Here is a 43,663-nt window from a genome sequence, read left to right on the forward strand (position 1 = left end):
CTGGTTACGCCATGGTGTGCGGCGAAGGTGGTTAGAGATTGGGTGCCGGTGGCCCATTGGATGAACAAAGCCATGGTGGCGGTATTTTTGTTGTGGGTTTGGGTGTTGCGGGTAAAGGAGTGTCCGCAGTGGGTGCAGCGCCAACGGGTGGTTGATTTGCTGGTGGTGCCGTTTTTCTTTGTGTTGTTGCCGCATAGTGGGCAGCTGGGGCGGTTGGTGGTCATCCTTTAATCCAACCGGTGTGCGGTTAGCACAAATGTGGCCGGAGGTGCGGGATGGTGTGGGTAATAGCTTTCGGGGAGCTATTCTTTGGTGATTTGTGGTGTGTGGTCTGGGGTTATGGTGGCATGCGGACACACTTTTCTTTACTTAACCCGTAGCGCACAGCGTGCTAATCTGTTCTCAATGGAAATCGCCCAGCTCAGGGAGTTTACCGAGGTGAAAGGGCTCCGCTGTGGCTGTCTCAACTACCGCTTCATAGCAACGATGCGGTTCGAGACAGGTGTGGGCGTCACAAACAATCAGAGAGAAAACTCATGAACGGTCTAGGAGCGACGAAGCGCTTCGGTATTACCTTCCTGGTGCTATCCACGATCGGGTTGATCTTCTCCGCCTTGATCATGCACGACAAGCTGCAGATGGCGCTGAACCCCGACTTCAAGCCAGCCTGCACCTTCAACGAAGTGATCTCGTGTACGGACGTGATGGCCTCGGATCAGGCATCCGCGTTCGGGTTCGCCAACCCCTTTATCGGTCTGATTGGTTTTCCGGTGATGATGACCTTGGCCGTGGTACTCATCGTCGGCGTGAAGCTCCCGCGCTGGACATGGTACTGCACGCTGGCGGGGTTGGCGCTGGGCGTGGTGTTTGTGCACTGGTTGGCCTATGCGGCGATCTACTCCATCGGCGCGCTTTGCCCTTATTGCATGGCGGTGTGGGCGGCGACGTTGCCAATGTTTGTAATGACCTTGGTGCACATCCTGCGTGAACAGCGTCGTGAAGCGGGGGAGGGCGTTCCTCACTCCGCACTGGGAATGCCACTGCTGGTGATTGTGGCTTGGTTCCTAGCCTTTACCGCGCTGATTCTGGATCAGTTCGTGTTCTAACTAGTCTGCCTGCCACCAGTTGTCGTGAGGAACAACCGGCAGATGCCGCTTGTGACGCGACCGGAACCACAGGCCTTCGATGTGCTTAGTGACCTGCGGATCTAGGTCTGCGGCACCATTGGTGCTTTCCAAGTAATCGTCAAGCTGCGTGTACGTCACACCTAGCGCCTCTTCGTCGGGCAGGGCAGGACGATCTTCTTCCAGGTCGGCGGTGGGGACTTTCTGCCAGGTGCTATCGGGGGCGCCGAGGTGCTGCAGTAGGGCTGCGCCCTGTCGCTTCGTGAGTCCCGCCAGTGGCATGAGGTCTGCCGCACCGTCGCCGTGCTTGGTGTAGAACCCCGTGATTGCCTCTGCTGCATGATCCGTGCCTACAACCAATCCGCCGAGTTCCCCGGCGAGCGCATATTGTGCGATCATGCGCTCGCGCGCCTTAATATTGCCCTTGTTGAAGTCGCTGACGTGCGAAATGCCGAGGGCCTCGCTCGTTGCTCGCGCTGCTTCGTCAGTGGCACCCTTAATGTTGACGGTGACGCCCATACTCGGTGCGATAAACTCCAGCGCAATCTGTGCGTCGTCCTCGTCTGCCTGGACTCCATAGGGCAGGCGCACGGCGCAGAAACGGTATGGCTGATCGGCAGCTTGGTCCTTGGCGGCCTGTTCATTGAGGCGATCACATGCTAACTGGCATAGCTTGCCTGCGAGCGTGGAGTCCTGGCCGCCGGAGATGCCCAGCACTAGGGTTCGGGTGCGTGTGGCCTGCAGATAGTTGGCGATGAACTGCACACGACGTTCCACTTCAGCGGCCGGGTCGATAGTGGAGCGAACCCCCAGTTCTTCGATAATGCGCGCGTGCAGAGGGCGCGCATTCGCGGTGTGGGAGGGGCTGGGGATGCCGGTGGACTTTTCAGGTGAAGGGCTCATGCCTTCCGATGCTAGACCGTCCGTCAGCTTATGCACTTATTTGGTTTTGAGTGAGTCGGTGGGTAGACTCATCGTTTGTGTTTGTGTCGGGCGGCATAAGCGGGTTTTTAGCCTGCGTTGCCTGGCGATGTAAAGAAAGTCGATGAGGAAAGGAGCGCCCGATGAAGGTCCGCAAGTCCCTTCGGTCGCTGAAGAACAAGCCGGGCGCTCAGGTCGTTCGTCGCCGCGGTAAGGTCTACGTGATCAACAAGAAGGAACCTCGCTTCAAGGCTCGCCAGGGCTAAAGCCAGAGGGTTCCACCTTCCCCCGTCTTTTCGTTTCAGTGCTCGCGCACTGTTGCGTGAGGCGGGGGATTTTTATTGCTTGGGGGCGGCAAAGACATGGCTTGAGGGGGCTTTTGCCAGCTCATAGATGGCTTCTCTGTTTGGCGTAATCCATGCTTTGAAATTACATGCATGTTTTTCATGTGGCTAGATGTAGTGGTGGGAAAATCTACCACCTGCGAATACTCAACTTGTAACTACTAGATGTAGTGTTCAGTGATTAATTGCGGCCCAAAATGTTGTGTTTTTGCGGTTGTCTTACACGCTTGTGATGTGTAGTCTTAAGCAAGTCAACGAGGGGCGAGGTACATAAGCCCCGCCAGACGTACACTGACGAAAACCTACACCGATAGCGCCCACAGAAATCATTGTCGCCGGGCCGAACAATCCGAAGTATTTTTGAAGTATTCAGGAGAATGACAGCCACCATGATCACCGTCTACACCAAGCCCGCCTGTGTTCAGTGCAACGCCACCAAGAAGGCTCTCGACAAGGCCGGTCTTGATTACGAACTCGTGGACATCAGCCTCGACGATGAAGCTCGCGACTACGTCATGGCGCTGGGCCACCTGCAGGCACCTGTGGTTGTTGCTGGCGAAGATCACTGGTCCGGCTTCCGCCCCGATCGCATTCGCACCCTGACCGCAGAGGCCGCCTAATCTGCGCGCCAATTGCCTTCACCATCTCCGGTGGAGGCTCTTTTTAGCGCACCACTGACTATGCGCATTGCTGTTTAGGATGAGGCTCAATGTTGATCACGTATTTTTCCTCCACGACAGAGAACACTCACCGCTTTGTACGGAAGCTCGGTCTACCTTCTAGTCGCATTCCGCTTAAGCGTAGCGACGCCCCCCTGCTGGTCGACCAACCACATGTCCTGATAGTGCCAACGTATGGCGGGGGAGCAGGGATGACAGGAGAGTTTTCGCGCCCAGTGCCGAAACAGGTGATCAAGTTCCTCAATGTGGAGCAAAACCGTAAGTGGCTGCGCGGCGTGATCGCCTCCGGCAACATCAACTTCGGAGCTGACTTCGGAAAGGCCGGGGAGGTGATCTCCGCCAAGTGCCAAGTTCCCTATCTATATCGCTTTGAACTGATGGGAACCGAGGAGGACGTCCAAAGGGTGCGTGCAGGCTTAGCGGAGTTCGAGACTTCTTTGCGAAACGAAGGACGCTGGGAGTTAGCAAGCTGACACAGCGGGTTGAAAACCCAGCGGAGTAAGAGCTCCGCATCCGCCCCGCGCATGTCCGGGGCACTGATTAGAATCGAAACGAATATATAGGCGCGAATAGACTTTCTTAGCGCGAGTTTTTGAGGAGAACACAAAACACATGACTGGCACCGAGATTGGAAAGACCGTCCAGGAGCCCGTTGACCAGCGGGAGCAGCTGGATTATCACGCTCTGAACGCAATGTTGAACCTGTACAACGACGCGGGAGAGATCCAGTTCGACAAGGATCGTGAGGCTGCTAACCAGTACTTTCTGCAGCACGTGAATCAGAACACTGTGTACTTCCACGACTTGGAAGAGAAGATCAAGTACCTCGTGGACAACGAGTACTACGATCCTGCGGTGTTGAATCAGTACGAGTTCAGTTTCGTAAAGTCCCTGTTTAAGCAGGCTTATGCCAAGAAGTTCCGCTTCCAGTCCTTCCTGGGCGCGTACAAGTACTACACCTCCTATACGCTGAAGACCTTCGACGGACGCCGCTACTTGGAACGTTTCGAAGACCGCGTATGCATGGTCGCACTGGGGCTAGCAGCAGGGGATACCGAGTTGGCGTCGAACCTCGTCGACGAGATCATGGACGGTCGCTTCCAGCCTGCAACGCCCACCTTCCTCAACATTGGCAAGAAGCAGCGCGGGGAGCCGGTGTCCTGCTTCCTCCTGCGCATTGAGGACAACATGGAGTCGATTGGCCGATCTATTAACTCCGCGCTGCAACTATCCAAGCGCGGCGGTGGCGTAGCACTGTTGCTGTCGAATGTGCGCGAGGCCGGTGCGCCGATTAAGCACATCGAGAACCAATCCTCCGGTGTGATCCCCGTGATGAAGCTGCTGGAAGATGCCTTTAGCTACGCCAACCAGCTGGGTGCCCGTCAGGGTGCCGGCGCGGTATATCTCCACGCACACCACCCAGATATCTTGCGCTTCCTGGACACCAAGCGCGAGAATGCGGATGAAAAGATCCGTATTAAGACGCTCTCTCTGGGAGTGGTCATCCCGGATATCACCTTTGAGCTGGCCAAGCGCAATGACGACATGTATCTGTTCAGCCCGTACGACGTTGAACGCGTCTACGGCAAGCCATTTGCCGATGTCTCCATCACCGAGCACTACGAGGAGATGGTGGAGGATCCGCGCATCCGTAAGTCCAAGATCAATGCGCGCGCGTTCTTCCAAACGCTGGCGGAGATCCAGTTCGAGTCGGGCTACCCGTACATCATGTTTGAGGACACGGTGAACAAGGCCAACCCGATCGAAGGTCGTATCACGCACTCCAACCTGTGCTCCGAAATTCTGCAGGTTTCGACCCCATCGGAGTTCAACGCTGATCTGACGTACAAGACCATCGGCGATGACATCTCCTGCAACCTGGGCTCCATGAACATCGCGAAGGCCATGGACTCTGCGGACTTCTCTAAGACCATCGAGACCGCGATTCGCGGCCTGACCGCAGTGGCAGATCAAACCTCCATCGACTCGGTTCCTTCGGTTCGCCAGGGTAACGACAACTCCCACGCCATTGGCCTGGGACAGATGAACCTGCATGGCTTCCTGGGGCGCGAGCACATCCACTACGGTTCAGAAGAAGCTCTGGACTTCACCAATGCATACTTCGCAGCAGTGATGTACGAAGCTCTGAAGGCATCCAACAAGATCGCCCAGGAGCGTGGCGAGAAGTTCCACAACTTCGAAAACTCCGATTATGCCAGCGGCGAGTTCTTCGACCGCTACGATCCGGCGGAGTTTGCACCGAAGACGGAGCGTATCCGCCAAATCATCGGCAACTCCAGCATCCAGGTGCCAACCGCGCAGGACTGGCAACAGCTGAAGGACGATGTGCAGGCTCACGGTCTATACAACCGCAACCTGCAGGCTATTCCGCCGACGGGTTCCATCTCCTACATCAACAACTCCACATCCTCGATTCACCCGATCGCCTCCAAGATCGAAATTCGTAAGGAGGGCAAGATCGGTCGTGTGTACTACCCGGCTCCGTACATGACGAACGACAACCTGGAGTACTACGAGGACGCGTACGAGATCGGCTACGAAAAGATCATCGACACTTACGCAGTCGCGACGAAGTACGTGGATCAGGGCCTATCGCTGACCCTGTTCTTCAAGGACACCGCCACCACGCGCGACATCAACCGTGCGCAGATCTATGCGTGGCGCAAGGGGATCAAGACGATCTACTACATCCGCCTCCGCCAGACGGCCTTGACCGGCACCGAGGTTGAGGGCTGCGTGAGCTGCATGCTCTAAGTGGGGAGGGGAGCGGCCTGCTCTAGGTGGAGGGCGGCCTCCACCGAGCATGAAAAAGCCGACTGGGAGGAATCCCAGTCGGCTTTTGTTATTGGCCGTTGAGTGGCCTTGTTAATGGTTGCTAGCGGTTGCCCAGCTCTGCGTCGATGCGCAGCAGGCCGGAACCATCGTTGCCCACCAGCTTGATGCGGTCGATGATGTTGCTTACTGTAGCTTCCTCCTCGATCTGCTCCTCCAGGAAGAAGTTCAGCAGGTTGCGGGAGTCAATGTCGCCAACCTCGTCGGCGGTCTTCACCAGATCGCGGATCAGTGCGGAGACCTTACGCTCGTGCTCGAGGGAAGCCTCGAAGGCATCCAGCGGGGTGGAGATCTTCAGGGAAGGCATCTCAACAGTCTCGATGTCCACGCGCGCGTCGCGGTCCAGCAGGTGCTGTGCGAACTTCTGAGCGTGCTCGCGCTCCTCATCGGCCTGTGCCTGCATCCAGCTGCTCATGCCGTCGAAGGAGAGGCGGTCCAGCTCATAAGCCAGCTGGGTGTAAACCAGCGCAGCCTGGTGCTCGGCGGTGACCTGTTCGTTCAATTGCTTCTGAAACTTCTCGTTGATTTCCATGCAGCTCACCGTACTCAGGGTTTATCCAATCGGCTAGCAAACGCAGGCTACCCTTATATTATCAATGCAGGTCAGAGCCTATTGTATAGTCGGTGAGGCTGTCTTTACTTAGGTTGCCCTGTAAACCAATCCTGACGTGCTCTTTAGGTAGTGACGCCCCCAGCTCTGGGCTGAAATCGGCTCCAGCGCGCGCTGAGGGCGTCATTAAGAAAGACCCCCCAAAATGGGGGTGGTGGCCGAGGGGTAGGCGCGTCGCGGAAACGGGGTACGATGGGGCGAAGTGCACAAGCTGAGGGACAGCAAGAAAATCAGCACGTTCTGTGAGAAGGAGACACGTAAGCGATGAGTGCGCACGCACCCCACACTCCCGTACACCGCGTCGACGGCGATCCGGTATCCGCCATCAACTGGAACAGCATCCCAGATGACAAGGACCTGGAGGTGTGGGATCGCCTCACTGCCAACTTCTGGCTGCCCGAAAAGGTGCCACTGTCCAACGACGTCCCCAGCTGGTCCACACTAAATGACATGGAGAAGCAGGCCACCATGCGTGTGTTCACCGGCCTGACCATGCTGGATACGATTCAGGGCACAGTTGGTGCAGTAAAGCTGATCGAGGATGCTGCCACTCCACACGAGGAAGCCGTCTTTACGAATATTTCCTTTATGGAGAGCGTTCACGCGAAGTCTTATTCCTCTATCTTCATGACGCTGGCCTCTACGCCTGAGATTAACGACGCCTTCCGTTGGTCCGAAGAGAATGAGAAGCTGCAAAACAAGGCAAAGATCATTCTCGACTTCTATGAGGGCGACGATCCGATGAAGAAGAAGATTGCCTCTGTGCTGCTGGAGAGCTTCCTCTTCTACTCCGGTTTCTACCTGCCGATGTACTGGTCCTCGCATGCGAAGCTGACCAACACCGCAGACATTATCCGCCTGATCATCCGCGATGAGTCCGTGCACGGCTACTACATCGGCTACAAGTACCAGCGCGCACTGGAAAACGAGACTCCGGAGCGCCAGGAGGAGCTGAAGGAGCACACCTTCGACCTGCTGCTGGAACTGTACGACAACGAGGCACAGTACACCGAGGACCTGTACGACGAGCTCGGCTGGACCGAGGACGTGAAGCGCTTCCTGCGCTACAACGCCAACAAGGCGCTGAACAACCTGGGATATGAGGGGCTGTTCCCGGCTGACGAGACTCGCGTCTCCCCGGCGATCCTCTCCGCCTTGAACCCGGGTGGCGACGAGAACCACGACTTCTTCTCTGGCTCCGGGTCCTCCTATGTTATCGGTAAGGCCGAAAACACCGTCGACGACGACTGGGACTTCTAATTAGCACCCCCGAAAACGTGGGATCTGTTAACAGGGCACCGTCCACGGCTATTGAAATGCGCGTTAACGGGATACTATGTAAGCATTCTGCGTCTGTTCGGGTCGGTTGTTGACGAGGCCGACCCAGCGGGAACAGGGTAGAGGAAACATTCTTTTGGGTGACCGGCTCAAAGAATCCTGTGAGTAACTTAATGCTCGCAAGAGGAAAAGGGCAGGTCACGCGTAGTCAGGAGGAACTAATGACCGCAGTAGCGCCTAGGGAAAGCCATGAGGTTTCCCCGGCTCGGCCTGCGCCTTTTGGTGAGGCGCCGCGTGGCAGCCTCGCATGGAAGATGCTGACCACGACCGACCACAAGCTTCTGGGCATCATGTACCTAATCATGTCCTTCACCTTCTTCATGGTTGGTGGCTTGATGGCCCTGCTGATCCGTCTCGAGCTTTTCGCGCCGGGCCAGCAATTCCTGTCCAATGAGCAGTTCAACCAGCTGTTCACGATGCACGGCACGATCATGCTGCTGCTGTACGGCTCCCCGATGGTGTTCGGTTTCGCGAACTACATCCTGCCGCTGCAGATCGGCGCGCCTGACGTGGCATTCCCCCGTCTGAACGCCTTCGGCTTCTGGATGACCACCGCCGGTGGTGTCGTTATGCTGCTCGGCTTCCTGACCCCGGGTGGTGCTGCTGACTTCGGTTGGACCATGTACATGCCGCTGGCAGACGCTACGCATTCTCCGGGCGTGGGCTCTGAGCTGTGGATCCTGGGCGTCGGCGTTGGTGGTATCGGTACCATCGCTTCCGCTGTGAACATGATCACCACCATCCTGTGCCTGCGTGCGCCGGGTATGACCATGTTCCGCATGCCGATCTTCACCTGGAACATCCTGGTCACCTCTCTGCTGGTTCTGCTGATCTTCCCGCTGCTGACCGCTGCAGCCCTGGGTGTCTTCTACGACCGCAAGCTGGGTGGCCACATCTACGACGCTGGTAACGGCGGCGCTATCCTGTGGCAGCACCTGTTCTGGTTCTTCGGCCACCCTGAGGTTTACGTCCTGGCACTGCCGTTCTTCGGCATCGTGTCCGAGGTCTTCCCGGTGTTCTCCCGCAAGCCGATGTTCGGCTACGTCGGCCTGGTGTTCGCAACCCTGTCGATTGCTGCACTGTCCATGGCCGTGTGGGCACACCACATGTTCGTGACCGGCGCCGTGATGCTGCCGTTCTTCTCCTTCATGACGTTCCTGATCGCCGTGCCGACCGGTATGAAGTTCTTCAACTGGCTGGGCACGATGTGGAAGGGCCGCCTGACCTTCGAGACCCCGATGATCTTCGCGGTCGGCTTCTTCGCCACCTTCCTCTTCGGTGGTCTGACCGGTGTCATGCTGGCTTCCCCGGCTCTGGACTTCCACGTTTCTGATACCTACTTCGTGGTTGCTCACTTCCACTACACCCTGTTCGGTACCGTGACCTACGCCTCCTTCGCTGGTATCTACTTCTGGTTCCCGAAGATGACCGGTCGCATGCTGGACGAGAAGCTGGGCAAGATTCACTTCTGGCTGGTTACCATCGGCTTCCACACCACCTTCCTGGTGCAGCACTGGCTGGGCAACATGGGTATGCCGCGTCGTTACGCTGATTACCTGCCGACGGATGGTTTCACCACCCTGAACCAGATCTCCACGGTTGGTGCTTGCATCCTGGCGATCTCCATGATTCCGTTCCTGTGGAACGTCTTTAAGTCCTACCGCTACGGCGAGGTCGTCACCGTTGATGACCCGTGGGGCTACGGCAACTCCCTGGAGTGGGCAACCTCTTGCCCGCCGCCGCGCCATAACTTCGACTCCATGCCTCGCATCCGCTCCGAGCGCCCGGCGTTCGAGCTGCACCACCCGCACATGGTCAAGCGCATGCGCGACGAGGCTCACGTTGGTCGCCACTTCTAAGCGCACTTTCGAGTGACGCCCCCTCACCCGGCCACTGCCCAGCGCAGTCGCTAGGTGCCTGGCGGCTGGCCCGGTCTTAAATCCACACCTCAACTACGCGGGGTGTGGATTTTCGCATTCTCGGGGTGCACAGGGAGTTGGTTGGGGAAGCGGGGACTGTGGGTGGAGCGGGGGAACTGAAATGAGGGCTATGCAGTCTCGGTTATCAATTCTTGCGGGGAAGTGGGACAATATAGCCCGTGACTACCTCCGATAACGCCAACAACCCCAACCCTTCCGTTAGCCAGCCCGCAGCCGACTCGGCCAACGACCCGCACTTCGAGTCCGCCCTCGAGGACACGCTGCAGGAAGGCCTCGCGCCCAGCGTGATCACCGTTACCGGTCCTGACCGCCCCGGCGTATCCGCGGCCTTCTTCCGAGTACTGTCCTCCTACGGAGTGCAGCTACTCGACATTGAGCAGTCTGTATTCCGTGGGAAGCTGTCGCTGGCGGCGCTAGTGGGCGTCGGACAAGAAGACCTTGAACCGCTCGGCGAGGGACTTAAGGAAACCCTGGCTTCCTACGGCATGCGGGTCAGCGTCGAGGCCGACGACAACCTCTCGAGCACCCGTCCGCACTCCACGCACGTGATGGTTGTGCTGGGTCGCCCGCTGACGGCCACGCACATTTCCCGCATCGGCCAGACCCTGGCGGACTACGGTGCGAATATCGACACGATCACCGGCATTGCGGACTACCCGGTCACCGGCCTGGAGCTTAACCTGACTGTCGCCAACCCGGCACCAGGCGGCGGTGTGCCACTGCGCAAGGCCCTGGCAACCCTGACCTCGGAAGTGGGCGTGGATATCGCCATCGAGCGCGCCGGACTGGCCCGCCGGGCGAAGCGCCTAATCTGCTTCGACGTAGACTCCACCCTCATCCAACACGAGGTCATTGAAATGCTGGCAGCCTACGCCGGCCGCGAGGAAGAGGTCGCAGCCGTCACCGAGCGCGCGATGCGGGGCGAGCTGGACTTCGCCGAATCCCTGCACGAGCGCGTGAAGGCCCTCGCCGGCCTGGATGCCGCAGTAGTGGAGAAGGTCGCCCACGACATCCAGCTGACCCCTGGCGCCCGCACCACCATCCGCACTCTGAAGCGCCTGGGATACAAGGCTGGCGTGGTTTCCGGTGGATTCATCCAGGTCATCGAGCCACTAGCCCGCGAGTTGGACCTCGACTTCGCCCGCGCGAATACCCTGGAGATCGTCGACGGCAAGCTCACCGGCCGCGTGATCGGCCCGGTCATCGACCGTCAGGCGAAGGCGGAAAGCCTGAAGGAGTTCGCCTGGTCCAACGGCATCCAGCTGAACCAGACCGTCGCGGTGGGCGACGGCGCAAACGATATCGACATGCTGTCCACGGCCGGCCTGGGCATCGCCTTCAACGCAAAGCCCGCCCTCAAGGAGATCGCCGACGCCTCTGTGAACTACCCCTTCCTGGATCAGGTGTTGTTCATCCTTGGTATTTCTCGCCACGAGATTGAGGACGCCGACCTCCGCGACGGCACGTATCGCCGAGTGCCAATCGTCGAAAGCTAAACCGCGCGCTCGCGCAGCTCTCGGCGCAGGATTTTACCCGTGGAGGACTTCGGAATGCCCTGCACAAACTCAACAATGCGGATCTTCTTGTAGGGCGCCACGCGCTCGGCCACGAAGTCCATCACTTGCTGTTCGTTGAGGGAAGAACCCCGCTGGGCCACGACAAAGGCCTTCGGCAGTTCCTCGCCATCAGAGGCGCGGTGCACGCCGATCACGGCGGCGTCTGCGATCTCCGGGTGGCTCAGCAGCACCGACTCCAGCTCTGCGGGTGGAACCTGGTAGCCCTTGTACTTGATCAGCTCCTTCAGACGGTCCACGATGTGAACGTTGCCCTCCGGGTCGCTGTTCGCCAGGTCGCCGGTGCGCAGCCAGCCGTCGCCCGGCAGCGCCTCGGCGGTCTGCTCTGGCTTGTTCAGGTAGCCGGCCATAATCTGCGGTCCGCGAACCCACAGCTCGCCGACCTCGGATACGCCCTCGCTGGGCAGCGGAATTTCCTCCAGGGTCTCCGGATCCACCAGCTTGCTCTCGGTGTTGGCGCAGGGCTTGCCAATGGAGCCGCGGTTGATGTCCTTGGAGACATTCGCATGCGCCAGTGGCGAGGTCTCAGTCATGCCATAGCCCTGCTGCACGTGGATGCCCAGGCGCTTCTCCAGCGCCAGAGCCAGATCCTCGTCCAGCGTGGCTGCACCGCTGAATACTCCGCGCATGCGCGATAGGTCGTAGTTATCCACCATCGGGTGCTTCGCCAGCTGCACGGCGATCGGCGGGGCGATCAACGTGAAATTCACCTCGAATTTCTGGTGGTGCTCCAGGAAGCTCTGCAGCTCGAAGCGCGGCACCACAACCAGCTTTGCGCGCTGTGCGAGCGCCAGGTTTACCAGTGCGGTCAGGCCATAGATGTGGAAGAAGGGCAAGACCGCGTACACCGTGTCGTCCCGGCGCAGCAAGTCGATGTCCTGGCCCTGCTGCACGTTGGCCACCAGCTGACGGTGCATCAGGCGCACGCCCTTCGGCAGGCCGGTGGTGCCGGAGGAGTAGGGGAGTACCGCCAGGTCCTCGTCGGGGTCGATCTCCACCTCGGGAGCCGTGCGGCGCTCCGCCATGATCTGCTGCATACCCTTGGAGGTATCCAGGTGGATGATGTCTTCTTCTGCGATGCCGGCATCCTTAGCACCCTGGGACGAAGCGTCACCAAGCGCGGCAACAGTAAGCAGCATCTTCGCGCCAGAGTCCTCAATCTGCGCGGTGACGGTCTCCGGCGTGGACAGCAGCGACAGCGGCGATACGACAGCGCCGATGCGCCACAGTCCGTAGGCGGCGACGATGAAGTTGAGGGAGTTAGGCAGATGCAGAGCCACCACGTCGCCCTTTTTGATGCCCTTGCTGACGAGCCAGCCTGCGGTGGACTCGATGTAGTTCTGCAGCTGCGCGAAGGTCGTTTCGGAGCCATCGGCGATATCGATGACGGCGACGCGGTCTTCTTCCTCCGTGGTGAGGTTGCCGAAGACGTAGTCGTAGACACCTAGCGGGCTGAGTTCGATGTCCGGGCGGTCGCTCTTAATGGGCATTGCGTCGGGCTCCTATCCGTTCGCGGTTATTCTCCGCCTCCACTGTAGTCGGCATGTGCTTTAGCCGACATCACTTTTTATGTTTCGTCTCGCTAACTTTCCAATGGTGCGAATCGGTATTGCTTGACGGGCATGCCACTCTTCCTATTGAACTGCGCGCGGGATCGGGCATAATCGCTTAAAGTAATTCTTTTATTACTCACGGGAACCTTCGCCGTCTTGCGTGCATTACACAACCGTCCTGAAGCAGGTTTTAGTGGTTCATCTGCTTCAGCGCGTTCTTTGTTGTTATTGCGGATGCTGGTGGAAGGAGGTGAACGATGAGCACGAAGAGTGATTCGATCGAAAACGGAGGACACATGGCTGGCCCATCCGCTGATACCGAGGCAGACGCACCAATCCTTCCCCCGCTGGAGGAATTGTTCGGCAACGAAGCGCAGGATCTTGACGACTTATTCAACGCGATGTTGGATGTTGCCGTTGATCCGAACACCGAGATGCCCGAGGGGGATCTGATCCCCGACCTGGATTCCTTCCCGGAGGAAGGCGCGGAAGGCCCTTCGGCAGATGAGGCTTCGCACGAGGTTGACCTTGCGGATCTCGACGATTCTGATTCTTTGGTTGATGACGCCACCTCGGCGGAGGACCTCCCCAGTGATGCTTCGGGCGACGACGTGGATACCGGCGCGGCAGAGCACGAAGATCTGGATGATCTGAGTGACCTCGAGGATCCCACCGCTGACCTCGCTGATCCGGTGACCGATCCAGTAGCAGATCCCGCTGCCGACGTCACTGATTACGGCGAGGATGATTATGGCAACGACTACGGCGATGATCACCCGGACGATCTGACCGACCTCAGTGGAATGTAGGGGGAAGTCAGAAATGTCTAACGGATCTAACACCCCACGGAAAGAACTCACCCGCGACGAGGAACGCGACCTGCTGGCCAAAGCCCATGAGGGCGACCAGCAGGCTTTCGCGCGTCTAGCACGCCAGGCATGGGGCAGGATGTTCTCTGTCTGCCTGTCCATTACCGGAAACCGCGCCGATGCGGAGGATGCGCTGCAGAACGCTCTGACCTCTGCGTGGAAGAACATTGAAAAATTCGACGGGCGCGCCAGGTTCTCCACCTGGGCGTACCGCATTGCCTCCAACGCTGCGCTGCAGATCGTGCGCTCCCGCCGAGACGTTCCAGAGGAAGACGCAGGCGTGGATGAGGTTGCACAGACCCCGGAGGTTGGGTCACAGGTCACCTCGGCAATGGTCGTGCGCCAGGCATTGGCGCAGCTGCCGGATGACTTCCGCGAAGTCATCGTCTTGCGCGAATACACGGGCATGAGCTACCAGGACATCGCTGCCCACCAGGGGATTCCAATTCAAACGGTTAAGTCCCGCATCAATCGTGCACGTGCGAAGCTGAAGGCGGCACTGGTGGAGGCCGGCGTCACTAGCGCATAAACAGCCAGTCCCTGCCCCACAGCAAAGAGCCCCACAACATCGAGCAGCTCGATCTCCGCTCGGTGTGTGGGGCTCTAACTTGTGCCTTGAATCAATGAAGTGATGGTTAGTCCTGCGGCATCAGGTTATAGAACTTCAGCATCTCGATTGCGTCTTCCTTGGTGTCCTCAGCCCTGCCGTTGGACAGCACGACCAGCTTTTCGTCGGGGTACCACACCGTGACATTCGGGCTGGAGAACTTGGCGGTGGGGTAGAAGGTAATCTCCGGCCATCCGTTTCCGGCCTCCTGGAGGACTTGCCCCTTCACGGAAGAGTTCTTTCCGTGGTCATAGACCTTCTGCGCGTCGTCTCCGGACAGCGTGTAACGGAAGTTGTTGTAGAGGAACTCATCCTTGTGGTCCTCGAGGGAGTCGCGGCTGGGTAGGCAGGAGTACATGTCGATATCCATGCCGTCGTAGGCCGCACCTGCGAAGCTTGCCTTGTCTGGCTTGGTGCTGCAGCTATCGATGCGGTTGTAGAAGTTCGTCGGAGTGTAGTCCTTGACCTCTGGGAGCAGGGAAGCCAGTGGCTTGTACATATCCGACTCATACGGCTCCCGCGACGGGCTGTAGGGGCTAGCTTCGGTGAACGGCGGGTTGCCGCCCTCGCCGTTTCCGCCGCCACCGCCGTTTCCGCCACCGTTGTCATCGCCGCCGTTCAGTGCAACGAAGCCGATGGCAATGACGACTGCGAGGATGGCAACGCAAGCCGTGATGATCACGGGAGTGTTGGACTTCTTCGGCTTCGAGGAGCTCGTTGCGTGGGCGCTGGCGAAGTTGCTGGCGCCGTATGCGTTTGCCGAGCTGGGCACGAAGGCGGCAGTCTGCGGGGAAGCGTTGTAGGACTGTGGCCCCTGGTTCTGGCTCTGGTTTGGGCTCTGGCTCGCACGCGGCATGCCGGGTGGGGTCGCCGGGCCGGACTGGCCGGGTTGGCTGGATTGGCCGGAACGGTTTGCGGCGGAGGCAGCGCCGGCGCCTAGACCAGCTCCGGCGGCGCCAGCTAGTCCAGCTGCGCCAGCGGCACCTGCGCCAGAACTGCCGGAACCTGCACTACCGGGGCGAGTTCCTGCCCCCTGTGCGCCATCCACGCCACCGGTGAACCCGCGCAGGGTTGCAGCCAGCGCACCGCGGCTCACCACGGTCTTCGGGTCGTCGAGCGTCATGACGGTGCCGACTTCGCCCAGTCGGTCCTGCACGAACGGAATGCGCGAGGATCCACCGGTCATGTAGATCGGGGTCTTTGTGGAATCGACGCCCGCCTGAGTCAGCGCCGCACGGGTCAGTTCAACTCCGCGCATGATCGACTGCTCGATTACGTTGTTGAACTCATCGCGGGTGATCAGCAGGTCGGTTTCCCCGTGGGGAGTAGAGACACTGATGGTGGCCGAGGACGTATCCGATAGGATCTCCTTGGCTTCGCGGATGCTGGATTCCAGCGCGTGCACCGTGGTGATAGGTGCCGAGCGAACGAAGTCCGCCAGGTCGGGATCGTCGTGCTCCAGCTGGTCCAGAACCCAGCGGTACAGCAGGTTGTCGATGGTGCGCCCACCCAGGCTGTTATCACCCTTGGCGGCCACGACTTCGAAGTTGCCATCCCCCTTTGCACGCAGCACGGCAATATCCAGGGTGCCGCCACCGAAGTCGAACACTGCTACGTGGGAGCCGGATTGGACGGACTGCTGAGAGGCGTAGTGGATCGCAGCTGCGCGCGGCTCGGATAGCACGCGCAGGTTCTGTTCCGGCACGCCTGCGGCGACGGCGCTGCGCTTCAGCTGCTCCACGGAGTGCGCCGACCAGGCTTCGGGGTGAGTCAGCGTAACCGTCTCGGGGTCCTGGTTCGCGTGCTGAGCCTTGCCCGAACGCAGAACTGTAGCGATCACGGAGCCGACGACCTTCGTCAACGGCAGACTACGGCCAGCCAGCTGAACCTCGTCGTGGTCGATGTAGCGTTTGGGGCTCAGCAGCAGCCGGGAGGGGTCGCGGCGGCCACGCGCCAGGGCGGAATCGCCGTTGAGCAGTGTGGGCTCTTCGTCATCGGCAGCGGCGTGTGCGCCGTGCGGGACGTCGAGGAATACTGCAGACGGCATGATGTTGGAGCGGTGCGTCAACGCAAGGGCGGAGATCTCCCTACCCATGGGGCTCTGGTGAGCGGCAGCCGTATTCGAGGTTCCGAAGTCGACCGCCAGATGCCATGCGTTAGTCATTTAAAGTACAGCTCCTGACAAAACATAAGGGTTTAATAGCGTTTAAGGCATAAGTAGCTTACACTTTAGCGCCTCGGTTGGCCTTTAGTGCGTAGCTTGTAGCGCTGATTGGAAAGAGCCCAGGAGGCGCTCGCGAGCCTCGTCTTCCGCCGCCGACAGTGGGGACATCGACATTTGCTGCATTTCGGCGATCTTATCCTCCAGCGCCTGGCGGACCTGTTCCACCGGAGTATCGCGCGGCAGGTTCACAGTCTCTGCCGGGTGCCCAGCCGTCACGGCGGAGCGCAGTAGTGGCAGCAAGCGCGAATCTGGGGTGGAGGCGTAGGTGTTGCGGTAGCTGCGGTATAGCATCACAAAGTGCATGCCCGGCTGCGCCAGCGTCACCGACTGGACCCAGCGCACGTGCTGCAGGTCCGGGTGGTTGGAGGCCAGATCGTCCAGCACATCCAGCATCCGGGCTGCGCGCTGCAGCACTGCGAAGTAGGTGATGTCGCCGGTCAGCAGGTGCACCAGTTCCGAGACCCCGGAGGTCTCCACCATCCACTTGACCAGCGCCGGTGCTCCGCCCTCGGCGGCGATGCGGCGCCCGGCGAAAACGCCGTATTCGCCCATAACGTCCAGCAAGTCGTCGCGGGTGCTCGCGCTGCACTCCGGCACGATTTCCCGCGGGTCCTCCGCCTCCAGCAGGTCCAGCAGACCTTCGCGGTCCAGATGTGCCAGCGCACTCAAGTTACGGGCCACCTCACCGGTGACTTTGCCCGTCAGCGCGGACTCTGCCATCAGGCCGGAAAGCGGAATGGTGCGTTGCACCGTGCTCATCAGCCGCTTCTGGATGCTATCGGCGTGCTGGCGGGCGTGTTGCAGCGGATCGATGGGGCCGAAGGCGCCGGAACCGAAGGAGTCCGCTCTGGAAAGGATGCCGACGGTATTTAGGGGCGTCATTCCCAATTGGGAGAGGAACCGCTTTTCGTCCTCGCGCGGGGCAGAGTCCGACAAGAAGACAAGGCAGTCGGCCCAACCGCTGGCACGGCGCGTGTCTTTTTGTCCGTCGACGAGTACGCGGCGGGTGCGCTCTTCATTCTCGACGGTCAGGGTGGCGGTGCCGGGGGTGTCGATCAGCGTGAGTTCCTGGAGGCGCCGGTTGGGCAGGAACTGATCCACAAAGTCCACCTGGTTCACCGGCACGGTCAGGTTGTTCAGCGGGCCGTTGTTCAGCGGCACGCGGATGACCTGCCCGTCGGTGGTGTGGATCTCGGCGCGGGCGGGCGCACCGTTGTGGTACATGCTCACCGCCATGGTGCACTCCAGGGCGCCGGTGGCGGCAATGAGGTTCTCCGTCAACGCGTTGACCAGCGTGGACTTTCCGGATTTCAGGCGGCCGACCACAGCCACGCGCGGCGGGCGGGTGACCATCAGGCGCAGCTGTTCGGCGTGCCGCGCCAGGTCCGGCGAGCCGCCGGCCAAAGCGTCGACAGCCTGGGTGAGCAGCAGCGTCAGGTCAGAGACGCGCTGGCTCAAATGCGCCGAGGCTGATTGGATCTGATTTCCCTGCTCCATTTACATCCCCGCCTTCGCGTGTTCTGCCATGCTCGCCGCTCCGCGCCGGGTGCGTTTCAGCGCCGCCAGGTGCTCATCTAGCTCTTCGATGGTCTGGTTCACGATCTCCAGGTTCTTCTTCAGCCGGCTGATGGTCTGCTTGCGCTGGGCCTCGGATTCGCGGGCGATCTTCTGCGCGGATTCGATCTTGGACTGCAGGTTGCGCTGCTCCTGGCGGATCGCGGAGCGGTGGCGCAGCAGGATTTCCGTCCTACCTGTGGTGATCGCAATGTCGATCATGCGGTTAATGGAGGTGCGGGTCGTCGCAATAGTCTCGCGGAGCCAGATAAGTAGGTGTTGCTTGCCGTTGCGCATTGCTCGGTAGCCCATGTTCACGCCGATCCAAGCCGCTGCGGCCACGGGGGCGAAGGGGATCACCACTGTCAGGGCGCCCGCGCCGACGATGCCCATCGTCAGCATCGACGGGTCCACCAGCCCAGTAGTCTTCTTCTCCACGTCGTGGCTGAGGGAGCTCGGCGGGGCCAGTGCGGCGAAGATCTGTTGCTGCACCTGGTCCACCATGTCCTGGCGCCCCTGGAACAGCTGCGCGGCACGGGCTGTCACTTCGCTGACCATTGCCATCACCATCTGCTCCATGATCTGCCGCAGTTCAATTTCGATTTGGCTGGTGAATACCTGCGGCTTGCTGCGCAGCACGCGCATGCCATCGGCGTTGACGCGGTTGGTCCAGCGCGTCTTTACGTCCGTCAGCGCCTCGTCCATCGCCGCGGAAACCTTGTTGCGGCTCAGCTGGATGTCGCGCATGAACAGCTGTTCCCACTCGCTGGTGGCATCGCGGAACGCCTCGAGCTTGCGCTTTTCTGCTTCGAGTTCGCCGACTGCATCGCTGGTTTTGTCGTAGAGCTTGATGTCGCGCTCGATGTCGGTGGTGATGGTGTGCATCGTCGACTTGGTGATCTCGAGCGCGGTCACCGTGCCGAGGTTGCCCGGCGAGTTCACGTGGTCGATGATCTGTTGGCGCAGCTCGGCGACGCCACATCGTTGCTCGATCTGTGCTCTTTTTTCTGGTGACGCCGATTCCGCCGCGTCCAAAGCCCGCAACGAGGACACTCCAATGACCGGGATGTCCAGGCCTAGGTGCTCTGCGATGAGGCGCTGGTCATCGGCGACGATGGAGCGCCAGCGGCGCACATTCTTATCTGTCTTGGTGACGGCCACGATCACGCTGCCGACCTGCTCGCGAGCGCGGCGGAGAATGTCCATCTCCGGGGCGGTGATGGGGGTGGAGGCGTCGCAGACCATGAGCAGCACGCCGGCATTCCGGGCTTCTGCCAGGGAGGCCGTCACCGCGTGCTCGTCCAGGCCACCCACGCCCGGAGTGTCGATGATGGTCACCTTGCCCATGCCAGAGTAAGGAACCAGCAGCTCGGCGGCGCTGGGTAGGGAGGCTACTTCCTTACTATCTTTCGGCGCGCGGTTGATGGCATCCACGGCCTCCTGGGTGACCCAGTTCTTTAGATCCTCGGGCTCGATCGGGTCGTACTCCGTGCCCCGCACCAGGCGCGCCAGCACTGGCTGGTCCGGATCCTGGTCGGGCTCGGTGTGGATACGGATTGGGGCGCTGGTGGCGGTGATGACGTCCACCGGCAGCAGATCGCGCCGACCGACCAGAGCGTTGACGAGGGAGGACTTTCCGCGCTTGACCTCGCCGATGATGACCACGGCGGAGGTGCGGTATTTCGCATTCACGAGGTTCTGCACACGATCCGCGGCATCGTGCATCTTGTATTTCCTGGCGATGGTGGCCCCGCGCTCGACGCTTGCCTGGGGGGATCGGCCCGAAGCGTTTGGGGTGGGGGTCACGGTGTGTATCGCCTTTCTTTGTAGTGTCCGGTTAGTGCGCGGCGAGCGCACGGTAGTGCGGGAACGCCATTCTAGTATGCCGATAAATGGACTTTCCGGGAGTTTAGCTTAAGCACTATGCATGCTTTCACCCCCGGAACTGCTTTCGGGATTCAGGTGGCAGAAATGTCTTTTTACTAGGGATTTCGTGGTTTCTGGGGCGAGGGGGCGTCCATAATAAATACCCCCAAGGAACAACTTGTAGAGGAGGGGCATTCAATAACTGACAGGCAGCCAGGAAGAGCCTGAAGGATACTAGGAAGAACACTGAAAAGGAGCACACAATGTCTAACGAGAACCTGAACAACGGAAACAACGCTAACAACAACGGCCTCACCACCAACGACAACGCGGGCGCCCCGGATCACTCCCTGGGCCGCTGGGATGTACTGGACGCAGACGGCAACATGGTCCAGGGCAACATCGTCGGCGCGCAGGACACCAACGGCGACGGCAAGGCAGACGCCTTCCAGGTGGACATCACCGGCGACGGACGCCCGGACGGCACGGTCTACGACAAGGACGGCGACGAAGTGACCGACCGCGCGGAGATGGACTACGACCAGGACGGCATCGTCGACACGGTCTACGAAGACATCGACGGCGACGGCGTGATCGACAACATGTCGGTAGACACCACCAACGACGGCAAGCTGGACACCAAGGCCACTGACTACGACAGCGACGGTGTGACCGACAACGTGAAGATCGACTCCAATGCAGACGGCAACTACGACGTCACCGCCTACGACTTCGACGGCGACGGCAAGGTAGACAGCGTTGGTTATGACACCGATGGCGATGGAATCTCCGACTACTCCGAGTTCGACCACGACGGCAACGGCGTTGTGGACGGCACCAGCGGCGAGGTTCCGCCGTCCGCGGCACAGCAGGCAGTAGGCGAGGGCATCTGGGGCTCCCAGACCCAGACTGCAGCGCCTCAGGACGCAGCACCACAGGCTGACGCTCCGGCTGCGGCAGCCCCGGCAGCTGAGGCTCCGGCAGAGGACAAGCCCGAGTCTCGCACTGAGGACAATGCAGAGGCCCCGGCAGAAGAGGCAGCCCCGCAGGGCGGCGCAGACACTGACCTGCAGTCCGCCGGTGCGGACAACGCAGCACCGAACGGCGGCGAGTACGTGGACCTGGACGGCGACGGCCTGGCAGACGGTGTAGCTTATGACACCAACAACGACGGCCAGATCGATGCACTCGAGATCGACACCACCGGCAACGACCAGACGGACACCGTGTTCGTTGACACCGACGGCGACGGCCAGGTCGACGAGCGCCACGTGGACACCGATGGCGACGGCTTCACCGACGAGGCTCTGCTGGACACCGACTTCGACGGCATCGGCGACACCAAGGCATACGACCACGATGGCGATGCTGTGTACGAGTCCACTGAGGAGACCTACACCGAGGACATCGCTCCGACCTTCGACGACCTGCTGGGCGGCGCTGGCGACAGCGGAGCCGCTGGCAACGACGGCGCGGACCTGGCCTAAGGCACTAGGCCCGGGCCTCAGGTTCGGGCCTAGCCCCCGGCCCTAAGCTTCAACCAGGCGACGCAGTGCACCCCGCACTGTGTCGCCGTTTTCCGTGTACCAGAAGTCTGGCATCGAACGGCGGATGTAGCTGCCGTAGCGCTTCGTGGCCAGCCGCTGATCCAGTACCGCCACCACGCCCCGGTCGTCCACGGAACGCAGCAGGCGGCCTGCGCCCTGTGCCATCAGCAGCGCAGCATGGTTCGCCGCCACCTCCATGAATCCACTGCCACCGCGCTGATCGGCGGCCTCCTGCCGGGCTTGCTGCAACGGATCGTCGGGGCGCGGGAAGGGGATGCGGTCGATGATCACCAGCGAAAGCGACTTGCCGGGAACGTCCACGCCTTGCCACAGCCCGAGGGTGCCGAAGAGGCAGGCGGACTGGTTCTTGCGGAACTTCTCCACCAGCGTGGACATGGAGTCTTCGCCCTGCAGCAGGATCTCGTAGGGCACCACCGTGCGCAGCTGCTCGGCCATGTCCTCGGCCGCGCGCCGGGAGCTGAATAGCCCCAGGGTGCGCCCGCCGGCGGCGTTGATCAGCCGCGCGGTTTCGTCCACGGAGGCGTCGCTGGCGCGGTCCCGCCCGGGCGGGGGCAGGTGCCGGGCGACGTAGAGAATGCCGTGGGTGCGCGCGTTGAAGGGCGTGCCGGCATCCAACGTGGGGGTGCTCTTCGGCAGCCCCCAGCGGCTGAGCATAGCGGTGAACTTGCCGCCCAGCGCCAGCGTCGCCGAGGTCAGGATCACCGTGTTCCGGCCGAAAAGTCGCTGGCGCAGCAGGTCGGCAACGCTCAAGGGGGCGACCCGTACGACGTGCTTCGGTGCGCGCGGACCGGAGTCTGCGGTGTACCAGATGACGTCCTCGCCGAGCAGATCCTCGTCATCCGCGCTGTTGCCTTCGCCCACGCGCGAGGCGTTGAGGATGCGCACGCACGTATCGTTGAGCTCCTCGGTGGCCACGATCACCGCCAGGCGTTCGGCGGCCTTCTTTGAATCATTCGCAAACTCGGAGGCGGGTATGCCGCTGACCTGCCGGTTCGTCTTCCACGCCGCGTCCCTTAGCGCCGCGAGCGGCACCTGCAGTGCCTCGGGCACGCCGGTCCAGCGCCCCTCGATGCCGGTGCCGAAGCGGTCGTTGTTTGTGGACGCCGCCGCCTCCGCCTTTAACGCCTCCGTCCACCTGTCGCCTGCTTCGGCCAGCTCGTCCCCGGCAGCGTCTGCGCCGGAGACGGCCAGCTTCGCGGCGCGTTTGGCCAGCACGGCGATGGCGGTGGGGGATAGTTCGGCGGTGGCGACGGAGGTAATGCGATCCTCCAGCTCGTGGGCCTCGTCTACGATCACTGTGTCGTGCTCCGGCAAGACTGGGGCGTCCACAAGAGCATCGATGGCGAGCAGGGCATGGTTGGTGACAACAACGTCGGCGTCTGCGGCGTGGGCGCGGGCCCGCTCGGCGAAGCACTGCTCGCCGAAGGGGCAGCGGGTAGCGCCGAGGCACTCGCGGGAGGACACGCTGACCTGGCGCCACGCGCGATCGCTGACGCCCTGGGGGAGATTATCGCGGTCGCCATCCTCGGTTTCGCCAGCCCATTCGTGCAGGCGGGCGACTTGGGCGCCGGTGGCGGAGAGCTGGGAGGGATCCAGGAGGGACTCTTCGGCCTCTTCCACGCCGCTGTCGGTCTGCGCGTTATTCACCTTGTTCAGGCAGACGTAGTTACCGCGACCTTTTTGGATGGCGAACTCAAGCGGGCGGGGCAGCTCCGGCTCGAGGGCTTTGGCCAGGCGTGGCAGGTCGCGCTCCACCAGCTGGCGCTGCAGGGCGATCGTCGCGGTGGAGACGATGACGGGGTAGTCGGAATCCATGGCCGCGGCGATGCTGGGGATCAAGTAGGCCAGGGACTTACCCGTGCCGGTGCCGGCCTGGACGGCCAGGTGGTGTTCTTTGTCAATGGCCTCGGCCACGGCCTTGGCCATCTTCTGCTGGCCCGGGCGCGGGGCACCGCCGAGGTCGATGACGGCGAGGCTGAGGAGGTCGAGGACGTTGGAGCTCATACGGGTTGTTAGGCCTTGATGTGGCGAACTTGCAGGGCGGGCTCGTCGCGGGTGAGAGCCAGGCCTTCCCAGGGCAGGCAAACTAGCTGCTTGGCGCAGTGCTCGCGGGATTCCTCTAGGGTGGGCAGGCCGTCCACGAGCTCGCCGTCGCGAACCATGGGGATGGTCAGCTGAATGCTGTTCAGCCCCTCGGCCTGGGGCAGTTCCGCCCCCAAGGGGAAGGTGACTTCCTCGACGGCCGTGCCAGAGGGGCGGCTAAAGCGGGCGGCATCCTTCGCCCCGCCGAGACTGGCCTTGCCGCGGGAGCGCTTGGCGACGGGCACACCGTCTACCTCCACGAGCTTGTAGACCAGCCCGGCGGTGGGTGCCCCGGAGCCTGTGACGACGGAAGTGCCCACGCCGAAGGAATCCACCGGCTCGCTGCGCAGGGCGGCGATGGAGAACTCGTCCATGTCGGAAGAGACCACGATCTTGGTGTTAGTTGCCCCCAGGGAATCCAGCTGGTCGCGCACCCGGCGGGTCAGCACACCCAAATCGCCGGAGTCGATGCGCACGGCCCCCAGCTCCGTACCGCCGGCGGCGACGGCGTTTTCCACGCCTTGCGTGATGTCGTAGGTATCCACCAACAGGGTGGTGTCCGTTCCCAGGGCGGCGATCTGTGCCTTGAAGGCTGCGAGCTCGTCGGGCGTGCCGTCCGGGCGGGTGTGCAGCAGGGTCCAGGCGTGAGCTGCGGTGCCGGAGGCCGGGATGCCGTAGCGCTGCGCGGCCTCCATGTTGGAGGTGGCGACGAACCCGGCCAGGTAGGCGGCGCGGGCGGAGGTGACAGCGGCGTATTCGTGGGTGCGGCGTGCGCCCATGTCGACGATGGGACGGTCGCCCGCGGCGGTGACCATGCGAGCGGCGGCGCTGGCCACGGCGGAGTCCATGTTCAGGATGGAGAGGATCACCGTCTCTAGGATCACGCACTCGCCGAAGGTGCCCCGGACTGTCAGGACGGGGGAGTGGGGGAAGTACAGCTCGCCTTCGCGGTAGCCGTCGATTTGCCCGGAGAAGCGGAAGTTGCGCAGGTATTCCAGGGTTTCGTCCCGCAGGAAGTCGATGCGATCCAGCTGCTGGTCGGTAAACACGAAGTCGCGCACGGCCTGCAGTACGCGGGCGGTGCCGGCGATCACGCCGTAGCGGCGCTCGTTGGGCAGGCGGCGGGTGAACACCTCGAAGGTGCAGGCGCGGTCGACAGTGCCGTCGAGGATCGCGGCCTCGAGCATGGTGAGTTCGTATTTGTCCGTAAGAAGTGCGGAGGAGCGGGTGCTGTATTCGTTCACCCGCTCCATGCTAGTCCACGCCCCACCACGGACCCGGCAGCGAAGATGGCCGATGTGGGTATTCTGGAAAGCATGACTTCCCCAGCCGCTCCCTCCGCCACCCCTGTGGCGGACAAACTGCCAGAAACACTGACGGAGCCCAACCTGCCGTGGATGTGCATCTGTTGGGATGATCCGGTGAACCTGATGAGCTACGTGACGTATGTATTCCAGACTGTCCTGGGGTATTCGCGCAAGCGTGCCACGGAGCTGATGATGCAGGTCCACACCGAGGGTAAGGCCGTGGTGAGCTCGGGCGAGCGCGACAAGGTTGAAGGGGATGTGAAGAAGCTGCAGACTGCCGGGCTATGGGCGACGATGCAGCGGGCGGACGGGTAGGCGTCAATAAAGAAAGAAGGAACGAACATGCAGCCGTGGACTAAGAAAAGCAGCCTGCTGCGCGGGACTCGCTTTAATACGCAGCTGGAGCCGCTCGAGCGCGAGATGCTGGGGGATTCGGCGGTGGCTGTCTCCGACAAGCTGATGGAGCGCGCGCGGACCGCCCCGAAGGACGAGCTGGCGGAGATGACGGGCATGGCCAGCGGGCATGCCGATGCGCCGAAGGATCCGGGGCTGGCGCGGCTGCTGCCGAGCTTCTTCCGCGAGGGGGACGAGGAAGTCGACGGCGATGCAGCGCTTACCCGCCAGCTGAACGAGACGGACATTATCAAGACGAAGCTGACTAACCTGCATTTTGTGGTGGACTACCTGGGGCCTAATGGTTCGGTGAATGTTTCGCTGACGCAGGACGAGGTGCACCCGTGGCTGAGCGCGATTAACGACATTCGCCTGTACCACTCTGCGCAGTACGAGGAGTTCAAGAAGGAGCTTCTCGAGGGGGAGGAGAATTCTGACCAAGCGACGGCGGCGCAGAATTACCTGGATTGGTTGGGCTACCACCAGGACAGTCTGCTGTCGGCGATGATGGGTGAATAATGAGCATAGAGTTGTTCGGCTGCCAGCCCGGGCCCGCTAATTCTTTGGCGGACGTGGCAGGCATTGGCGTGGGGCACGCGGCGTGCGAGGACGGCGCGGGGGATTCGGGCGTGACCATGATCGTCGCCCCGAAATCCGCCACTGCCAGCGTGGATGTGCGCGGTGGTGGGCCGGGCACGCGCGAGACGGATCTTCTGTCGCCGCACAACACGGTGCAGTCCGTGCACGCTATTGGTCTGTGCGGTGGTTCTGCTTTTGGTCTTGACGCCCTCACGGGGGCAATGGTCGAGCTGGAGAGTAGGGGGATCGGCTTCCCCGTGCTGGGCCCGGAGCACCCGGATAAGTTGGTGCCGATCGTGCCGGGGGCTGTGATTTTTGATCTGCTGTTGGGGCGCTGGGATTCGCGGCCGGATGCGGCAACGGGGGCGGCGGCGACGGCGACGGCGCTGGGTGCCGTGGCTGGAAATATGGCTGGCGGGGTCGTCGGCGCGGCTGAGCAGGGCGCTGCAAAGCAGAGGGGTTCAGGGCAGGCGGCGCTGAACGGCAACGTCGGCGCGGGGCTGGGAGCCTCGGCCGGAGCGCTGAAGGGCGGCTTTGGGCAGGCCAGCGCCGTGTTCCCGGAAGCCACCCCGCTAGCGGGGGTGACTGTGGCCGTGGGCATTGTAGTGAACCCGCAGGGTGCGGTTTTCGATCCGGCAACCGGCCTGCCGTGGGGACTCGCCGCAGAGCTGGACGGGGAGTTTGCCAGATACGGACTGGCCGACGGCCTGGTTGATGGTGAGCCGGTGGGGGCTGAGGGCGTCAAAAGGTTAAAGAGCAAGAACCTGCTCGGCACGAAGATCACGGCGGACATGCTGGCGCCGAAGCTCAACACGACGATCGGGGTGGTATCGACGGATGCGCCGCTGACGAAGGCTCAGGCCAAGAGGCTGGCGTTGGCGGGGCACGACGGGATTGCGCGGGCGATTCGGCCGGCGCACATGCCGATGGATGGGGACACGCTGTTCGCGATGGCGACAGGTGAGCACGGTTCGGGGGCTACTGGAGTTGAGAGGGGCGTGGATGACATTGGCATGAGCCTGCTTTCGGCGGTCGCGGCCAACACGGTAGAGCGGGCGATTGTGCATGCCGTGTTGGCGGCGGAATCGGCGTTTGGTGTGCCGAGCTGGCGCGACGTAGTGAAGGAGATGTAGTGAAAGGTGAGGACCGTGGCTGAATCTTCTGAGGCTGTTGAGGTAGGCGTTCGGGCGGAACAGGCAAACAATGCGCCGATCGGGGTGTTTGATTCGGGCGTGGGCGGGCTGACTGTGGCGCGCGCCATTGTGGACCAGCTGCCACACGAGAACCTGGTGTACATCGGGGACACGGCCAATTCGCCCTACGGTGACAAGCCGCTGGCGCAGGTGCGCGAGCTGTCGATCAGGATTGCAGACACCCTGGCGGAGCGTGGCTGCAAGATGATTGTGGTGGCGTGCAACTCGGCCTCATCGGCGTTTATTCGCGACGCGCGGGAGAGGTACTCCATTCCGGTGGTTGAGGTGATCCTGCCTGCGGTGCGGCGCGCGGCGGCGGCGACCCGCAATGGCAAGGTCGGGGTGATCGGTACCCAGGCGACGGTGAGCAGCAGGTCGTATCAGGATCTTTTCGCGGCGATTCCGGGGGTCGAGGCGTATGCGCAGGCCTGCCCGCAGTTTGTGCCCTTTGTGGAGCGTGGCATGACCAGCGGGCGGCAGCTGATGGGGTTGGCGGAGAACTATCTGGCGCCGTTGAAGGCCGAGGGGGTGGATACCGTGGTGCTCGGGTGCACACACTATCCGCTGCTGGCCGGTGTGGTGCAGCTGGTGATGGGGGATGACGTCACGCTGATTAATAGCGCGGAGGAAACGGCGAAGACTGTTTATAGGACGCTGTCGGAGCAGGATCTGCTGGCGGATGAAGATCCGGGCCGGGCGGTGGACCTTTCCTTCGAGTCGACGGGGGATCCGCAGAGGTTCGCAAAGCTGGCTGGGAGGTTCCTGGGGCCGGCGATTAGTTCGGTATCACAGATCCCGGAGATGGTTCGCTAACGCTTAGGGTTAACTTATGTGGGACGCCCAGGGGTTTTGCTGTTTTTAGAACTATTGTTCCGGTTGTTTCTGAACCCTGAGTACGGTTAAACTATTCGTGTACTTTTAGGCTGACTGTCGCTTAATGAATCACGTTTTAGCGCGTTCTCAGCCTTTGTAGCTACCTGATCTGTGGAAACTCTAACGGAACGGGTGGGCGCGTTTAAGGTTTTCAGGAAGGACTGAGGAATGAATTCCTCTCAGAACAAGGTTTTAAGGCGGAACGCTCGTAAGGGCGCTGCCGCGCTGTCTGCCATCACGCTCGCGCTGGGCTCACTCAGTATCTTTGCCCCCAGCGACTTCGCACCCGAGGCCACCGCCGCAGAACTCTCCGGCGGCATCCGCGACAAGTCCGGCGCGGTAGAGAAGGATGCCCAGAAGGCCTCCGACCTGCCGGCCGGTTCGTGTACTGTCTCGGAGAGCACTGAGAGTGGCAGCCAGGCTGGTTTTAGCTGGAGCACCTCTGAGCCGTCCGCGTCCAGCCCCGACAAGAAAGCCTGGGGCTTGAGCGTCTCCTTCGACAACTCGAAGGACCGCACGTTCGCCGATTGGAGTTTTACCAATAACGGCAGGATGGGTGCGTACCTCGATGCGGCTCAAATTCCCGCTATGAATGCCGGTCAGACCCTTGTTGACAAGGTAGTCACGCACAAAGCCGACGAAATCCTCGGTATTACTGCTTCTGGGCCACAACGACCCCTGAACCTCAATGCGAAGCTGACCGATGCGAAAGTCAAGCAGTTCGCTGAGGCTACTGCTGCGAACCCGGTACGTTACGCCTGGCAGGGTAACTATAAGCAGGACAATCCTGGAGGACCAAGGGCCACCCAGGGAACCAACTCATCCTTTACGGCCGTCGTAAACCCGTGGCCGAGCGAGAACATCGAATGTAACCCGATCACGGTGTCGTGGGAGAACTTCGAGAAGCACGTCATCGTTGCAGGTGCGGAAACCAAGGTCGGTAAGATCAACGTTCCTGCTGTGCAGAATGGTGGCACTGACGACTCTATGTCCCGCATGGTTGTGGAGGCTTACGACGGCAACGGCCAGTTCATCGGCACCACGGACCCAGCGGCCTCCGGTGGCACCAAGAACCTGCGTATCGATGAAGCTACGGGCGATATCTACTTCACCTGGCCTGAGTACCGCGGTACCGACCTGGCAACGGATAAGAACGTGAACTTCTCCGTTCTGGCAAAGCCGCGTACCGTCGACCAGCTCCAGGCTGCTGGTGCGAACAACAATGAGTTTGGCGACTCCAAGGCCTTCGACAGCTCCAACTCGCTGACCCGCTACAACAAGGCGAACGTCATCGACTCGAAGGCGTTCTCCCTGGACGACACCGAGTACCACTCTCCGAAGTACGACAAGACGGATGCTTCGATCATCTCGGGCGTCGATAGCGCTACCGGCCCGCTGGCTACTGAGCCGCAGAAGGTCACCTTTACCCAGACTCCGGATCTGATCAAGGACCTGGCAAAGAAGAAGGGCGACGGCGGCTACGAGGCCAAGGTCGAGCTGGATGAGAAGTACGTCTACGACGGCTGATCCGTCGAGATGGACGAGAACTACAACGTCACGGTCACCGCTCCGGAGAACCCACGTCCGGGTACCTTCGCGCGCCCGAAGATCACCGTCGAGTACTCCAACGGCTCGACTGATGAGCTTGAACTGCTCGTGGTTGTTGACCCGAACAACACCCAGGTCACCGACTTGGTGCGTCCAGGCTTGACGAAGGGCACCATCGGTGACGACCTCACCGCCCAGGTGGGTACCAAGTCCATTATGAAGGGCTACAAGCCGGTGCACCCGGCCAAGTTCGAGGTCGACCCAGCCACCGTGCCGGACGGCTGGACCGTCACCGTCGATGAGACAGGCAAGGTCACCGCGAAGGCGGATGACTCTGTTGCACCGGGCACGATCATTACCCCGAAGATCAAGGCAACCTACCCGGACCAGACCACGGATGAGATCGAGACCCAGTTCCAGGCGATCGTGGACATCAAGATCCCCACGTATGACACTAAGACTGGTCAGCCAAACGCAAGCGTCAGCCTCACTCCCGAAATCCCGGAGCGCGGCCTGAGCGGTAACACGACCGATGAAGCCCCGACGCGCTACACCTTCGAGGATGGCACCAACCAGACCAAGCTGACCAGCAAGGATGGCAAGACGTGGACCGTCTACGTTGACGAGAAGACTGGTGAGATCACGACTACGATTCCGAAGGGTTCGCAGGAAGGCGACATCCTGAACGTTCCGGTCCAGGCTCACTACAGCGAGGAAGGTAAGCAGAAGCCTCAGACGGTTGTCGGCACTGTCGTCGTCATCAAGGGCGACATCAAGGCGAACTACAACGTTCAGACCACTGCTCCTGGCCAGGAAGTCAAGCACCAGGTTGAGGACACTCCTGACGGCTCCACGTTCTCCTTCGGCAACAAGAATGGCAAGCCGGTTCTTTCTCAGGAAGTCAACGGCTGGAATTACACCATCGACCCGAAGACCGGTGAAGTTTCCTCCACCCCGCCGGCTGATGCCAAGCCGGGTGACAAGAACACCATCACGGTGACCGTTAACGCTCCGGGTGGTTTGACCACCCAGGCGCCGGTCACCACCGTGGTGAAGTTGACCAACAGCTGGGAGTCTGAGCCTGTTGTGCCGTCCCAGACGGTCTACCCGGGTGGTACGGCTACCTCGCCGATTGGCGTCGAAAAGCCTGCAGAGATCAACCTTGATGCGGACAAGCCGTTTACCATCGATCCGAAGGGCAAGGGCCTTGAGGCCACGGGTGAGAACAACGAGTTCGGCAACCCGACCTACAAGGTGAAGACCGCTAACGGCGACTGGATTGTCGGCCTGGATGACAAGGGCAACGTCATCTCGACCGCGCCGGAGACCGCGAAGCCGGGCGACAAGATCGACGTCCCGGTCATCGTGACCTACGAGGACGGCTCGAAGGACAACACCACCGCGACGGTCAACGTCATCGACGTCCCGAAGCGTGAGGTTCCGTTCGACGTCGAGTACAAGTACGACGACTCCATTCCCGCTGGCGAATACCGTACTGAAACCAAGGGAGAGCCGGGCGAGGAGAAGCAGAAGAAGGACGGGACCTGGGAACGCACCAAGGATCCGGTCAACGAGGTCGTCGTCGTCGGCACCAAGCCTGCCGAGAGCGCCAAGGAAGTCACGTGGAAGGTTCCGATCCCGTACCCGACCGAGGTTCGCGAGAATCCGGACCTGAAGCCTGGCGAAACCCGGGTTGTCCAGGAAGGTGAGAACGGCGAGAAGACCTACACCGCTAAGTTCACCGCCAAGGGCGACCAGGCGGAGGTAGTCGAGGAAGAGACCACTAAGGAACCGGTCAAGCGCATCGTCGAATATGGTCCGGGCCTGGACCCGAGCGAGCTGGTGACGAAGACTGAGAAGCCGATTCCGTTCGAAACCGAGGTCGAGTTTGATCCCAACCTGCCGGCCGGCGAGAAGGTCGTCGACCAGAAGGGTGAGCTCGGTACTGAGGTTGAGACTTCTACACAGAAGCTTGTCGACGGTAAGCCCTCCGGCGACCCGACAGTGACCACCGAGCGCACGAAGGAACCGACGACAGAGAAGATCCGCGTCGGAACCAAGACCACCGGTGAGACCAAGAAGACTGTTGAGTCTGAGGTTCCGTTCGGCGTGAAGATCGAGTTCGACCCGAACATGCCTGCAGGCACGTCCGAGACTGTCACCGAGGGCAAGCCGGGTAAGAAGACCATCACCGTGACCCAGAAGGTCACCAACTCCGAGCCGGATGGCGAAGCCACCGTCGAGGAGAAGGTCACCGAGCAGCCGGTTGATCAGGTCATCAAGGTCGGCACCAAGCCGTCCGAGGCGTCCTCGAAGGTCACCTGGACTGCCCAGGTTCCGTTCGAGGTTGAGACCCGTCCGAATCCGGAATTGAAGCCAGGCGAAATCAAGGTTGTCCAGAAGGGCGTGCCTGGTGAGAAAACCTACACTGCTGATTTCACTGCCAAGGGCAGCCAGGGCTCTGTGAAGGCCGAGGAGAAGCAGACCAAGGATCCGGTCAAGGAGATTATCGAGTATGGCCCGGCAGCTGAGGACACCACTGTGGTGACCAAGGTGGAAAAGCCGGTTCCGTTCGAGACTGAGATCGTCTTCGATGACTCTCTTGAAGAGGGGCAGCAGAAGGTTGATCAGCAGGGTGAAACCGGTACTGAGGTTGTAACTTCTACTCAGAAGATTGTCGACGGCAAGCCGTCTGGTGATCCTGAGGTGACTACTGAGCGCACCAAGGAGCCGACCAAGCAGATCATCCGCGTTGGTACTAAGACCACTGGTAAAAACACTGAGTCCATTGAGACTGAGGTTCCGTATGACGTCAAGGTTGTTTACGATCCGAGCTTGAAGCCAGGCGAATCCAAGGTCACTCAGGAAGGTAAGCCGGGCAAGAAGAAGGTGACGATCGAGCGCGATATCGTCAACTCCAAGCCTGGCGACCCGAAGATCACTGAGGAGATCATCGAGAAACCGGTTGAGAAGATCGTCACCGTCGGCACCAAGCCGGCAGAGGCAAACAACAAGGCAACATGGGTTGCGCCGCTACCATACGACACGATCGTGCGAGTGAACCCGAATCTGAAGCCGGGTGAAATGAAGGTCGTCCAGAACGGTGAGTACGGTGAGAAGGAATTCACCGCCGACTTCACTGCGAAGGACAACACCTCCACGGTGAACACCACCGAAAAGGTGACCAAGAAGCCGGTTCAGCAGATCATCGAGTATGGTCCTGGCGTTGATGACAGTGAGGTTGTAACCAAGCTGGAGAAGCCGGTTCCGTTCGAGACTAAGATCGTCTTCGATCCGAATCTGAAGGCCGGTGAGCAGGTCGTCGATCAGCAGGGCGAGCTGGGTACTGAAGTCGTAACCTCTACTCAGAAGATCGTGGACGGCAAGCCTTCCGGCGACCCGACCGTGACCACTGAGCGCACCAAGGAGCCGATCAACGCAATCATCCGCGTTGGAAAGAAGCCGGAAGAGACCGAGCCAGTTTCTACGGATGTCGAATGGATCGAGAAGACTCCATTCGAGACCGAGATCCGCGTGAACCCTGAACTGCAGCCTGGCGAGACCAAGGTTATCCAGGAGGGTACGCTTGGTGAGATCAAGCACACCGTCAAGGTGACTGTTGATAGCAATGGTGAGGTAAGCGAGGAGGAGTCTTCTGAGGAGATCAGCAAGCCTTCTCCACGCATCATCGAGGTTGGCCCGGCCAAGGGCGTCGAGACTGAGCTGACGGACAAGCACACCGAAGAGATTCCGTACGACACCGTCATCGAGTACGATCCGGACCTCGAAGCTGGCAAGGTCGTCGAGGACCAGGCTGGCAAGACCGGTTCGAAGGAGATCACTAAGACCTGGAAGCTCGTCGACGGCCAGCCAGTAGGCGAGCCTGAGACTTCTGAGGAGGTCACGCAGCCGAAGCAGGATCGTAAGATCCGCGTGGGCACCAAGTGCGACTGCAAGACCCCGGAGAACCCGAACAACCCTGAGGGCCCGAAGGATCCGGAGAACCCGAACAACCCTGAGGACCCGAAGGATCCGGAGAACCCGAACAACCCTGAGGACCCGAAGGATCCGGAGAACCCGAACAACCCTGAGGACCCGAAGGATCCGGAGAACCCGAACAACCCTGAGGACCCGAAGGATCCGGAGAACCCGAACAACCCTGAGGACCCGAAGGATCCGGAGAACCCGAACAACCCTGAGGACCCGAAGGATCCGGAGAACCCGAACAACCCTGAGGACCCGAAGGATCCGGAGAACCCGAACAACCCTGAGGACCCGAAGGATCCGGAGAACCCGAACAACCCTGAGGACCCGAAGGATCCGGAGAACCCGAACAACCCTGAGGACCCGAAGCCGGAAGATCCGAAGCCGGAAGATCCGAAGCCGGAGGACCCGAAGGATCCGAACAAGCCTGGCGGTTCCACTGGTTCGGTGACCCCGAAGCCGAACCTGCCTGGCATCATCGGTTCCCTGGGAATCGGCGGGGCAATCGTGGGCAGCGGCTCCCACGGTTCCACTCCGAAGCCGGATCCCAAGCAGCCGGGCAAGCCGGGTACCCCGAATAAGCCGGGCAACGCAGACAAGCCGGGCACCCCTGGCAAGTCCAGCACCCCGAGCCAGTCGGGTACCACGGGCAGCACGTCCACCGGCAGCTCCGCAAGTACCGGCAGCTCCAGCTCTCAGAAGCAGGTTGATAGCCCGCGGATGAGCACCCTGGCCTCCACCGGCGCGAACGTGCTCGGCGTGTTCGCAGTCGGCCTGGCGCTGATCATCGGCGCCATCCCGCTGCTGCGCCGCCGCCGCGAAGAAGGCGAGGCCTAACCGCCACTAGCGTTCAGCGCTAGCGCCTAGCGGAACAGCCAGTCCCGGCTACTCCCGCCAAAAGAAAGGGCGACCACCAACACAACGGTGGTCGCCCTTTCGCACATTTGCCATCGCTTCGTGGCAGAATGACAACTTATGGAACTGGTAGTGCTGGGGTGCTCCGGAAGCGTCGAAGGGCCCGATAGCGCCGCATCGGGATACATCGTCTGCGACACAACCACGGCCAACCCCGACCACCTCCTCCTCGACTGCGGCCCCGGCGTACTCAGCGCCATGCAACGCGCCGAAGACATCGACCCCTCCGCCTGCCACGTGGCCTTCAGCCACATGCACGCCGACCACTGCCTAGACTTCCCCTCACTCCTCGTCTGGCGCCGATTCCACCCCACAGCCCCCTCCACCCAACGCCACCAACTACTCGGCCCAGCCATCGCCCACCGCCACCTCTCCGCCGCCGGCGCCGACGCACCCGAGCGCCCCGACGACTTCACCGACACCTTCGACATCAACGTCTATAGGGCAGGCGAGGGTCTTTTTGACGCCACCACGTACCCAGCCCACCCCATCGGCCCATTCACCCTCTACGCCGCCACCGCCGTACACCCCACAGAGGCCTACCTGTTGCGCGTGGAAGACAACGCAGGTAACTCCCTGGTGTACTCAGGGGACACCGCCTGGACCGATAACCTGGCCCACATCGCAGCGGGAGCAGACGTATTCCTCTGCGAAGCCACCTGGGGCGAAAATGCAGAAGGCCAGCCCAGCGGCATGCATATCTCCGGCGAAGACGCAGGCCGTGCAGCACAGGCAGCAGGCGTGGGCAAGCTCGTGCTCACCCACATCCCACCGTGGGGCGATGCAGACGCAGCGGTCCGCGGCGCCGCCCGCCACTATGACGGCGAGATCCTCGTCGCCCGCCCCGGCATGCGCCTGACCGTCGGCTAGGCGCCAGAGCACCAGCTGACCGACTGCGCAAGCGTCGGCGGGTAGCCCGTCCGGGGCGGCTAGTAAACTTAAGCCCCATGACGGAAACCAACGTAGAAAACACCTCCAACGCAGGCAGCAACTTCACCCGCGCTGACGGGCGCGCCACCAACGAGCTGCGCCCGGTGCGCATCACCCGCGGATTCACCAACAACCCCGCAGGCAGCGTGCTGGTGGAATTCGGCAACACCCGAGTCATGTGCACCGCCAGTGTGGAAGAAGGCGTGCCGCGCTTCAAGAAGGATTCCGGCGAAGGGTGGCTGACCGCCGAGTACGCGATGCTGCCGGCCTCCACCCACGAGCGCATGCCGCGCGAATCCATGAAGGGCAAGGTCAAGGGACGTACCCAGGAGATCTCCCGCCTCGTCGGCCGCGCGCTGCGCGCCGCCGTGGATCTGAAGGAGCTGGGGGAGAACACCGTCAACATCGACTGCGACGTTCTGCAGGCCGACGGTGGCACCCGCACCGCAGCCATCACCGGCGCCTACGTGGCTCTGGCTGATGCGCTGGCCGTGCTGCAAGCTAGGGGCGTCGTACCAGGGCAACCGCTACGCGCACCCGTCGCCGCAGTATCCGTGGGCATCATCGACGGCGTGCCGTGCCTCGACCTGCCGTATGAAGAAGACTCGCGGGCGGACGTGGACATGAACGTGGCCATGACGGCCGAGGGGCGCTTCGTGGAAATCCAGGGCACCGGCGAGAACGCGGAGTTCACTCGCGAGGAACTGAACACCCTGATGGACCTGGCCGAGGGCGGCCTGCGTGAGCTCATTGAGGCACAGCGGGCAGCGCTGGCGCAGGAACTCTAGAGCAGCAGAAGCAAACGCGACAAGAGAAGGGGAGTAGCACCGTGCGGGTACTGGTGGCATCAAGGAACAAGAAGAAGCTGGCGGAGCTAAACCGCATGCTCGAAGCGGCGAACGTGACCGGCATCGAGCTCGTCGGACTGGGGGACGTGCCGGAATACCCGGAGACCCCGGAGACCGGCGCGACGTTCGTGGACAACGCGCGGATTAAGACCAACGACGGCGTGCGCCACACCGGCCTGCCGACGATCGCCGATGATTCCGGGCTGGCCGTCGACGCGCTGAATGGCATGCCGGGTGTACTGAGCGCCCGGTGGTCGGGTGGCCACGGCGACGACAAGGCCAACAATGACCTGCTGCTGGCGCAGATGGGGGACGTGCCGGACGAGCGGCGCGGGGCGCACTTCGTATCCTCCTGCGTGCTGCAGCTGCCCGCCGAAGTCGCAGCAGAGCGCGGCATGGAGCCCGAATACGCAGTGGAAGGTCGCTGGTACGGCCGAGTACTGCGCGCCGAGCAAGGCGAGGGCGGCTTCGGCTATGACCCGCTGTTCGCCCCCGACGAGCTGCCGGAAGGCCAGGAAGAACAGCTGGCAGGCAAGTCCGCAGGCGAGCTGACGGCGGAGCAGAAGGATGCCGTTTCCCACCGTGGCAAGGCCCTGCGCCAGCTGGTGGAGATCCTGGCGCAACTGGCGGACTAAAGCGGCAGGCCTGGCGCCCAGCACGCCACTAAGTCCGGCGCCCAGCGCACCGCCCTGTATGCGGTCAGCGCGCCGCAGGGGTAGGCGCCGGGTGCATGCAACCCACGTATGATGGGGCAAGGCACAAGCTCAAACGTATAACCCGCAGAACGACAAACAAGTGAAAGGATCCCCCGCGTGACCGCCCCCGGCACAGACAGCGACCAGGCCACTTTTAGCCCCACAAGCCCCAGCGGCATCGTGGCCGGATCGCAGGCCGACCTCAGCTGGATGGAGGACGTGTACAAGTTCTTCCACCAGCACCCCGAACTCTCGGGGGCGGAGGAAGTCACCGCGCAGCGGATCGCCAAGGAGCTGGAGAACTTCCCGGACTGGGAAGTCACCACGAACATCGGCGGTTATGGCATCACCGCCGTGTTGGAAAACGGCGACGGGCCGACAGTGCTGATGCGCGCCGACTTCGACGGCCTGCCCGTCGCGGAGAAAACCGGCGTGGACTACGCCTCTACCTACTCGCAGCTCAACGCATCCGGTGAGCGTGTGGCAACGATGCACGCCTGCGGCCACGACCAGCACACCACCAGCCTGCTGGGAGCCATGCGCATCCTGACCGAAGAGCGCGCCCGCTGGACCGGCACGGTGGTGGCACTGTTCCAGCCGGCCGAAGAGGCGTCCATCGGCGCGCACAAGATGGTCTCCGACGGTTTGGGCGGCATCATTCCCCGACCCGACGTCTGCCTGGCGCAACACATCGTCGCCGGACCGGCGGGCCAGGTGTACTCCGCGCCCGGCCCGGTGATGACGTCCTCCACCACCATTGAAATCACCCTCCACGGCCGTGGCGCGCACGCCTCCATGCCTCACCGCTCCGTCGACCCGGTGGTGCTGGCGGCCTCGACGGTGATGAAGCTGCAGACCATCGTCTCCCGCGAAGTCCCGCCGAATAAGTTCGCGGTGATTACCGTCGCTTCGGTGGAGGCCGGCAAGGCGAACAACGTGATCCCGGACTCCGCGAAGATCTCCCTATCCTGCCGCTTCTACGACGAAGAACTGCGCCAGAAGTGCGTGGATGCCATCAAGCGCGTGGTACGCGCCGAGGCGTTGGCCGCGGGCGCCGATCGCGAGCCGGACTTCAAGTTCGTTGGTTTGCTGGGCGCTACCGACAACGCCCCGGAGGCCTACGACGTTGTCCGCCCCCACTTCGATCACACCTTCGGCGAGGACTCCCTAGAGATGGAGCCCTGGACCGCCTCCGAGGACTTCTCCGTGATCCCGAAGTCCTTCGGCTGCCCCTACATGCTCTGGACCATCGGCATTACCCCGCGCCGCCAGTGGCAGCGCGCCGAATCCGCCGGGCGGTTGGACATCGACATCCCCACCAACCACAACCCGGGCTTCCTGCCGGACCTTTCAACCCTGCAGGTCTCCACGCGCGCGGCGGCCGTAGCGATTCTGGCCTGCCTGCAGTCCACCTGGGAGAAGCCGGAAGCCGAACCGCACGCGATGGGTGCGCCCGTGCCGACCGACGAGGAGATCGACGCTGTCGCCGTCGAAACCTCGCTGGTCGAGTAGCCGCTAGTCCAGCTGGAAGGCGGCCTTAACCTCGTCGCGGCGCTTCTTTTCCACCACGAAGCTCAAGAAAGGCACCACACCCGCCAGCATCGTGGTGACCCACTTCGACGGCTCCCAGCGTGCCTTCGTGCCCAGATCCAGGCAGGAAATCACGTACACCATAAACACCAACCCGTGCGCCGGTCCGATGTAGCTAAACCACTCCGGCGCATTCTCGCTGCCGAGGATCAGATATTTAACAATCATCTCCACCACCAGAATCAGCAGCCAAATACCCGTAACCACTGCCGCCACGGAGTAAAACCTCAGCGACTTCGCCACGCGCGCCCGGCGCTCCGGGTGGATAGCAGGGGTCTGCTCGTTGGTCATTGCTTAGTGCCCTTTCTGGTCGTTGTTCTTGCGCTCGTTATTTTTGGACGCCCTCATGCGCGCCCGCTCGCGCCTATCATCTACCCAAATATCCTCAGTCTCTTCGGCATGATCTTCGGACTGCAGGAAGTCTTCCGGAACCTCGGTGATTTCATCGGCCGGCAGGGTAGGGGCTGCTGGGGCTTCGTCTCCCAGTAGACGCTCCTTTTCGTACTGGATGTACTTGCGGTACGCCACAACGAAGAAGATGCCGAAGATCGGCCACTGGATGGCATAGCCCAGGTTCTGGAAGCTACCGCCGTTGGACTGCCAACGATCCCACTGCCACCACGCCAGCAGGAGGGTGGCAATGACCGCCAGGATTAGGAAGATGATTTGGATGATGCGAACGCGCAGCGGAAACGGGTGGGCAGGTGCCTTACCGTCATTGTCTGAGTGTTCGTTCACACTGCAACATTCTACCTGTACTGCCTTTTACGCCTAATTTCTTTTCACGCCAGATCGCTTGCTAGCATGAAGGGGGAAACGCGGTTGTCCGCGTTCTTTTTGCGCCTGTGGCGGAATTGGCAGACGCGCTGGATTTAGGTTCCAGTGTCTTATGACGTGGGAGTTCAAGTCTCCCCAGGCGCACGACTTTTTCAGCCCCGCCTGTGTTGCGGGGGCTGTGTGCTGTGTAGCGCGTGTAGGCGCAGGCGCGGGCGCTACAGCTCCTTGGCGATGCGCGCGACGTGCCCGGTGGCCTTCACGTTGTATTTCGCTACGGCGATCTTGCCTTCCTCGTCAATAACGAACGTGGAGCGGATCACGCCCTGGACGATCTTCCCGTAGTTCTTCTTCTCTCCGAATGCGCCGTAGCTTTCCATGACGGACTTGTCGGCGTCCGAAAGAAGGGGGAAGGTCAGCTCGTACTTATCGCGGAACTTTTCCAGAGCTTCCACCTTGTCGGGGGAGATACCGACCACGTCCACGCCCTGATCGTTGAGCTCGGTGAGGGAATCGCGGAAATCGCAGGCCTCGGTGGTGCAACCTGGAGTATCAGCCTTGGGGTAGAAGTACACGATGACCTTGCGGCCCGCGTAGTCCGCCAGGCTCACGTTCTTGCCGGAATCGCTTGGCAGGGTGAACTCCGGTGCCTTGTCGCCGACCTCGAGTCGGATGGGCTGGTTTGCGGTGGTGTTGCTGTTATCAGTCATGCAACCCACCCTAGCGAAAGCGCCGGCACGCAAGCTTGCGGGAGCCGACGCACCACAGTGCACGCACATGCACGGGCGCCAATACACCCTAGCGAAAGCGCCAACGGGTGCGATCATTTACAATGTTCAGGTAGCACTTAAACGTTCGAATAAGGGAGAAACTTCCGTGGCCCGTAGCATCGATGCCATCCAGCGCGACATTGAACGCACCCGCAACCAGCTGGGACGGACGCTGGAGGAGCTGTCCGTCCGTGCGGATCCGAAGAACCTGGCGGATGACGCTCGCGGCCAGGCCGTGAACACCCTCAAGGAGCCGAAGGTACAGATGGTCATCGGCGGTGTAGTCGCCGGTGTTGTCCTGCTGACCGCCCTGGCCGTTGGCTCCAAGCGCAAGGAAAAGAAGCAGATCAAGGAAATCCAGCGCCTGCTGGCCGCAACCCGCTAAGCGGGTAGCGTTGCCCGACTCAGACTCACTGCCTGGCGAAACTGTACGCAGCGCCAGGCCGGGCGGGTTCACACTACCCAGCCCCGCGAAGCTGGCCACGCTGGCTCTGCTGACCGCACTGTCGATCGCCGCAGGTTTCGCCTGCGAAGCGGTGGGCGTACCCGCTGCCTGGATCTTTTCCTTCCTGATCGTCTTCGGCGTCTACGCCATCTTCAGCGACCGCCAGGTCAGCCCGCCTAAAAAGGCGATGATCCCTTCCCAGGTGATCATCGCCCTTTTGTGTTCCTCGCCCCTGACCACCATCGATTTCGGCACCATCGTTTCCTATGCCGGGCCGACGGCAATGTCGCTGATCGTCACGCTGGCTGTCTGCCTATTGGCCTCCTGGCTGCTGGTGCGCATCCACCGGGTTGGCCCGGCCACGTCGGTGCTGGCCACCCTCGCGGGCGGCGCCAGCGCGATGGTGATGCTCTCCCGGGAGCTCAATGCGGACACGCGCTTTGTCACCCTTACCCAGTACCTGCGCGTATCCATCATCGTCTTGACACTTCCCGGGCTGGTCACGCTACTCGGCCGCGTTGAGGGAGACGAGGCAGATGCGGCCGAAGGGGCGTCAACAGGAAAAGAAAGCCTCCTCGACGGCCTGCAGACGAACTGGCAGGGCATAGTAGGCGCGGTGGTCGTGGGGGTGGCCGTGTGGACGTTTACGCGGCTGACGGCGCGGTGGTTCAGCATCAGCTCGCCGTACCTGCTGCTGAGCATCGCGTTCGCCATGATCGGCGTGATGCTGTTCGGCGTGCCGCACGAGTTCATCGCGCCGAACGGGCTGCTGGAAAAGCTGGCCTACGCACTGGTCGGCGTGCAGGCCGGCGGTACCCTGACGAAGGGCGCGCTGCGGCAATTCGTGAAGGCCCTGCCCGTGATCCTGGGCGTGATCGCCCTGATGATCGCCAGCTCTATCGGCACGGCCTTCGCCATCGCTGGCCTATGGGACTTTAAGGTTCTGGACGCCTACCTGGCCACCGTGCCGGGTGGCATCTACGCCGTTCTCGCATTTGCGCACGACGCTGGCAGCCAGCCGATTGTCACGGTCATTCAAGTGATGCGCATGATTGCCATGCTGGTGGTGGGCGCTTACGCGCCGCAGATCATCCGGTGGGTGTTCGGCGCGGGCGCGGCCGACGGGCGGCCGGAGCCGCGCGAAACGCAGCGCTAGCGGGTTGTGTTAGGGGGAGCTGGCGCTGTGGCCCGCGCACACCGGGAGCGCTAGGGGAGCGAGCCTGATGGCCTAGTGGTTAGCGCTGGGCGGGGGAGAGTGAGGCGGCGTCCGCAAGAATCTTCATCGACCGCAGTGACTCAGCCGTCGACGGCGACTGCAGAGACACCATGAGCTCATCGGCTTGAGCGTGCGTACGGAACTCTTCGAGGTAACGGCGGACAACATCGCTTGTGCCGACGGCGGAGTAGCGCAGCATATCCAGGATCTGCTGGCCGGCGGGGGAATCGATGAGCATGTCCAGCTCCTCCTCCGTCAGGCTGCGGCCGCGGCCGGCCATAACGCGCACGCGGGTGCGGCAGACCTGGCGGAACTGCTCGTCGGCTTCCTCCTGCGTGTCGGCGGCGGTGACGTTGACCGCGGCGATGACGTAGGGCTCCGGGTGGGCTTCCGAGGGCTGGTAATTATCGCGGTACACCTGCACCGCCTGTGTGAGGGCGGCGGGCGCGAAGTGGCTGGCGAAGCTATACGGCAGGCCCAGGTGCGCGGCCAGCTGCGCGCCGAACAGAGAGGAGCCCAGGATGTACAGAGGTACATTGGTGCCCATGCCCGGTACGGCCTCCACGCCGGGGATCTTCGACGGGCCGTTGAGGTAGCCGTAGAGCTCGGCGACATCCTGCGGGAAGGTCTCCGCGGCGGAAGGTTCGCGGCGCAGGGCGCGCAAAGTCATCTGGTCGGTGCCGGGCGCGCGGCCGAGGCCCAGGTCAATGCGGCCGGGGTGTAGTTCCGCAAGGGTGCCGAACTGCTCGGCGATGACCAGCGGGGCGTGGTTCGGGAGCATGACGCCACCCGCGCCCAGGTTGATAGTGGAAGTCTTCGCTGCGATGTGAGCGATCAGGACCGCGGGGGCGGAGCTGGCGATGGACTTCATGTTGTGGTGCTCGGAATACCAGATGCGCTCGAATCCTAGCTTTTCGGCCTGCTGGGCCCACTGGACGGAGCGGTCGAAGGCGTCCGCGGGGCGCTCGCCCTTGTATACAGTGGCGAAGTCGAGAAGGCTCAGCGGGGCTAGGGAGTTGTCGTGTGCCGTCGTGTCCGTCATGGTGGTGTTGATGCCTCCTGGTTGGGGTTTGCGGGCTCGCACTGCTTTCGGCGTTGAGCCTAACCGCAGGGCGGCTTTCACTGCTTTCGGCGCTGCGTGACTTACGTTGTCTGTGCGCTTGCGTTCCTAACTAACGACAACCGCTCTGACAGGGCGGATATTCCCGCTGGGTGGGGGATGTTCCCCTAGTGGTGGGGCGGGGATTGGCTGGCGGAGTAGGTGGCGGGAGGGCAGGTGGCGCCCTGCGTGCCAATTCCGGCGGAAACTACCCCGCAGCGGCCGACGACCGCCTGGCAAAAGAGGGCAAATGTCCCAAATCTTCCACTCTACTTTTATAACTATTATGTTTGTGCTGGTCAGGGGCTTTTGATGGAACCGTCAAATCAACGAAAAGTTCGAAACTGGAAGATTTGGGACATTCAGCTCTTGCGCTTTCCGTCTGTGGTGCGTTTCCCGAAAGCTGTGCGAGGGCGCGGCCGGGTTAAGTAAAGAAAAGTGTGTCCGCATGCCACCATAACCCCAGACCACACACCACAAATCACCAAAGAATAGCTCCCCGAAAGCTATTACCCACACCATCCCGCACCTCCGGCCACATTTGTGCTAACCGCACACCGGTTGGATTAAAGGATGACCACCAACCGCCCCAGCTGCCCACTATGCGGCAACAACACAAAGAAAAACGGCACCACCAGCAAATCAACCACCCGTTGGCGCTGCACCCACTGCGGACACTCCTTTACCCGCAACACCCAAACCCACAACAAAAATACCGCCACCATGGCTTTGTTCATCCAATGGGCCACCGGCACCCAATCTCTAACCACCTTCGCCGCACACCATGGCGTAACCAG

General features: G+C 61.7%; 37 protein-coding genes and 1 tRNA gene. 25 read left to right on the plus strand and 13 right to left on the minus strand.

What is annotated here, in order from left to right; all coding sequences use genetic code 11:
• A partial coding sequence (locus JQ46_RS10870; protein WP_080719467.1) for an IS1/IS1595 family N-terminal zinc-binding domain-containing protein occupies nucleotides 1–224 on the minus strand: 224 nt, incomplete at its 3' end.
• Nucleotides 225–536: 312 nt separating this feature from the next.
• Between JQ46_RS10870 and JQ46_RS00825 the strand changes: the two genes are divergently transcribed.
• Nucleotides 537–1,106 (plus strand): vitamin K epoxide reductase family protein, encoded by a 570-nt coding sequence (locus JQ46_RS00825; RefSeq protein ID WP_034984599.1) that lies wholly within the window; start codon nucleotides 537–539, stop codon nucleotides 1,104–1,106.
• On the opposite strand, the gene nadE is transcribed toward JQ46_RS00825, so the two are convergent.
• Nucleotides 1,107–2,027 (minus strand): ammonia-dependent NAD(+) synthetase, encoded by a 921-nt coding sequence (gene nadE, locus JQ46_RS00830; protein WP_080719464.1) that lies wholly within the window; start codon nucleotides 2,025–2,027, stop codon nucleotides 1,107–1,109.
• Nucleotides 2,028–2,188: 161 nt separating this feature from the next.
• Here nadE and ykgO point away from each other — a divergent pair, with 161 nt between their 5' ends.
• The 4 genes from ykgO to nrdE all read left to right on the plus strand — a co-directional run bounded on the left by ykgO (nucleotide 2,189) and on the right by nrdE (nucleotide 5,844).
• On the plus strand, nucleotides 2,189–2,311 hold the full coding sequence (gene ykgO, locus JQ46_RS00835; protein ID WP_005511141.1) for a type B 50S ribosomal protein L36: 123 nt from the start codon (nucleotides 2,189–2,191) through the stop codon (nucleotides 2,309–2,311).
• A 467-nt stretch (nucleotides 2,312–2,778) separates the two neighbouring features.
• Nucleotides 2,779–3,009 (plus strand): glutaredoxin-like protein NrdH, encoded by a 231-nt coding sequence (gene nrdH, locus JQ46_RS00840; RefSeq protein WP_034984644.1) that lies wholly within the window; start codon nucleotides 2,779–2,781, stop codon nucleotides 3,007–3,009.
• A gap of 89 nt (nucleotides 3,010–3,098) precedes the next feature.
• Nucleotides 3,099–3,542 (plus strand): class Ib ribonucleoside-diphosphate reductase assembly flavoprotein NrdI, encoded by a 444-nt coding sequence (gene nrdI, locus JQ46_RS00845; protein WP_034984600.1) that lies wholly within the window; start codon nucleotides 3,099–3,101, stop codon nucleotides 3,540–3,542.
• Nucleotides 3,543–3,681: 139 nt separating this feature from the next.
• Nucleotides 3,682–5,844 (plus strand): class 1b ribonucleoside-diphosphate reductase subunit alpha, encoded by a 2,163-nt coding sequence (gene nrdE, locus JQ46_RS00850; RefSeq protein WP_080719465.1) that lies wholly within the window; start codon nucleotides 3,682–3,684, stop codon nucleotides 5,842–5,844.
• A gap of 121 nt (nucleotides 5,845–5,965) precedes the next feature.
• Here nrdE and JQ46_RS00855 read toward each other — a convergent pair whose 3' ends face one another.
• Nucleotides 5,966–6,454, minus strand: a complete 489-nt coding sequence (locus JQ46_RS00855) for a ferritin (RefSeq protein WP_011273156.1) — start codon at nucleotides 6,452–6,454, stop codon at nucleotides 5,966–5,968.
• A 342-nt stretch (nucleotides 6,455–6,796) separates the two neighbouring features.
• Here JQ46_RS00855 and nrdF point away from each other — a divergent pair, with 342 nt between their 5' ends.
• The 3 genes from nrdF (at nucleotide 6,797) to serB (ending at nucleotide 11,306) form a co-directional block, all read left to right on the plus strand.
• Nucleotides 6,797–7,792, plus strand: a complete 996-nt coding sequence (nrdF, locus tag JQ46_RS00860) for a class 1b ribonucleoside-diphosphate reductase subunit beta (protein WP_034984601.1) — start codon at nucleotides 6,797–6,799, stop codon at nucleotides 7,790–7,792.
• Nucleotides 7,793–8,031: 239 nt separating this feature from the next.
• Entirely contained in the window at nucleotides 8,032–9,729 is a 1,698-nt protein-coding gene (gene ctaD, locus JQ46_RS00865) for a cytochrome c oxidase subunit I (RefSeq protein ID WP_034984603.1), read from the plus strand.
• 239 nt (nucleotides 9,730–9,968) lie between these two features.
• Entirely contained in the window at nucleotides 9,969–11,306 is a 1,338-nt protein-coding gene (serB, locus tag JQ46_RS00870; RefSeq protein WP_034984607.1) for a phosphoserine phosphatase SerB, read from the plus strand.
• Here serB and JQ46_RS00875 read toward each other — a convergent pair.
• On the minus strand, nucleotides 11,303–12,874 hold the full coding sequence (locus JQ46_RS00875; RefSeq protein WP_034984610.1) for an AMP-binding protein: 1,572 nt from the start codon (nucleotides 12,872–12,874) through the stop codon (nucleotides 11,303–11,305). The genes serB and JQ46_RS00875 overlap by 4 nt on opposite strands.
• Nucleotides 12,875–13,194: 320 nt before the next feature.
• On the opposite strand from JQ46_RS00875, the gene JQ46_RS00880 reads away from it, so the two are divergent.
• Together JQ46_RS00880 and JQ46_RS00885 are read left to right on the plus strand one after the other, a co-directional pair.
• Nucleotides 13,195–13,746 (plus strand): hypothetical protein, encoded by a 552-nt coding sequence (locus JQ46_RS00880; protein WP_034984613.1) that lies wholly within the window; start codon nucleotides 13,195–13,197, stop codon nucleotides 13,744–13,746.
• 13 nt (nucleotides 13,747–13,759) lie between these two features.
• Nucleotides 13,760–14,335: an RNA polymerase sigma factor gene (locus JQ46_RS00885; RefSeq protein WP_034984616.1), complete on the plus strand. Its 576-nt coding sequence runs from the start codon at nucleotides 13,760–13,762 to the stop codon at nucleotides 14,333–14,335.
• 106 nt (nucleotides 14,336–14,441) lie between these two features.
• On the opposite strand, the gene JQ46_RS11545 is transcribed toward JQ46_RS00885, so the two are convergent.
• From JQ46_RS11545 to JQ46_RS00900, 3 genes are all read right to left on the minus strand, one after another.
• On the minus strand, nucleotides 14,442–16,577 hold the full coding sequence (locus JQ46_RS11545; protein ID WP_034984619.1) for an Hsp70 family protein: 2,136 nt from the start codon (nucleotides 16,575–16,577) through the stop codon (nucleotides 14,442–14,444).
• A gap of 84 nt (nucleotides 16,578–16,661) precedes the next feature.
• Nucleotides 16,662–18,134, minus strand: coding sequence for a GTPase (locus tag JQ46_RS00895; RefSeq protein ID WP_034984623.1), 1,473 nt, complete (start codon nucleotides 18,132–18,134; stop codon nucleotides 16,662–16,664).
• Nucleotides 18,135–19,997 (minus strand): dynamin family protein, encoded by a 1,863-nt coding sequence (locus JQ46_RS00900; RefSeq protein WP_051876180.1) that lies wholly within the window; start codon nucleotides 19,995–19,997, stop codon nucleotides 18,135–18,137.
• A 323-nt stretch (nucleotides 19,998–20,320) separates the two neighbouring features.
• Between JQ46_RS00900 and JQ46_RS00905 the strand changes: the two genes are divergently transcribed.
• Nucleotides 20,321–21,544, plus strand: a complete 1,224-nt coding sequence (locus JQ46_RS00905; RefSeq protein WP_034984624.1) for a hypothetical protein — start codon at nucleotides 20,321–20,323, stop codon at nucleotides 21,542–21,544.
• A gap of 42 nt (nucleotides 21,545–21,586) precedes the next feature.
• On the opposite strand, the gene JQ46_RS00910 is transcribed toward JQ46_RS00905, so the two are convergent.
• The gene (locus JQ46_RS00910; RefSeq protein WP_034984626.1) at nucleotides 21,587–23,629 is read right to left on the minus strand and encodes an ATP-dependent DNA helicase; all 2,043 of its coding nucleotides are present in this window, start codon (nucleotides 23,627–23,629) and stop codon (nucleotides 21,587–21,589) included.
• 8 nt (nucleotides 23,630–23,637) lie between these two features.
• Nucleotides 23,638–24,960 (minus strand): nicotinate phosphoribosyltransferase, encoded by a 1,323-nt coding sequence (locus tag JQ46_RS00915; protein ID WP_034984627.1) that lies wholly within the window; start codon nucleotides 24,958–24,960, stop codon nucleotides 23,638–23,640.
• A 63-nt stretch (nucleotides 24,961–25,023) separates the two neighbouring features.
• On the opposite strand from JQ46_RS00915, the gene clpS reads away from it, so the two are divergent.
• The 10 genes from clpS to JQ46_RS00965 all read left to right on the plus strand — a co-directional run bounded on the left by clpS (nucleotide 25,024) and on the right by JQ46_RS00965 (nucleotide 38,484).
• A complete protein-coding gene (clpS, locus tag JQ46_RS00920) occupies nucleotides 25,024–25,329 on the plus strand; it encodes an ATP-dependent Clp protease adapter ClpS (protein ID WP_034975882.1) in 306 nt (101 codons plus the stop codon).
• A 27-nt stretch (nucleotides 25,330–25,356) separates the two neighbouring features.
• Entirely contained in the window at nucleotides 25,357–25,926 is a 570-nt protein-coding gene (locus tag JQ46_RS00925; protein WP_034984628.1) for a DUF2017 domain-containing protein, read from the plus strand.
• The gene (locus tag JQ46_RS00930; protein WP_034984630.1) at nucleotides 25,926–27,119 is read left to right on the plus strand and encodes a P1 family peptidase; all 1,194 of its coding nucleotides are present in this window, start codon (nucleotides 25,926–25,928) and stop codon (nucleotides 27,117–27,119) included. Before JQ46_RS00925 ends, JQ46_RS00930 begins: the two co-directional genes overlap by 1 nt.
• Before the next feature lie 15 nt (nucleotides 27,120–27,134).
• A complete protein-coding gene (murI, locus tag JQ46_RS00935; protein WP_051876184.1) occupies nucleotides 27,135–27,992 on the plus strand; it encodes a glutamate racemase in 858 nt (285 codons plus the stop codon).
• A gap of 228 nt (nucleotides 27,993–28,220) precedes the next feature.
• On the plus strand, nucleotides 28,221–29,579 hold the full coding sequence (locus tag JQ46_RS11415; RefSeq protein ID WP_237744660.1) for an adhesin domain containing protein: 1,359 nt from the start codon (nucleotides 28,221–28,223) through the stop codon (nucleotides 29,577–29,579).
• 9 nt (nucleotides 29,580–29,588) lie between these two features.
• Nucleotides 29,589–34,421 (plus strand): G5 domain-containing protein, encoded by a 4,833-nt coding sequence (locus JQ46_RS10750; RefSeq protein ID WP_237744661.1) that lies wholly within the window; start codon nucleotides 29,589–29,591, stop codon nucleotides 34,419–34,421.
• 138 nt (nucleotides 34,422–34,559) lie between these two features.
• Nucleotides 34,560–35,369: an MBL fold metallo-hydrolase gene (locus JQ46_RS00950; RefSeq protein WP_192817218.1), complete on the plus strand. Its 810-nt coding sequence runs from the start codon at nucleotides 34,560–34,562 to the stop codon at nucleotides 35,367–35,369.
• Between the two features lie 77 nt (nucleotides 35,370–35,446).
• A complete protein-coding gene (gene rph, locus JQ46_RS00955) occupies nucleotides 35,447–36,217 on the plus strand; it encodes a ribonuclease PH (RefSeq protein ID WP_034984633.1) in 771 nt (256 codons plus the stop codon).
• Nucleotides 36,218–36,258: 41 nt separating this feature from the next.
• Nucleotides 36,259–36,912 carry a non-canonical purine NTP pyrophosphatase gene (locus tag JQ46_RS00960; protein WP_034984635.1) on the plus strand — a complete coding sequence of 218 codons (654 nt, stop codon included), beginning with the start codon at nucleotides 36,259–36,261 and terminating at the stop codon, nucleotides 36,910–36,912.
• Nucleotides 36,913–37,089: 177 nt separating this feature from the next.
• Nucleotides 37,090–38,484, plus strand: a complete 1,395-nt coding sequence (locus tag JQ46_RS00965; protein ID WP_034984637.1) for an amidohydrolase — start codon at nucleotides 37,090–37,092, stop codon at nucleotides 38,482–38,484.
• Between the two features lie 3 nt (nucleotides 38,485–38,487).
• Here JQ46_RS00965 and JQ46_RS00970 read toward each other — a convergent pair whose 3' ends face one another.
• Together JQ46_RS00970 and JQ46_RS00975 are read right to left on the minus strand one after the other, a co-directional pair.
• Nucleotides 38,488–38,853: a DUF3817 domain-containing protein gene (locus tag JQ46_RS00970; protein WP_034984638.1), complete on the minus strand. Its 366-nt coding sequence runs from the start codon at nucleotides 38,851–38,853 to the stop codon at nucleotides 38,488–38,490.
• Between the two features lie 3 nt (nucleotides 38,854–38,856).
• Entirely contained in the window at nucleotides 38,857–39,300 is a 444-nt protein-coding gene (locus JQ46_RS00975) for a hypothetical protein (RefSeq protein ID WP_034984640.1), read from the minus strand.
• Between the two features lie 101 nt (nucleotides 39,301–39,401).
• On the opposite strand from JQ46_RS00975, the gene JQ46_RS00980 reads away from it, so the two are divergent.
• A tRNA-Leu gene (locus JQ46_RS00980) sits at nucleotides 39,402–39,483 on the plus strand.
• Nucleotides 39,484–39,554: 71 nt separating this feature from the next.
• Here the strand turns inward: JQ46_RS00980 and bcp are convergent.
• Complete coding sequence (gene bcp / locus JQ46_RS00985; protein WP_034984641.1) at nucleotides 39,555–40,046, minus strand: thioredoxin-dependent thiol peroxidase; 492 nt, start codon at nucleotides 40,044–40,046, stop codon at nucleotides 39,555–39,557.
• 166 nt (nucleotides 40,047–40,212) lie between these two features.
• On the opposite strand from bcp, the gene JQ46_RS00990 reads away from it, so the two are divergent.
• Both JQ46_RS00990 and JQ46_RS00995 read left to right on the plus strand, forming a co-directional pair.
• A complete protein-coding gene (locus tag JQ46_RS00990; RefSeq protein WP_011273177.1) occupies nucleotides 40,213–40,491 on the plus strand; it encodes a DUF3618 domain-containing protein in 279 nt (92 codons plus the stop codon).
• 10 nt (nucleotides 40,492–40,501) lie between these two features.
• Nucleotides 40,502–41,707 carry an AbrB family transcriptional regulator gene (locus JQ46_RS00995; RefSeq protein WP_051876181.1) on the plus strand — a complete coding sequence of 402 codons (1,206 nt, stop codon included), beginning with the start codon at nucleotides 40,502–40,504 and terminating at the stop codon, nucleotides 41,705–41,707.
• A gap of 79 nt (nucleotides 41,708–41,786) precedes the next feature.
• Here the strand turns inward: JQ46_RS00995 and JQ46_RS01000 are convergent, their stop codons facing one another.
• Nucleotides 41,787–42,809, minus strand: coding sequence for an LLM class flavin-dependent oxidoreductase (locus JQ46_RS01000; RefSeq protein ID WP_051876182.1), 1,023 nt, complete (start codon nucleotides 42,807–42,809; stop codon nucleotides 41,787–41,789).
• Between the two features lie 630 nt (nucleotides 42,810–43,439).
• On the opposite strand from JQ46_RS01000, the gene JQ46_RS10880 reads away from it, so the two are divergent.
• On the plus strand, nucleotides 43,440–43,663 hold a 224-nt coding region (locus tag JQ46_RS10880; protein ID WP_080719467.1), incomplete at its 3' end, for an IS1/IS1595 family N-terminal zinc-binding domain-containing protein.

Source organism: Corynebacterium jeikeium (genome assembly GCF_000738175.1).
Lineage (GTDB): Bacteria > Actinomycetota > Actinomycetes > Mycobacteriales > Mycobacteriaceae > Corynebacterium > Corynebacterium jeikeium_C.

Coding starts and splice junctions, on each gene's coding strand:
- JQ46_RS00825 (WP_034984599.1), top strand. CDS start 537: ATGAACGGTCTAGGAGCGACGAAGCGCTTCGGTATTACCTTCCTGGTG.
- nadE (WP_080719464.1), bottom strand. CDS start 2,027: ATGAGCCCTTCACCTGAAAAGTCCACCGGCATCCCCAGCCCCTCCCAC.
- ykgO (WP_005511141.1), top strand. CDS start 2,189: ATGAAGGTCCGCAAGTCCCTTCGGTCGCTGAAGAACAAGCCGGGCGCT.
- nrdH (WP_034984644.1), top strand. CDS start 2,779: ATGATCACCGTCTACACCAAGCCCGCCTGTGTTCAGTGCAACGCCACC.
- nrdI (WP_034984600.1), top strand. CDS start 3,099: ATGTTGATCACGTATTTTTCCTCCACGACAGAGAACACTCACCGCTTT.
- nrdE (WP_080719465.1), top strand. CDS start 3,682: ATGACTGGCACCGAGATTGGAAAGACCGTCCAGGAGCCCGTTGACCAG.
- JQ46_RS00855 (WP_011273156.1), bottom strand. CDS start 6,454: ATGGAAATCAACGAGAAGTTTCAGAAGCAATTGAACGAACAGGTCACC.
- nrdF (WP_034984601.1), top strand. CDS start 6,797: ATGAGTGCGCACGCACCCCACACTCCCGTACACCGCGTCGACGGCGAT.
- ctaD (WP_034984603.1), top strand. CDS start 8,032: ATGACCGCAGTAGCGCCTAGGGAAAGCCATGAGGTTTCCCCGGCTCGG.
- JQ46_RS00875 (WP_034984610.1), bottom strand. CDS start 12,874: ATGCCCATTAAGAGCGACCGCCCGGACATCGAACTCAGCCCGCTAGGT.
- JQ46_RS00880 (WP_034984613.1), top strand. CDS start 13,195: ATGAGCACGAAGAGTGATTCGATCGAAAACGGAGGACACATGGCTGGC.
- JQ46_RS00885 (WP_034984616.1), top strand. CDS start 13,760: ATGTCTAACGGATCTAACACCCCACGGAAAGAACTCACCCGCGACGAG.
- JQ46_RS11545 (WP_034984619.1), bottom strand. CDS start 16,577: ATGACTAACGCATGGCATCTGGCGGTCGACTTCGGAACCTCGAATACG.
- JQ46_RS00895 (WP_034984623.1), bottom strand. CDS start 18,134: ATGGAGCAGGGAAATCAGATCCAATCAGCCTCGGCGCATTTGAGCCAG.
- JQ46_RS00905 (WP_034984624.1), top strand. CDS start 20,321: ATGTCTAACGAGAACCTGAACAACGGAAACAACGCTAACAACAACGGC.
- JQ46_RS00910 (WP_034984626.1), bottom strand. CDS start 23,629: ATGAGCTCCAACGTCCTCGACCTCCTCAGCCTCGCCGTCATCGACCTC.
- JQ46_RS00915 (WP_034984627.1), bottom strand. CDS start 24,960: ATGGAGCGGGTGAACGAATACAGCACCCGCTCCTCCGCACTTCTTACG.
- clpS (WP_034975882.1), top strand. CDS start 25,024: ATGACTTCCCCAGCCGCTCCCTCCGCCACCCCTGTGGCGGACAAACTG.
- JQ46_RS00925 (WP_034984628.1), top strand. CDS start 25,357: ATGCAGCCGTGGACTAAGAAAAGCAGCCTGCTGCGCGGGACTCGCTTT.
- JQ46_RS00930 (WP_034984630.1), top strand. CDS start 25,926: ATGAGCATAGAGTTGTTCGGCTGCCAGCCCGGGCCCGCTAATTCTTTG.
- JQ46_RS11415 (WP_237744660.1), top strand. CDS start 28,221: ATGAATTCCTCTCAGAACAAGGTTTTAAGGCGGAACGCTCGTAAGGGC.
- JQ46_RS10750 (WP_237744661.1), top strand. CDS start 29,589: ATGGACGAGAACTACAACGTCACGGTCACCGCTCCGGAGAACCCACGT.
- JQ46_RS00950 (WP_192817218.1), top strand. CDS start 34,560: ATGGAACTGGTAGTGCTGGGGTGCTCCGGAAGCGTCGAAGGGCCCGAT.
- rph (WP_034984633.1), top strand. CDS start 35,447: ATGACGGAAACCAACGTAGAAAACACCTCCAACGCAGGCAGCAACTTC.
- JQ46_RS00970 (WP_034984638.1), bottom strand. CDS start 38,853: ATGACCAACGAGCAGACCCCTGCTATCCACCCGGAGCGCCGGGCGCGC.
- bcp (WP_034984641.1), bottom strand. CDS start 40,046: ATGACTGATAACAGCAACACCACCGCAAACCAGCCCATCCGACTCGAG.
- JQ46_RS01000 (WP_051876182.1), bottom strand. CDS start 42,809: ATGACGGACACGACGGCACACGACAACTCCCTAGCCCCGCTGAGCCTT.